Origin of the sequence: Mediterraneibacter sp., from assembly GCF_030825015.1 — a bacterium.
Taxonomy (GTDB): Bacteria; Bacillota; Clostridia; order Lachnospirales; family Lachnospiraceae; genus Mediterraneibacter.
This window is the reverse complement of sequence record NZ_JAPJQP010000008.1, coordinates 1-57,671: the sequence shown is the minus strand read 5'-3', so window position 1 is coordinate 57,671 and position 57,671 is coordinate 1. Positions and strand designations below refer to the sequence as shown.

The window sequence follows — 57,671 nt, the reverse complement described above, 5'->3', positions numbered from 1 at the left end:
ATAATTGCTCAAAAGGCATCTTCCCGAATAAGAGATACACATTGCTCCGTGGATAAATGTCTCGATTTCCAAATCCGCCGGAATATTTGCGCGAAGTTCTTTCAGCTCTTCCATCGACAGTTCCCTGGCAGATACAACACGGCTCGCTCCCTGTTTATACCAAAAATTATATGTCGCATAATTCGTATTATTTGCCTGTGTGCTTATATGCCTTTCAATCTCAGGGCAGATCTCTTTAGCGATCTCAAACACCCCCGGATCTGCAATGATCAGCGCATCCGGTTTAATTTCTTTTAATTCTTTAAAATATTCCCTGACACCGTCAAGATCATCATTATGTGCCAAAATATTTGCAGTCACATAGACCTTCACATTATGCTCATGGGCAAATTGAATGCCCTCGCTCATCTCTTCCATCGAAAAATTCTTCGCTTTTGCCCGCAGTCCGAATGCTTCGCCTCCAATATAGACAGCATCTGCTCCGAAAATAACTGCAGTTTTCAACACTTCCAGACTGCTTGCCGGAATCAATAATTCAGGATGTCTGCTCATATTATCCTCTTTCTCCTACCTCTTTTTTCACACTCAGCGCCACACCGTCTCCCAAAGGAACGATCGATGTCACAAGTTCATCGTTATGTTTTAATTCATACAAATATTCCCTCATTCGCGCATGGATCGTCCGATCTCTCCGTTCTACCGCAAAGCGCGACTCGATCACATCTCCGTCCTGCATCACATTATCTGATACAAGAAGACCGCCGTCGGACAGCAGCCGCATCACTTCAGGAAAATAATGAATGTACTGCCCTTTCGCCGCATCCATAAAGATAAAATCATAAGATTCTTTCAACGTTCCAAGCACTTCCATTGCATCGCCTTCTATCAGTGTGATCCTGTTTTCTTTCCCTGCCCGAACAAAATTTTGTCTCGCAATCGGGATTCTTTTTTCATAGTTTTCGATCGTCGTGATCGTACATTCTTCCGGTGTATATTCACTCATCAATAACGCAGAGAAACCTACGGCAGTTCCCACTTCCAGAATGCGCATAGGTTTTTTCACCAGGAGAAGCACCTTGAGGAAGCTCTGCATCTCGCGCCGTATGATCGGCACATTGTCATCCAGAGCTTCTCTCTCAATAACTTCTAATATTTCACTGTTTTTCGTATCAAGCGAATTGATGAATGTAACAATACGTTCATCTACTATCATAATCTACACATCCACATCCATGATGATCGGAATCACCATCGGTTTCCTCTTTGTCTTTTTCCATATATAGTCATTCATGGAGTCACGGATCACAAGTTTAATCTTATTCCAATCCGTATGGCGTCCGGTAAGACATTTGTCCAAAGCATCAGACACCGCTTTTCTCGCATCGTCCATCAGTTCTTCCGATTCTCTCACATAAACAAAACCGCGGGATACAATATCCGGACCTGCAAGCAGACGGTTCGTTCTTCTCTCAAGAGTAAGCACAACAATGATGATTCCATCTTCCGCCAGATGCTGTCTGTCCCGAAGCACAATATTTCCTACGTCACCGACTCCGAGTCCGTCTACGAGAATTGCGCCTGTATGGACTTTATCTACCACTTTTGCACTGTCATCACATAATTCAAGCACATCGCCGGACTGGATGATAAATACGTTTTCTTTCGGAATACCGAGTGATTTTGCCACTTCTGCATTCGCTTTCAAATGCCTGTACTCTCCATGAACCGGAATCGCATATTTCGGCTTTACAAGGGAATAGATCAGCTTCAATTCTTCCTGACAGGCATGTCCCGACACATGAGCATCCTGAAAAATAACTTCTGCTCCCTTCGAAGAAAGTTCATTGATCACACGGGAAACAGACTTCTCATTTCCGGGGATCGGATTCGAACTGAAGATAATCGTGTCGTTCGGCTGGATCGTCACTTTTCTGTGCACATCCGCTGCCATTCTGGACAGAGCTGCCATCGACTCTCCCTGACTTCCTGTTGTAATAAGCACCATTTTTTCCGGCGGATAATTCTTCATCTGATCAATCTCGATCAATGTGTTTTCCGGCACATTCAAATATCCAAGTTCCGACGCAGTCGCAATGATATTCACCATACTGCGCCCTTCCACAACAACTTTTCGTCCGTACTTGTACGCCGAGTTGATGATCTGCTGCACACGATCTACATTCGATGCAAACGTAGCGATAATCAGTCTTGTATTCTGATGCTCTGCAAAAATATGGTCAAACGTAATGCCTACCGTCTTTTCCGACTGGGTAAATCCGCGCCGCTCCGCATTCGTACTATCTGACATCAATGCAAGTACGCCCTTCTTGCCGATCTCTGCAAACCGCTGCAGATCGATCGCATCTCCGAACACCGGCGTATAATCTACTTTAAAGTCTCCGGTATGGATCACAACTCCGGCAGGTGAATAGATCGCAAGAGCGGATGCATCCTGAATACTGTGATTCGTTTTAATAAATTCAATCCGAAACTTTCCAAGATTGATCGACTGCCCGTGACGGACAACTTTCCGTTTCGTCGTCCGAAGAAGATTATGTTCCTTTAGTTTATTCTCAATAATACCCATCGTAAGCTTCGTCGTGTAGATCGGAAGATTGATCTCTTTGAGCACATACGGAAGCGCTCCAATATGATCCTCATGACCATGCGTGATAACAAAACCTTTCACTTTCGACGCATTATCCTTCAAATATGTCACATCCGGAATCACAAGATCGATTCCAAGCATATCGTCCTCCGGGAACGCAAGACCGCAGTCCACGACAACGATACTGTCTTCATATTCAAAGGCAGTAATATTCATACCAATCTGCTCTAAGCCTCCAAGCGGTATGATACGCAGTTTTCCATTATTCTGTTTTTTCAAAAAACAAACACCTCCTCTATTTTCCTTTTTTCATGCATTCTTTGCATATTCCGTAAAACTTTACCTCGTGGTCGAGAACATGAAATCCTGTCGTGCGTTCGATGTGACGTTCTGCTTCTTCAAGAAGATCCTCATCGAAAGGGATGACTTTATTACATGTTCTGCATATAAGATGGTGATGGTTATGTCTTTCTTCCCCGTCCAGCAGGTGTCCGATCTCATAACGCACACACCCCTCATCCAAATTAATCTTGTCTATGAGCTGCATATCCCATAAAAGTTGGATCGTGCGGTAGACAGTCGCCAATCCGATCTCAGGGTGATCCTGTGTCACGAGCTCATAAATATCCTCTGCAGTCAAATGCCTGCCTTTATTCTGCTCCAGCGCTGAGAGGATCAGAATTCTCTGATTCGTAACTTTCAGCCCTTTTTCTCTCAGCTTTTCCTTGAGCAGTTCCTCTGTCCTGTTTTTTTTCATTCTATCCTCACCAAAAACATCCGACGGACACCTTCCCGATTGCTTGCCCTTGTTCTGGCGTCAAACAGTTCAATATATCCATCGGAATCTCTCGGAAATTTTCATTGCATACAATATAATATTCTTCTACAGCTCAATACTTACATCTTCAAGTAGTTCCTCAAAAACTTTGGAAACTGCCTGCAATTCCCTGTCGTCCTCAACAATCTCATAGACGCTCTCTCCGGTCGCTTCATCCTGCACATCTTTCAGGATCAGACACTCCGCGTCATCGTCCTCTGATTCCGTAACAAGGATATATGCACTTCCGTTGATCTTTGTTTCTTCAAGCACAAAAAATTCATCTTCACCATTTCCGTCTGCAAATGCAAATCTAACTTTTTCCATATCCGAATCCCTTACGTCCTTTTCTTTTTCAATCTCGGTATTGTGCACGAATCACCGGAATTGCCAAAAGGCAAATTCCGGGATTGTTAGCGGTCGCCATTGCAAAAACCGACAGATTCACCTATTCTGCCTGTTTTTTCATATGCATCAAATCCAGATATCCCTGCAGGATAAACACTGCGGCGATCTGGTCTATATGTTTTTTCCGATTCTCACGGCGCACCTTGCTCTCGATCAATGTCCGTTCTGCCTCTACTGTTGTAAGTCTCTCGTCCCACATGATCACTTCTAATCCTGTCCGCCGCTTTAACATCTCGCCAAATTCAATCGACTTGTTTGCCCGCTCCCCGATATCGTTATTCATATGTTTCGGAAGACCGAGAACGATCTTTTCCACATCATATTCTTTGATCAGTTCCTCGATCCGCGCACAAGTACGCCGAAGCTTATTTTCTTCTTTTCTCCCGATCGTTTCCACTGCCTGAGCCGTAAGACAAAGAGCATCGCTGATCGCAACGCCTACCGTCTTCGCCCCATAATCAAGTCCCATAATTCTCATATCTGATTATTCCCACGAATGATGTTCGATATACGCTTTTAACAGCTCCTCGACCAACTCGTCCCTCTCTACTTTCATGATCAGACTTCTCGCTCCGTTGAAGCTTGTAACATACGTCGGATCTCCCGACATAATATATCCTACGATCTGGTTTACCGGATTATATCCTTTTTCTTTCAGCGCCTTGAACACAATCTCCAAAATGTCTCCGGCTGAAATCTGCGGTCCCGGTTCTACCTGAAAGAATTGTGTATTGCTGAGATCACTCATCCTGCTGTTCCTCCTTACTCTCTGTCTTTTTGTATCAACATTCTATTACTCATTTTTCTTTTCGGAAACTCCGAAATCACTACCTACAATTTTAATATACTCCTATTCAAAATTCAACGTATAATTTGTGAATGATTTTCAATTTTCACTTTTACGATACAATTAGAAATATTTTTTTCGGTTTCTAGTGCAATTTTCATATACTCTTTCGTGTGCCCTGTCATTACCGTTTTTCCATCAATCTGCGCGCGTTCTTCAAAGAGCACTTCCACTTCTTTTCCAAGAAAGCTTTCCTCATACGCTTTCCGTTTTTTCTCACCAAGAGCGATCATACGGGCGCTTCTTTCGCCTTTGATTTTCTCGTCGATCTGACCGTCCATCACCGCCGCTTTTGTTCCTTCTCTCTTTGAGTATTTAAAAATATGTGTCTCATAGAAATCAACCCCGTCTACAAACGCATAGGATGCCTCAAATTCTTCCTCTGTCTCGCCCGGAAATCCGACGATCACATCCGTTGTGAGAGCCGGTTGATCAAAATATTTCCGAAGGATCTGACATCTGTCGTAATATTCTCCGCTCGTATACTTCCTGTTCATCCGCTTCAATGTCGCGTCGCATCCACTTTGAAGGGAAAGGTGAAAATGCGGGCACACTTTCGGCATCTGTGAAAGTTCTTTTGCAAATTCTTCCGTAATAATGCCAGGTTCAAGAGAACCAAGACGGATTCGTTCGATCCCTTCAACTGCATGTACCTCTTTTATAAGATCAAGCAGATGCCTCTGCCCATCAAAGTCAATTCCGTAAGAACTCAGATGGATTCCCGTAAGAACAACCTCCTTATATCCGTTTCCGGCAAGATCACGCACTTCTTCCAGTACGTCTTCCATCTGTCTGCTCCTCACCCGCCCCCTCGCATAGGGGATAATACAATAAGTACAGAATTGATTGCAGCCGTCCTGCACTTTAATATATGCCCTCGTATGATCTCCGGGTTTCGTCAAATGCAGTTCTTCGTACTCTTTTGTACGGTTAATATCTTCCAACGCATATTCGGTATGGATGTTCTTCTGCATTTCATACTGCCGCAATAATTCCGGCAGATCTTTTTTATGATTATTTCCAATCACAATATCAATGCACGGATCGATTTCTTTTCCTTCCTGTGCCTGCACATAACATCCTGCCGCCACAACAACCGCATCAGGATTCAGTTTTCTTGCACGGTGAAGCATCTGTCTTGACTTTCGATCCGCAATATTCGTAACTGTACATGTATTGATAATATAAACGTCCGCTCCTTCTTTAAAAGGAACGATCTCATATCCTGCCTGTTCAAGCATTTCCTGCATTGCTTCTGTCTCATACGCATTTACTTTACATCCAAGATTATGAAGTGCTGCTTTTTTCATAAGTTTCCCTCTTTTTACCATTCTTTCTGTTATTGTTTCTTGACTTTTAGTTTCCTATCCCGTAGAATATTTATAGGGTTTTGCCCCTATTTTATCACATATTTCAAGGAGGTAGCAAAATGAAAACTGTACAGATTTCATTAAATTCAATCGACAAAGTAAAATCTTTCGTAAACGAGATCACAAAATACGACAACGACTTCGATTTAGTATCTGGAAGATACGTTATAGATGCCAAATCCATCATGGGAATTTTCAGTCTTGATCTCTCCAAACCGATTGATCTGAACATTCACGCAGACGGCGATATTGATGCAATCCTCGCTGCTCTCGACCCGTATATTATCAAATAATAACAGGAAAATATATTCATGCGTAAATGCAAAAAGCTGCCTCTTCCGAGACAGCTTTTTTTCTATGCCCCTACCGTGATCACTTCTGCAGTTTCAAGCGCTGTCTTCATCAGATCATCGATACAGTCTGTCAGATTGATTTCTGACTTTTCGATTCGTTCTACATTTGGTTTCGTCACCGGATGCTTTGCCACAAAGATCGTACAGCAGTCTTCAAAAGGCTGAATTGAAACTTCGTATGTGTCGATCTTTTCAGAGATTTCTACAATCTCTTTCTTATCAAATCCAATAAGAGGACGATATACCGGCAGTGTGCAGACCGCATTTGTCGCCGCAAGACTCTGCATCGTCTGACTCGCCACCTGACCGATGCTCTCTCCTGTGATCAGACCAAGACATCCGTCTTTCTTCGCGAAATGTTCCGCGATCCGCATCATATAGCGGCGCATAATGATCGTCAGCTCATCGTGCGGACATTTTTCATAAATCGCAAGCTGAATATCGGTAAAATTAACGATATGAAGCTTGATCGGACCTGAATAAGCAGATACGAGTCTGGCAAGATCGATCACTTTCTCTTTCGCTCTCTCGCTTGTGTACGGCGGCGCGTGAAAATAAACCGCCTCCAGTTCAACGCCTCGTTTTGCAACCATATATCCGGCTACCGGACTGTCGATTCCGCCTGATAACAGAAGCATCGCGCTGCCGTTTGTTCCGACAGGCATTCCTCCCGGTCCCGGAATGATTTCAGAATAAATATAAACCTCTTCTCTGATCTCTACGTTCAGACGCACTTCCGGATTGTGCACATCAACTTTCATCCCCGGATACGCATCAAGAACAGCCTCTCCAAGCGCGCAGTTTAACTCCATCGAATTCATCGGATACCGTTTATTGGCGCGGCGCGCTTCTACTTTGAACGTCTTATCTGCCTGAGGATACATCTCTCCTACATAGGCAGCCACATCTTTTTTCAGTTCTTCCGGTTCTTTCACTTCCTTGCGGACAACCGGACAGATCCCTACGATACCAAATACTTTCTTAAGACTTTCAACTGTCTCTTCATAATCATATTCGCCCTCGCAGTCCACGTAAACTCTGCCGTGACATTTATGAACAAGGAATTCTCCGTCTACATTCCGAAGTGCATATCTGATCTGCCGCACAAGTGCGTCTTCAAATACATAACGGTTCTTTCCTTTGATTCCTATTTCTCCGTATTTAATCAAAAACGAATGAAATTCCATCTTTTTTTCTCCTTCTTTACGCTGTATTCTTTCGTGTTATCTTCCGAAATCAGCGCCGTGTATATTTCCGAAGCATCGGAATACAATTATATAGTGTTTCCAGTGTATAGTCAATTTCTTCTTTCGTTGTAAACTCCGATAAACTGAACCGAAGTGTTGACTCAAGATATTCTCTTGGCGTTCCCGTCGCCTGTAGTACGCCGCTGACTGCCGGATGATTGGATGCGCACGCCGAACCTGCCGACACACAGATTCCGCGATCTTCCAGCGTATGGAGCAAAACTTCGCTTCTTACCCCTGCAAATCCCGCGCTGATAATATGCGGCGCGCTTCCTTCATCTGTAAGTCCATGCACTTTCACATTGCCGATCTCTGAAATACGGTCTATAAAATACGTTTTCAATTCTCGCATGTGCGCTGTTTTTAATTCAAGATCCTGATAAATCATCTTTGAGGCAAGCGCCAGTCCTGCGATCCCAGGTACATTTTCTGTGCCCGAGCGCATATCTTTCTGCTGTCCTCCGCCGAAAATGATCGGTCTGATCTTCACATGACTGTCCACATAGAGAAACCCTGCCCCTTTCGGTCCGTGAATCTTATGCCCGCTGGCAGATAGCAGATCCACCCCAAGCCTTTTCGGATAAATCTTATATTTTCCGAATCCCTGTACGGCATCTGTATGAAACAGGATCGACTGCTTATACCGCTTCACGATCTGTGCTGCTTCCGCGATCGGCTGAACAGTTCCGATCTCGTTATTTACATACATGATCGACACAAGGATCGTTTCCGGACAAAGCGCCTCTTTCAATGCATCCAGCCGGATTCTTCCGCACTCATCAACCGGAAGATAAGTGACACGAAATCCTTCTTCCTCCTCCAGATAACGCATCGTATTGAGAATGGCAGGGTGCTCCACGCAGGAAGTGATCAGATGATTTCCGTTTCTTTTATTTGCCCTCGCACACCCGATCAGCGCCTGATTATCACTCTCCGTACCTCCGGATGTAAAAATAATTTCTTTTGCATTCACTTTCAAAAGCTTTGAAATCGTTTCTTTTGCTTCTTTTATATATCTCTCAGCCTCCACTCCTTTCCGGTACATTGCCGATGGATTTCCATAATCCCGACACATAATATGATACACAAGTTCTCCCACTTCCGGGTAACACATCGTTGTAGCTGAATTGTCAAGATAAACTTCCATAATTCCTTTCCTTTACTGATTTCTTGCTATAATATTGGGAACAGCAGATGTCTGACATCTTACTATTAAACTATGAATCTTTCCTCTGTGATGATACAGCGCAGCTTTCAATATGATACATCAAAATTGAAAGCGTCGTAAGCCCTGCCGTCTCTGTTCTTAAGATCCGTTTTCCAAGTGTGATCGGACAGGCTCCCGCTTCTTTCGCGAGCAGCACTTCTTCCTCTTCAAAACCGCCCTCCGGTCCGATAAAGATTCCGATCGACTGTCCCGCCCGGATCTGTTCAATGACTCTTACTGTCTCTGCCATTCCTTCTTCCAGCTCATACGGAATGAGGACAACATCAAGTTTTCCTGCCTGTTTCAGCGCCTCCGAAAAAGAACTGACTAAACCAACTTCAGGAATCACCCCTCGCCCCGACTGTTCAGCCGCGCTTTTGGCAATCATCTGCCAGCGTTCCTGCTTTTTTGCCGCTTTCTTCTCATCAAGCTTCACTACCGAACGCTTTGCTGAAAATGGTACGATCCTATGTACGCCGAGCTCTACTGCCTTTTGTACGATCCATTCCATCTTATCGCCTTTCGGAAGTCCTTGAAACAAAATGATTTCAGACGGAAGTTCCGTATCGGTATCCAGTTTTCGAAACACATCAAGCACCGCCTGATCCTTCTCATACCGGTTCAGACAACAAAGATAGGTCGTTCCCTGTCCGTCATTGATCCGCACATCCTCTCCCGGTTTCATGCGAAGTACATTTTTCATATGATTCAGATCCCCACCTCTGATCAGGATCTCATTTTCCGTAATCCATTCCGGTTGTGCAAAGAACTGCTGCATCCCTCTTCTCCTTATAATTTAATTTTTACGCGCTGTCACGCAGACCCACTCGCCTTGATATGTAACATCAAGCACCTCCAGTCCTGCTTTTTTCACAGCTTCCACTACGGTACTCTCTTTATCATCAATAATTCCGCTCGTAATATAAATTCCGCCTTTTTTCAGCTGATTCACAATCACCGGAGTCAGCTCCACAAGTACATCTGCTAAAATATTTGCCGCAACAATATCATAACACTCGTATCCTGCTTTATCCTGCACTTCTTTGTCGTCGATAATATTTCCGATCATCACTTCATAACGGTCCTTTGCAATGCCGTTCACTTCCATATTTTCATGAGTCGCATCAATAGCGCAAGGATCTAAGTCTGTTCCGACCGAATGTTCTGCCCCGAATTTCAAAGCGAGCATTCCAAGAATACCGCTTCCGCATCCCACATCGAGGATCTTCGTATTTTCCGACACATATTTGCGGATCTGACGGATGCAAAGTTGTGTTGTCTCATGCATTCCCGTTCCAAACGCCGTACCCGGATCAATGTGAATGATCATTTTATCCTCATCTTCAGGTTTGACATCTTCCCAAGACGGAATGATCAAAACATCATCTACATAAAATTGATGGAAATACTGCTTCCAGTTGTTCACCCAATCTACATCTTCCGTTTCTGACTCTTCGATCAGACACTCTCCGACATCGACATACGCTGACATGTCCTGCAATTCTTTTCTTACTTCTGACAAGATCTGTTCTTTGTCATCTTCCGGTTCTAAATAGAAACTCAGATACGCCACGCCGTCATCCGCTTCGGTCTGCGGCAGAATGTCTACGAACATCTGCTCCTTATCTGACTGACTGAGAGGAATTTTATCCTCAATCTCCACTCCCTGAATACCGAGATCCATCAGCATACTGCTTACAATATCCTCTGCTTCCGTTGTCGTCTTCAACCGAAATTTATTCCATTTCATATTCTTAATCCTCCTGAAACCATAAATTCAAATCTACATTTCCGGCAATACCTGGCACTGCCCCTGTTTCACTATACTGCCATATTTTATAATGATACGGACACTGAGGTATTTCATGATAATCCGCATACCAAAAATCATACTCCCCAAGCTGCTCCATATCAAGCATAAATGTCATCCATTTCATATTGGCATAGATCATCGGATCATATCCGGCATGTTTGATCGTATCACAGAACACTTTACAATAATTTGTAAAATCCTGCCGCGTATTATCATCCGTTCTCGCTGTATCCCATTTGATCTCCTCCGTATCAAAAACAACCGGACCTGTGATCTCATAATGTTTCAAATGCTCGAGCACAAATTCTGCTTCTTCCACTGCCTCAACCGGAGAAACCGCCTGTGAGAAAAAATACACCCCGACCTGTAGTCCTGCCTCCAACGCTCCCTTCACGTTTTGATCGTACATCGCATCTAAAACAAGAGATCCGCTCTCACCGTAAGCACGATACCCAAGACGGATCATAACAAATTCAATGCCGGATTCTTTCACCTGTTTCCAATCGATCTCTTCGCCTTGAAATTCAGATACGTCAATCCCGAATCTTGCCGTCACATTCCCCTTTGGATCTTCATATCTTTTGTACCCTGTTTTCTCATCATTTTTTAAATAAGAAAAATCATACGAGCATTTCGGTACAGTCTCAAGCAGAGAAGCTTCGTAACTGTTGCCCTCTACATCCTGAAAACAATATAGTTTCTCTTCACTGTTTCCGTCTGCATTTTTAAGAAAAGAACCATTCGACTGAGCAATCCAATCTTTTACCGTCTCCTCTTTCGGCTCTTCTGTCACATTTGGGGAAAACGTCTCTTTTTTCGAAGAACATGCCGTAAGAAGCAGTAAACAACCGATAAGAAGCAGACATTTTCCCACGCTTCCTTTAAAATGTTTCTTCCTACGATCATTTGCGTTCTCTTTTCCATTCACTTTGTTTCCGCCTCTGCCCATAGATCTTCCTCTTCCACTTTTTTGACAAACATCCTGTTTCCCGTCTGAATCTCCCCGCCATGGATTACTTTTGCAAAAACGCCTTCTCTAGGCATAATGCATTCTCCCATCTTCTGAAAAATACGACAACCGTGATGACATTCTTTGCCGATCTGCGTGATCTCCAAAATTACATCCCCGCACAAAAGTCGCGTTCCGACAGGAAGCAGACGAAAATCGATCCCCTCCACTACGAGATTCTCTCCAAAAGCGCCGTCCGCCACTTCTGCCCCTTTCTTACGAAACTCTTCAATCTTCTCATGTGAAAGAAGACTCACCTGCCGATGCCACTTGCCGGCATGAGCGTCACCTTCTATCCCAAAATCTTCTATAAAATGTGCCCGGCCTGCATTGTGTTTCTCTGTTCCCTTTTCTCTGCTTACGCAGACCGCTTTCACGATTCCAATTCCTGTCATTTCCGCCATTTCTTCTATCATCTCCCCTGCCTTTTTCCGTCTGATCTGTCTGATCCGTTCCTCGCCTTCTTCTCCGGCTTTTTCCTCTCTGTCTTATCTTTCCACCGTCTTTACTTTTTGCCTGTACGCTTAATCATTCGATTGGCAGCACTTTTATCCGCCGATTCTGGACATCTCCTTTGTTTCAATCTCCCCTTCTTTTTCGGACCGCTCAAACTCATGACCGACAGGTTTTAAAAATACCGCCTCCCGCATCTTTTCCTCAATCCGTCCGTCATCCGCCCCGCTTCTCAACATTCCCCGAAGGTCCGTGCCGCTTCCGTATTGCAGACAAGGCTTTAGAAACCCCTCTGAAGTAAGTCTGATCCGATTACATTTATAACAAAATTTGTGTGAAAGGGCGCTGATAAATCCGATCCTTCCCTCGAATTTCTGAAAACAGATGTATTCTGCCGGTCCGTTTCCCAATCTTTTTTTATATATTTCACATTCACCAAATTCATCACAAAGCAATTTATATATTTCTTCAGATGTTTTTCCGTTAAAATTCTTTCCCATTCCAATAGGCATCATCTCAATAAACCTGACATCTATGTCCCTCTCCTTTGCCAAAAACGCAAGCGGAACGCAATCTTCTTCATAAAGAGGCACACAGTTTACTTTCACCTTTAGTCCCGGATATTTTAATGCAGCTTCCATACCTTCCAATGCCTTTTTCACATCTCCGCCCCGGGTAAGCTGAAAATAGCGTTGTTCATCAAGTGTATCAATACTGATATTCACCGAATCAAGCCCTTTAGAAACGAAATCCTTCACCTGCTCCTTTAACAAAATTCCGTTTGTTGTCAAAGTTACCTCTTCGATTCCCGAAAGATTCTTTAATCTTCCGACAAGCTCCGGCAGATTCTGACGCACAAGAGGTTCTCCCCCTGTCAGTTTGATTTTTGTGATGCCAAGCCTGACTCCGATCTTGCAGATTCTTTCCACTTCGTCGAATGAAAGAATCTGTTCCTGAGGAAGAAAAGGAACGCCTTCCTTCGGCATGCAGTAAACACATCGCAAGTTACAACGGTCTGTTACAGACACTCTCATATAATCAATCTGTCTGCCGTACTGATCTTTCATCGTCCGCACTCCCCCGCCTGATCGGTCAGTATGTCAAGTCCATGTTCTAATACCGGAAGTACTGCCTCCAAATTCTCCTTCACAGCTTTCGGACTTCCCGGAAGGTTCACGATCAAAGTCTTCTTTCGGATCACGCAAACTGCCCTGCTTAACATCGCCCTTGGCGTCACTTTAGCCGAAGCCGCTCTCATCGCCTCTGCGATCCCCGGAACATTTCGATGCGCAACCGCCATTGCAGCCTCCGGAGTACAATCACGCGGAGAGAATCCCGTTCCCCCTGTTGTAAATATAATATCAACTTTCTCTTCATCACAAAGTGTACATAGACACTTTTCAATTTCTTTTTGTTCATCTGGAAGAAGTTCTGTCCGCACAACATCGTACCCCTGATCCGCAATCATATCACAGATCAAAGGACCGCTTTTATCTTCCCGTTCTCCTGAAAATCCTTTATCGCTCATCGTAACAACCGCCGCTTTCCACCTGCACGCCCGTTTCTCTTTTTCACGACATACCTTCTTCGCGTCTTCTGCTTTGGCTTTTCCCGCAGATCCATTTTCCGCCGACAGCTCTTTACCAATGAGTTTGGCATATTGACCAAAATCATTCCATATGTCTCCGCTTTTGCCTCCGGTCTTTTTCAAAAGGCTGATTCCGCTAATCTCCATCTTCTTATCCAATGCTTTACACATATCATAAATTGTAAGAAGCGCGACACTTACTCCTGTCAGCGCCTCCATCTCAACCCCTGTCTTCCCCGTCACTTTCACAGTGCAGATACAATAGATGGCACATTCTTCTTCATCCATATGAAAATTCACTTTACAATTCGTGATCGGCAGTATGTGGCACATCGGAATCAGATCTGACGTACGCTTCGCCCCGGCGATTCCCGCCGTCGCCGCCACAGCCAGAACATCCCCTTTTCCGACTGTCCCGGCACTGACCGCCCGAAAAACTTCCCGATTCACAATAATCTTTCCCGCCGCCGTCGCCTCACGTACAGTTTCTTCTTTTCCGGTCACATCGACCATGACCGCTTTCCCGTTCTCGTCAAAATGTGTTAATCCCATATAGAGTCCTTTCCGTTCTCTTACATTTTTCCAAATCATTTCTATTTTACCACAGTTTCATAATTTTTTCGATGAGAAGATTCTAAAAAAGGAATGTCTCGTACCGCCCTATGCTAAAAAAAGAGGACTCCGCACCTTGTAAGCAAGCTTACGCTGCGGAGCCCTCCTTTTTATGCGCAGGTCTGATCTGTTGATTCAAACTGTGAATTGTATAGTTCGGCGTAGAAGCCGTTTTGGGCAAGGAGTTGTGTGTGTGTTCCTTGTTCGATGATGTCGCCGTCTTTCATGACGAGAATAAGATCTGCGTCCCGGATTGTTGATAATCTGTGAGCGATAACGAAGCTTGTTCTGCCCTTCATAAGATTATCCATCGCTTTTTGGATTCTTACTTCGGTTCTTGTATCGACCGAACTTGTGGCTTCATCAAGAATAAGGATCTTTGGATCTGCAAGTATTGCTCTTGCAATCGTAAGAAGCTGTTTTTGTCCTTGTGAAATATTCGTTGCTTCTTCGTTGATTTCCATTTGATAGCCGCCCGGAAGTGTTTGAACGAAGCGATGAACATGCGCCGCTTTTGCCGCCTGTATCACTTCTTCCTCTGTTGCGTCAAGTTTTCCGTAACGGATGTTATCCATGATCGTTCCGTGGAAAAGCCATGTATCCTGGAGCACCATTCCGAACATTTCTCTCAGTTCACTTCTGTTGAAATCTCTTACATCGTGACCGTCAATCTTGATCGATCCGCTGTTTACATCATAAAAGCGCATGAGCAGTTTGATCATCGTTGTCTTTCCCGCTCCTGTCGGACCGACGATGGCGATTTTCTGACCTTCTTTTACGTTTGCAGAAAAATCATTAATGATAATCTTTTCCGGATTATATCCAAAATGAACGTTTTCAAACTGAACGTTTCCACAAAGACCTTCCACCGAAACCGGATGTTCAACAGTCTGATCCTCTTCTTTTTCTTCAAGAAATTCAAACACCCTCTCCGATGATGCCGCGGCAAGCTGAAGCATATTTGTCACCTGTGCAACTTGCTGGATCGGCTGTGTAAAGTTTCTTACATACTGGATAAATGACTGGATATCTCCGACTTCGATCGTATTTTTGATTGCCAGAAATCCTCCGAGGATGGCAACTCCTACATAACCTAAATTGCCTACGAACTGCATAACCGGCATCATCATGCCTGAGAAGAACTGGGACTTCCATGCAGAATCATACAATTTATCATTTGTCCGGTCAAATTCCCGGATTACATCTTCTTCTTTATTAAATGCTTTGATAACATTATGTCCGCTGTACACTTCCTCAACCTGACCGTTTACATTTCCGAGATATTCCTGCTGTCCGCTGAAATATTTCTGCGAATGCTTCATAACAAATGAGATCAAACCAATAGAAATCGGAAGGATCAAAAGCGCCACAACTGTCATAAGCGAACTGATGGAAAGCATCATGACGAGAACCCCGATCAGTGTTGTCACAGAAGTGATGAGCTGTGTCGCACTCTGATTTAAACTTTGACCGAGAGTATCAACATCATTGGTCACACGAGAGAGCACCTCGCCGACAGGTTTCGTATCAAAATAATTCATCGGCATCCGATTTACTTTTTCAGTAATATCTTTTCTCAAACGATACGTCGTTTTCTGTGAGATTCCCGTCATGATCATTCCCTGAATAAACGAGCAAAGCGCGCTGACTACATATAAACCGAGGGTGATCAGAAGGATCTGTCCGATCTTTCCAAAATCCATTCCTAACCCGCCTGACACCTTACTGACAAGTCCGTTAAAAATTTCCGTTGTTGCCTTACCTAATATTTTCGGACCGACAATGTTGAATACCGTTCCGCACACTGCAAAAATAAAGACAAAAAACATCTGCACTTTGTAGATACTCATATATTGAATAAGTTTCTTGATCGCGCCTTTAAAATTCTTCGCTTTCTCGCCGCCTCGCATTCCACCGTGAGGTCCTTTCATTCCATGTCTAGACATCGCTTCTCACCTCCTGTTCCGCAGTTTCTGCCGTCTGTGCTTCTTCTCTTTCTTCCATTTCTACAGCTTCACTTTGCATCCCATCTCGAAGTTCTTTCTCAGACAACTGGGATGCCGCAATCTGTTTGTAAACTTCGCAGTTTCTAAGAAGCTCTTTATGTGTACCCATTCCTGCAATCTTTCCATCATCAAGAACAATGATCTGTTCTGCATTCAAGATTGTACTGATTCTCTGCGCCACGATCAACACCGTGCTCTCCTTCGTCTGCTGTTTCAGCGCCCTGCGCAGAGCCGCATCTGTTTTGAAATCCAAAGCGGAAAAACTATCGTCAAAGATGAATACTTCCGGATGTCTCGCAATCGCTCTGGCAATAGAAAGTCTTTGTTTCTGACCTCCTGACACATTCGAACCACCCTGTGAAATAGGACTTTCGTATTTGTGCGGCTTTGCTTCGATAAATTCTGTTGCCTGGGCGATCTGCGCCGCTTCTTTCATCTCCTGTTCACTGCCTTCAGAATTTCCGAACATAATATTCGATGCGATATCACCTGAGAACAGCAAACCTTTCTGCGGGACATATCCCAGTTTTTCTCTCAGATCATGCTGCGTTACCTCACGAATATCTACTCCATCCAAACGGATACTGCCTTCTGTCACATCATAAAAACGCGGAATCAGATTAACAAGAGTCGATTTTCCACTTCCCGTACTTCCGATGATTGCCGTTGTTTCCCCTGGTTTCGCCGTAAATGTGATCTCTTCAAGAACATTTTCATCCGCTCCCGGATATTTGAAAGATACATGATCAAATGTCAGCACACCTTTTTCATTTTCCTCAAAAGACTGCGGCTGCTTCGGATCATGGATCATTGTCTCACTGGACAAAACTTCTTCCACACGATCTGCTGCAACAGCGGCTCTTGGCAGCATAACTGACAACATACAGATCATAAGGAATCCCATAATAATCTGCATTGTATACTGGATAAACGCCATCATATCTCCGACCTGCATCTGCCCGTCATTAATCCCATGGGCGCCGGACCATATAATCAAGACAGAAATTCCGTTCATAATAAGCATCATGATCGGCATCATAAATGTCATTGCACGGTTTACGAACAGATTCGTTTTCATCAGATTCATATTCGCCTTATCAAACCGCTCTTCCTCATGTTTCTCTGTGCTGAACGCCCGGATAACCGGAAGCCCGGTCAGAATCTCTCTCATCACGAGGTTTACTCTGTCAACCAACTTCTGCAAACTCTTGAACTTCGGCATTGCCACTGCAAACAGAAGCAAAACAACAAGCGCAATCAAAACAACTGCAAGACCGATGATCCATGACATCGAAACGTTTGTCTGAAATACCTGCACAACGCCGCCAATCGCAAGAATAGGCGCATAAAGAACAATCCTAAGCAGCATCACAATAATAAACTGTACCTGCTGGATATCGTTTGTACTTCTCGTAATCAAAGACGCTGTAGAGAAATGATCGAACTCATTACTGGAATATCCCACAACCTTCTTAAATACTCTTCCGCGCAGATCGCGTCCTGCCGCCGCTCCCACACGAGATGCAAGGAATCCTACAAGAACGCTCGCCGCCATTCCGAGGAACGCAAGACCGATCATTTTCGCCCCTGTTGCAAACAAATATCGAAACTGCAGTCCATCCATATCGATTCCCAGATCTGTGTAAGCGCCTTTCACATAACTTACGGCAGCCTGTTCTATAATCGTATCCGGAAGCTCTTCTGTCTGCTTTTCCATCTCTGATACGAGCATCTCTCTTTGCTCCTGCGGCATCATTTTCATAATTTCAAGAACTGTCATATCTTCCGATGCCATTTCCGGCGGAAGCTGTGCCTTCAACTGTTCCTCGATCTCCGCGGTCATCTCACTGCCCGAATCCAATCCCGCCGCCATCATCATAGGTCCTGACAGTATACTGCTTAATTCTGTCCTTTTGTCCCCATCTTCCTTCACGGCATCTTTTAAAACATAGGCATTCTCTTCATATGTTTTGTCGTCTTTTTCATACTCAGACAAAACGGTTGCCCCATCTTTTTCCGAAGTAAAGAGCAAAAGCGTTTCCATGTCTTCTTCAGAAATCGCATCCGGTATCTGGTCTTCCACTCCGCCCTGCTGGATTCCCACATTGACGATATCAGACGTATATGCAGGCAGAGACAGATCACAATATGCCTGCACGATCAAAATCGCCACGATCGCAAGAAGCGCTTTCCAGTGCTCGGACGCATACTTAAATAAGTTTTTCATACCTTTTCTTTCCTTTCATATTGATCAAGATTATTGTCCACATGCATCAGCAGTCTCCGAAACAAAATCTTCTCTTCCACGCTCATTCCTCCGAGCAGGATATCTTCCATTTTATCCGTCACATCTTTGATGGATTGAATGCATGAACAGCCTTTCTTAGTAAGCATCAGCCGCATGACTCTTTGATCCTCAGGATCTGTCTCTCTGACGATATATCCCGCCTGTTCCATTTTCCGTATAGATGATGTAATCGACGGAGCGGTAATATTCAACTGTTCTGCCAGCTCTTTTTGCGACATCGACTTGCAATGATGAAGTGTAAGCAAAATACTTGCCTGACTTCTGTTTAAATCAAATACACTGTACAGATCTTTTGCCGCAATCATTGCCCGATGAGATACGATTCCCAATATTCCGATTGTCGGTGCATCATTCATATTACACTGAAACATGTTATGCCTCCCTCTTCCATTTTATCTATTAGTTAGATAACTAAACAATATATTAGTAATATAATACAAAAAAGTCAACATATACATGTTGACTTCACATTTTTTTCATACTTTTTCACTAATTTTATTTAGCAGACTAACTATATATCTCCTGATCCGTTTCCCGTTCTTTCTCCTGATCTTTGCTTTTGATCGTCTGTACATCGATGCCATTCACTTCAATATGATCATCCACCGGAATGACAAGACACCGGCGTCCGTCGATGATCCTTGTCTCAACGAGATCTGCTCTCTCTGGATTCACCTTAATAATAATATCCGGCGTTTCGATCTGAAACTTTCTCGTTTCCGCAATATTCGTTGCCAAAAGAGATGCTTTTTCTCCTGCGTTTTCCACAAAGTTGCGGTCAAAGCTTTCCATTTTTTCCGCCTCCACACCGCTTTTCTCAAACACTTTTTTCATATCTGTCAGATCAAGCGCCAGCGGTTCCGGCTCTTCTTTATGTTCCTCAATCAGTTGATTCAGCGTTTCATGAATATTTCTGACCGTCTCGTAATCGCCGTCCTCTCCCAGCGTATCTTCGATAAGCATTTTAAACGACTCTTTCTGCGTATCAGCAGACATCGGCATCTTTGTTCCGAGAAGCTGATCGATCATTTCCGGCTGCAGATCTTCCGACTTCTTCGTATAATATAGTACGCTATGTAAATCTGTACTACGGTCATTAAAAGCCGGAAACAAAAACCCTTTATCAGGCATATCCACGATCCAGTCTCTGATGCGATCCTGGATACAGTTGCTCTCCGCATTATAACTCAATCCCGCTTTCGACAAAGAGACCGGACAGATACTCATAAGCAGATACTCGTATACTTCGTCGGATGCGTCGAACATCTCCATACCATCCGTAGATTTCCCCGGAATGTCATACATTGCATGGATAAGTATAATGTAATAATTTTCCCCATAATCATATGCCGAGATCACTTTATCATAGAATTCTTCCAAAAGCATATCATCCTGAAGTTTGCTGTTCCGCAATTTCAAAAGAAATTCCTGCGTTCCTCCCGGCATCTCCGCATCAATCGGAAATTCCATATTCAGCATATTTTTTCCAACCGTACCCGAAAGCGTCTTTTTGAAAATATCAAAATATTTAAACGCCTCCTCTTCCGGCAATGACAAGAACGCTTCTTTTGACTCCATCTTTTTTTCTTTTTCATGATCTACATAGCATCCGCATATGCGCGTGATCGCACAATTTGCCGGAGTAAACTGCTTCCTTATCTCCAGTATTTCCTTCTTATTCATATAGAAACCCCTTTCCGTTATTTCTGTAGTTCTGTTATTCTCCTTCTTTCTGTTTTCCGGCGCCGGTTTCATTTGCGCCGATCTCTTATATCATACACCTGATCAGGAAATTAAAAAAGATTTGATTTTCCATCTGTTCTATGTTACGATAGCGTCGCGAACGATCAGATTTGTTTGACAAATGATCGATCCGGCTATCAATGCATTTGGCTTTGCACCCTTTCTTTCAGATTCAGAAAGATGCAGCGGTCAGATGCCTTTTTTACGAAAGGAATTTTTATGATTGATACAGTACAAACTCAAAAGTCTATTTTCCCGACATTTTTAAAATATGTATCTGCAAATGTTCTCGGCATGATCGGATTTTCCTGCTATATTTTAGCAGACACTTTTTTCATCGCCCGCGGAATCGGTTCTGACGCGCTTGCAGCGCTCAACCTGACGCTTCCGGCATACAGTCTGATGAACGGAACCGGACTGATGATCGGCATGGGCGGAGCCGCCCGATACTCTCTCTCCTTTACACATCCTGACAGCAGGACGCACCGCACAGTGTTTACACACGCACTGCTTTTGGCAGGAATTGCCGCTCTTTTCTTCTCTTTATCAGGAGCATTCGGAGCAGAAATGATCTCCTCCGCTTTAGGTGCAGACTCTGAAACGATCGGCTATGCCTCGGATTATATCCGCATCCTGCTTCTTTTCGCCCCGCTGTTTCTCGGAAACAATCTGCTCCTTTGTTTCGTAAGAAACGATGGAGCTCCCCGTATTTCCATGACCGGAATGCTTGTCGGAAGCCTTGCAAATATCGTCCTCGACTATATTTTCATCTATCCGCTTGACATGGGAATGGCAGGGGCAGCCATTGCGACAGCAACTGCTCCGGTCATCAGTATGCTTATTATGTCCACCCATTTTATAAAGAAAAACAACCAGTTCCACCTCACAAAGATCAGGCTCTCCTTCAAACAGGCTGCAGACATCTGCTCTCTCGGAGTGTCTTCCCTTGTACTGGAACTTTCCTCTGGTATTGTTATCATCGTATTTAATTATCTGATCCTGAAATTAAACGGAAACACCGGAATCGCAGCTTATGGGATTCTTGCGAATATTGCCCTTGTACTGACTTCTGTCTTCACAGGAATCGCACAGGGAATTCAGCCTATTGTCAGCCGTAACTCCGGTACAGACGGGAAAAAGAACCGAAACAGTGTACGGAAATATGCTCTGATCACAAGCCTTTTGCTTGCCTTGATCTCCTATCTGACGATCAGCTTTTTTTCCGTACCGATCGCAGATGCATTTAACAAAGACCACGATCCTGTATTGACGGCGATTGCTTCCACCGGGATGAGAATCTACTTTATCAGCCTTTTCTTCTCAGGGATCAACATTATTTCATCCGCTTTTTTAAGTTCCTGCGACAAACCAAAAGAAGCTTTCCTTATTTCTGTTTTAAGAGGTTTTGCACTGATTATCCCAGCCGCATGGATCTTATCCGCCCTCTTAGGATTGACAGGAATCTGGCTTTGTCTGCCTGTAACCGAAGCAGTCGTATGTCTTTTATCCCTTCCGTTTCTGTTTCGGAAAACGTCTGACAGACGATGACATAAAAAGTGAAAAAGCATCGAAACAGAAGGATTTCTCCTTATATTTCGATGCTTTTCTCTCTTTTCGCTTCTCTTTACGGCACACAATCATAAGAGAGTATTTTCACAAGTTTACAAGTTCTGCATACATCTAACTGTTACTAATACTCTTCTGTATGCAGTATTTTATTTGCATTCGCAATCCGCTCTTTCGCAGGCGGGTCAATTCCTTCCAATGGATAGTCATATCCGAGTTCTTTCCATTTATATGCTCCGAGCGTATGATACGGGAGAACTTCTACCTTCTCCACATTTCCAAGACTTTCGATAAATTCATGAAGCTTTTCAAGAGATTCATCTTCGTCGCTTCGCTCCGGAACAAGGACATGACGAATCCAGACAGGTTTCTTGATCTCATCTAAATATTTTGCAAAATCAAGAATATTTTCATTCGTACATCCTGTCAATATCTTGTGCTTCTCATCATCAATCTGTTTAATATCAAGCATTACGAGATCAGTATATTTCATCAGTTCCTGAATTTTTCCGAAAAACGGTTCTTCTCTTGTAAACGGATTTCCGCTTGTGTCAAGTGTTGTATGAACTCCGGCTTCTTTTGCTTTGCGGAACAACTCTGTCAGAAAATCAATCTGAAGGAGAGGCTCTCCTCCGCTCACTGTAATTCCACCCTTATCACCCCAGTAAGTGCGGTAACGCAAGGCAGTTTTCAGAAGCTCGTCCGCCGTATACAACGTTCCTGCCTTAAGATTCCATGTATCCGGGTTGTGACAGAACTGACAGCGCATAGCACACCCTGTCAGGAAGATAACATAACGCACTCCCGGTCCGTCTACGGATCCAAAACTCTCAAGTGAATGAACATATCCTTTTAATTCATTTGTCTGTTCCATTCCGGCGTCTCCTTTTCATTTTTATAAAGATTTATAAAGAAACCGGTTCTTCTGCCAAAGATGATATCTCAAGCAAAAGAACCGGACTTTTCTCATCTCATAGTCACATTTTTCTTTCGAAAGAAATCTGCGGACTACTATTTATTACATAGACTCGTGGCAAGTTCTTGCGATTACGTCTAACTGCTGCTCTCTTGTCAGGTCGATGAACTTAACAGCATATCCTGATACACGGATTGTAAAGTTTGCATATTCCGGTTTCTCCGGGTGCTCCATAGCGTCGATCAGTTTATCTGTACCGAACACGTTTACGTTCAGGTGGTGTGCTCCCTGGTGGAAGTATCCGTCCATTACGCGGGCAAGGTTTACTTTACGCTCGTCATCATCATGTCCGAGTGCGCTCGGGCTGATCGTCTGTGTATTGGAGATTCCGTCAAGAGCCAGCTCGTACGGAAGTTTTGCTACAGAGTTCAGGGAAGCAAGAAGACCGTTCTTCTCTGCGCCGTAAGACGGGTTTGCTCCCGGTGACAGCGGCTCTCCTGCTTTTCTTCCATCCGGAAGAGTTCCTGTTGCTTTTCCGTAAACTACGTTTGATGTAATTGTCAGGATAGATGTTGTCGGCTCAGAATCTCTGTATGTATGGCATTTGCTCAGTTTGTGCATAAATGTCTTGAGCAGCCAGATTGCGATCTCGTCTGCACGGTCATCATCGTTACCGTATCTCGGGAAGTCTCCCTCGATCTCAAAGTCTGTTGCAAGTCCGTCTTCGTCACGGATTACTTTAACTTTTGCGTATTTGATCGCACTCAAAGAGTCTACTACATGTGAGAATCCCGCGATACCTGTTGCGAATGTACGTCTTACATCTGTATCGATCAGAGCCATCTCTGCTGCTTCATAGTAATATTTATCATGCATGTAGTGGATCATGTTCAATGTATCAACATACAGTTTGGACAGCCACTCCATCATCTCGTCATATTTCTCCATTACTTCATCGTAATCAAGATACTCAGCTGTGATCGGTCTGTAAGCCGGAGCTACCTGTACTTTTGTCTTCTCATCAACACCGCCGTTGATTGCGTAAAGGAGACATTTTGCAAGGTTTGCTCTAGCTCCGAAGAACTGAATCTCTTTTCCTGTCTGTGTTGCAGATACACAGCAGCAGATGCTGTAATCATCGCCCCATACCGGACGCATAACATCATCGTTCTCATACTGTACAGAACTTGTCTTTACAGAGATCAAAGATGTATATTTCTTGAAGTTTTCCGGAAGTCTTTCTGAGTAAAGAACTGTCAGGTTCGGTTCCGGAGACGGTCCCATGTTCTCAAGTGTATGAAGGAAACGGAAGTCGTTCTTCGTTACCATAGAACGTCCGTCCTGTCCAAGTCCGCCCATCTCAAGTGTTGCCCATACCGGGTCTCCTGAGAACAGCTCGTTGTATGACGGAATTCTCGCGAATTTAACCATACGGAATTTCATAACCATGTGGTCGATCAATTCCTGTGCTTCGCTCTCTGTCAGAACGCCGTTCTTCATATCTCTTTCAATATAAATATCAAGGAATGTAGAGATACGTCCAACACTCATTGCAGCTCCGTTCTGTGTCTTGATCGCTGCAAGGTATCCGAAGTATAACCACTGTACAGCTTCTCTTGCGTCTTTCGCCGGTTTAGAAATGTCGTATCCGTATACAGCAGCCATCTCTTTCATCTCGTTAAGCGCACGAATCTGCTCTGCGATCTCTTCACGAAGACGGAAGTCTGTTCCTTTCATGCCGTGTCTTGCATAACGCTCGAAATCGTACTGTTTTTTCTCGATGAGGAAATCAATACCGTACAGAGCAACACGACGGTAGTCACCTACGATACGTCCGCGTCCGTATGTATCCGGAAGTCCTGTGATGATCTTGTTGTGACGGGCTTTCTTCATCTCCGGTGTGTAGATGTCGAATACTCCCTGGTTATGTGTTTTATGATATTTCGTAAAGATCTCTTTCAATCTTTCATTCGGCTCATAACCATAAGTTGTACAAGCCTTTACTGCCATGTTGATACCACCGTAAGGCATGAATGCTCTCTTAAGCGGTTTGTCTGTCTGAAGTCCGACAACTTTCTCCAGATCTTTCATGCTCTCGTCAATATATCCCGGGCCATATGCTGTAAGTCCTGAAACAACCTCTGTCTCCATATCAAGAACGCCGCCTTTTGCACGTTCCTCTTTCTGAAGCTCCTGAAGTCTTCCCCACAGTTTATCTGTTGCCTCTGTAGGTCCTTCCAGGAAAGATTCGTCTCCGTCGTACGGTGTGTAGTTTTCCTGAATGAAATCACGTACATCTACAGAATTTTTCCAGTTTCTTCCGGCAAATCCTGCCCACTGATCAAATTGTGCCATAATTTGAAAGCCTCCTCTGAAATCTTATAATTATACTTGTCACGCCGGAGTACAGCCACTGTACTCTCGGATTATGCAATGAGCGATAACTCATCAAAATTGTGTCGTACTTTGTACCTCATTGCCACATGCGCTAGTATACCATCACCTGCCGGAAAAAACAACCTCTATAACGATAATCCTTCTCAAAAACGCCTTTGTTCTTGATTTAGTACAATCTTACCCATATGTACCGATATATTTACTATATATTGTGTTTGTTAAATCATTGTCATACTTTCAGTAGCGGTACTTTTTCTTCTCTTTTATCAAAAATGCCGCCGTCACCGCCAAAGCCATCACTTCCGCAGACAAAACAGATGTCCACACCCCGTCGATACCGATCAAAAGAGGAAGAATACATACCGCCGCAACCTGAAACAAAAACGTCCGCAAAAAAGAAATGACCGCCGACACAAATCCGTTATTCAATGCCGTAAAAAAGGAAGATCCCCATATATTTATCCCCATAATCAGAAACGAAAGAGAGAACAGACAGAAGCCGCGAACCGTCATTGAAAGCAGCTCTTCATCGTAACTTACGAATATTTTGACAAGCGGCACAGCCAACGCTTCCGCTGCCAATGTCAGTACAATTCCTGCCACAATCAAGATATTTCTGCTTTTCTTATACAGATTATGAAGTTCCCCTTCATTGCCCGCCCCGTAATGATAACTTACAATCGGAGCGCTTCCGACCGAATATCCCATAAAAACCGCAACAAAAATAAAATTTACATACATAATGACTCCAAACGCAGCAACGCCGTCCGCCCCTGCAAGTTTCATCAGCTGAAAATTGTAAAGGATATTTACAACAGACATCGACAGATTTGTCACCATCTCAGACGAACCGTTCACACAAGTCTTCAAAAGAACCCCTTTATATCGTTTCAGCCGCAACGTAAACTTCAATCCGTTCTGACTTCCTTTTACGAAAAAGAAAAACGGTGCAATCCCTCCTACGATCTGCCCCAGTCCGGTAGCAAGCGCAGCTCCTGCCACACCCCACTCAAATACCACGATAAACAGATAGTCAAATACAATGTTCGTCAATCCGGCGGCAACATTGATCTTCAAACTCAAAACAGGCTCCTCCGCCGCGACAAGAAAGCTTTGGAACATATTCTGTAAAATGAACGCCGTCTGCGTCGCAAAAAGAATTCTTCCATATACGATGCAAGGTTCTCTAAGTTCTCCCTCCGCCTTAAGAAGATGCGCAATTTGCGGCGTAAAAATAAAAAATACGACCGAGAAAATAATACTTAAAACAAGACCAAAGACAAGAATCATGGAAAAATATTGATTCGCCTGCTCCTTTTTTCCTTCCCCCAGTGTTTTTGCCACGACAGCGCTCCCGCCTGTGCCAAGCATAAATCCGATAGCCGCGATCCCCATCGACACCGGCCAAATCAGATTTGCCGCAGCAAACGGCGTTTTCCCGACAAAATTCGAAATAAAAAGTCCGTCTACAATACTGTACATCGACGTACAGATAAGCATAAGGATCGTTGACATTGTAAAACGGATCAATCTGCGGTATGTAAAATGATCCGAAAGCTGTATTTTCATATTCTTAATTCTCCTGTTTTCCCTCTGAAAATTTCCATATATTTCGCATTTAAGCGCAAAAGTTCTTTCCGTTCAGCTTCTGTCATATTAATCCGATATCGGATTATAGTCAACCTCTACTTTCTTCTCTCCTGCCTGCCGCTTTCTTTTCTTCATAGAAATAACTTCTGATCTCTGCTATAATACAAAACAGATATCAAAGATGTGGAAGAAAGGATTTTTATTATGAACATCCGAAAAGCAAACTTAGAAGAGCTCAAAACGATCATGAACTTATACGAAAATGCCCGCATATTCATGCGCGAACATGGCAATCCCGACCAGTGGGGCACATCTTATCCGCCCCAGGATATGATTGAAGACGATATCCGCCTTGGGAATCTATACGTCTGTACGGAAGAAGATACGATCGAAGCCGTTTTCTTCTATAAAGAAGGAATTGATCCGACCTATCTGAAAATTCAGGACGGACAATGGCTAAATGATAATCCCTACGGCGTCGTTCATCGGATCACTTCATCCGGAAAAGTAAAAGGCGCCGCCTCTTTCTGTCTTGACTGGGCATTTTCACAATGCGGAAACTTAAAGATAGACACACATGAAAACAATATTGTCATGCAGAATATGCTGAAGAAAAACGGATTTACTTACTGTGGCCGCATCTATGTGGAGGACGGCGGTGAACGGCTTGCCTTTCAGAAACTATAAAGAGATAAAAGCGTGTTTTTCACATCCCCAAAAGGACTTTCTCTCATAGGAACGAAGTTTTTATGGAATCAAAAAAACGCTGCAAAAGATTCAATCCGGTTACGGATCTGTCTTTTGCAGCGTTTTTATTCATCAAACACCTATGCTTCGTCAAAACGCACTTTCATATATGCTTTGATCTCTTCCACGCATTTCTCGAACCCAAGCTTTCCGCTGTTCAAACAGAGATCATAATTTCTCGCATCAACCCACTCATGACCTGTGTGATATCTGTAAAAATCACCTCTGTACTGATCTGTTTTCTCGATATATTTCTGCATCTCTTTTTCTGTCATGCTGTGTCGTTCCATCGAACGCTCCAGACAGAATTTTCTGTCTGCATGTACGAATACACTGACTACATTCGGATAATCTTTCAAGACATAATCGGCACATCTTCCGATAATGACGCAAGACTCTTTCGCCGCCAGTTCTTTAATGATCTTCGCCTGATAGTTAAACAGATTGTCATCCGATGTAAATTCTCTGTCTTCCGGAGGGAGCAGCCCTCCTTCATAAGGACGGCTCAACAGCTTAAACCATCCTGCCTTGCGGACTTTCTCATCCGACATCCCGAATAATTTTTCATTGATCCCGCTGTCCTCCGAAGCCATTCGGAGAATTTCTCTGCTGTAACAATTAATGCCAAGCTCTTTTGCCAGCATAGCCCCAATCGTTTTTCCGCCGCTTCCGTACTGCCTTGAAATTGTGATGACGATATTTTTCATTAAAATGCGCCTCCTTTACTCTCCAAGATAAGCTTTCTTGATCGAATCATCTTCCAAAAGATCTTTCGCATCTCCTGAAAGAACGATCTTTCCTGTCTCCAGCACATACGCTCTGTCTGCGATCGAAAGTGCTTTCTTCGCATTCTGCTCTACAAGAAGAACGGTAGTTCCGCTTTCACTCACCGCACGGATAATATCGAAGATCTCATTGACCATGATCGGAGAAAGTCCCATCGACGGCTCATCCATCAAAATAATCCGCGGTTTCGACATGAGTGCACGACCCATCGCAAGCATCTGCTGTTCTCCGCCGCTTAGTGTTCCTGCCATCTGATTTTTACGCTCTTTCAAACGCGGGAAACGCTTATAAACACTCTGCAGCGTCTCCTCGATCTCAGCCTTATCTTTTCGCGTATAAGCGCCCATTTTCAGATTTTCATAAACGCTTAACTCCGCGAATACCCTTCTGCCTTCCGGCACATGAGCCATTCCCATTGAAACGATCTTATGAGCCGGGGTCTTCGTAATATCTTTTCCTTCAAACAGAACCTGTCCGCTTTTCGGGGAAAGCAATCCGGTAATCGTATGCAGGGTTGTTGTCTTTCCCGCGCCGTTTGCGCCGATCAAAGCAATGACCTCTCCTTGATTTACTTCAAAAGAGATCCCCTTGATCGCCTGTATCACTCCATAATACACTTGTAAATCTTTTACTTCAAGCATTGCCATAACGATCCCTCCTATTCTCCAAGATATGCGGTAATAACCTGCGGATCGTTCAATACATCCGAAGTTTTTCCTTCACTGAGCACTTCTCCGAAATTGAGCACCGTCAGTTTCTCACAAATACCGCTTACCAGTTTCATATCATGTTCAATCAAAAGGATCGTCATATGAAAGTTTTCTCTCACAAAACGGATCATATCCATCAGCTCCCCTGTCTCGTTCGGGTTCATTCCCGCCGCAGGCTCATCGAGAAGAAGCAGCTTCGGCTCCGTTGCCAGCGCCCTTGCAATTTCAAGTCTTCTCTGCTGTCCATACGGAAGATTCGAAGCGTCCACATGTGCCACATCTTCCAGATTGAACACTTTCAGCAGTTCCATCGCCTGCTCATCCATCTCCTTTTCCACTCTGCGGTAGCTGGGAAGTCTTAAGATCCCTGAAAGAGCAGAATACTGATGTTTATTATGAAGTCCTACTTTCACGTTATCAAGAACACTTAACTGTTTGAAAAGTCGAATATTCTGAAATGTACGAGCAATTCCTGCCTTATTGATCTCAATCGTACTCTTTCCTGTAATATCCTCTCCGTCCAGCAACACTTTTCCGCTGTCCGGTTTATACACTCCGGTAAGAAGGTTGAACACCGTCGTCTTTCCGGCGCCGTTCGGACCGATCAGTCCGTACAGCGCTTCCTTTTCAATCGAAATATCAAATCCATTTACTGCACGAAGACCGCCAAATGAAATTCCGAGATTTTTTACTTCCAGTAATGCCATTATTTTACAGCCTCCTTTTTCTTCTTCCCAAAGGAAAGATATTTTTCTCTCCACTCGATCGCTTTCGGCGCCCAGTTAAAGAGCATCATAACAATAAGGACGATGGCGTAGATCAGCATACGGTAATCCGACAGTCCACGGAGCATCTCCGGAAGAAGTGTCAGGATCACAGCCGCAATGATCGAACCACGGATATTTCCGATACCTCCTAATACGACAAATACGAGGATCATGATCGACATGTTGTAACCGAAGTTGTTCGTGTTCGCTGTCAATGTAGACAGATTATGGGCATAAAGCACACCTGCCGCTCCTGCCATTGCCGCCGATATCGTAAATGCCATCAGTTTATATTTTGTAATGTTAATTCCTACGGATTCTGCCGCGATACGGTTGTCGCGAATCGCCATGATCGCGCGTCCGTCTCTGGAATGGATCAGGTTAATCACGATGAACAACGTCAGAAGGATCAGCAGAAATCCGATAAAAAACGTCGCGTCTTTCGGCGTTCCTGTAATTCCCTGAGGTCCGTTGATAATCACTTTTCCGTCCGGCTCCATATTCAGCGCCATCACATCTTTCGTAGAAAAATGAAACCCTTTCGAATCTTTTCCTATATACAGCACGTTCACGAGATTTTTAATGATCTCGCCAAACGCCAAAGTCACGATCGCCAAATAGTCCCCTTTCAGACGAAGTACCGGAATTCCGATCAAAATACCAAAAATGGCAGCAACCGCAATACCGATCAGAAGCGCTATGAAAAAGCGGAGAGATGCGGATTCGATCACATCTCTTGTACATTTTGAAAAGAATGCACTTGCAAACGCACCGACACACATAAATCCCGCATGTCCGAGACTCAATTCTCCAAGCACACCAACTACAAGGTTCAACGAAACAGCCATAATAATATAGATGCAAAGCGGAACCATCAAGCCTTCCAAAAGACTTGAAATACTTCCTGCGTTGATCAATGTCTGCATCACTACAAACGCTCCGATAACAAGTGCGTATGTGATCACATTACTTTTTGTTGTTTTCTTCATATTTTTTAACTTATCCATCACGCCATCACCTACACTTTCTCCTGAATCTTCTTACCTAACAGACCTGTAGGTTTCACAAGAAGCACAACGATCAATACTGCAAATACGATCGCATCTGCCATCTGTGATGAAATATAAGCTTTTCCGAAAATCTCAATCACACCAAGCAGGATTCCTCCGATAAACGCTCCCGGAATCGAACCGATTCCTCCGAATACCGCAGCAACAAACGCTTTGATACCCGGCATTGCTCCGGTATAAGGCGTCAGGCTTGGATATGCAGAACAAAGAAGCACACCTGCAACCGCTGCCAGCGCAGAACCGATCGCAAATGTAAGTGCAATCGTTCCGTTTACATTAATTCCCATAAGCTGAGCCGCGCCTTTATCTTCTGATACAGCGCGCATTGCCTGACCGGGTTTTGTCTTCTGTACAAAAAGCATGAGAACAGTCATGATAACTACACATGCCGCGATCGTCACGATCGTCTCCCCTGAAATATTCAATCTGCCGTCTGCCAAAGACAGCCCTTTCCATTTAATGACTGACGGAAACGTCTGCGCGTTCGCTCCAAATACAAGAAGAGCCGTATTCTGAAGCAGGTAACTCACACCGATCGCCGTGATCAATACGGCAAGTGAAGAAGATGCGTTACGCAGCGGCTTGTACGCGATACGTTCAATCAAAATTCCGAGCACTGTACACACGATCACTGCTGCAACGATCGCAAGCAGAGGTGACATTCCGGCCTTCATCATCGTGATCAGCGCCATATACGCACCGATCATAATAACATCGCCGTGTGCAAAATTCAGCATCTTCGCGATTCCATAAACCATCGTATACCCGAGCGCTATGATCGCATAAACGCTTCCAAGACTGATTCCATTAATCAAATACGATATAAAACTCATGTCTCATTCCCTTTCATTTTCTCTTATTGTTCCGATAAACACTGACAGTCTGTTTATCATGATTACTAAGAATTATACCACAGGCAATACCGTATTATCAACAGGAAAAAACGAGTACGCTCTGTTTTTTCTCCTAAAGCTTTTTTCACGCCTTACTAAAACCGAAAACAAAGCGTCTCCTTAAAAAGCGGCAAATCACCAGAAGTGCCAAAAGACATATTCCGGGATGATAAGCAGGCGCCAAGGTCTCGGGCAAGCCCGGACTTAGACTTGTCAACATTGCAAATAAAAACGGGCGGAAAATTCCACCCGTTTTTTTCCGGCTCTTTGCTGCTCCTGACAAACGCCCACACGTATTTTCGCTTCTAGCGCTCATCCCACTTCCGATAAATTGCCTCCAGTGCGTCCACTGCCCCGTCAATTCCGAGAAGGCTTGTATTGAACATCATACTGTTGGAATCGATTCCGCCCCACTCGCGTCCGGTCCGTGCTTCATAGTAGAGCTTCCTTTCCCGATCTGTCTTTTTCACTTTATCCGCCGCCTGCTTTTCATCCAGCTTGTAAAGCTTCATTATCCTGCGGATACGGTCATCCTTATAGGCATAAATAAATGTATTGATACAGTTCGAATAATCTCCGAGTATATAGTCTGCACATCTTCCGACAAAAATTCCCGGACCTTTCTCCGCCAGTTTTCTGATGATTGCCGACTGCCGTTCAAAAACCCGATCACTCAAAGGTTCTCCTGACGCTTCTCCACTCATAAATGCGGTATAACTTCCCGTGCTGACCATATAAGCCGAAAGAAATCTTCCGAGGATCGTCTCATCTACCTGCGTCGCATCTTCGCTGCTGATTCGAAGTTCCTGCGCCGCCATGCGGATCAGATTATGATCATAGAGCGGAATATCAAGCCGTTCTGCCAACTGGTTTCCCACTTCATGTCCGCCGCTTCCGAATTGTCTTCCGATCGTGATAATCGTATGTTTCATCATATGTGCCACTCCTCTCTGCGGATCGCTGTATTTATATACACAAGTATAACATTGTTTCCGGGATACGGATAGAAATTTATTGTTTTTTTAACTATTTTTTCTGTATTTTCTATCTTTTTGACTTTATCTTTTTATTTTTTATCATTATTTTTCTTTTCCGCTTATAATCGTATAATAACTTTTTGACGTCACCATGTAGACAACTACATAAAACAGAGCGAACACAAGATAGCAGCCGATGGTCACGATCACAAACACTTTCGCCTCTACGCCTGACATAAGCATCAATATTTTCTGGATCATCGGAAATGCAAAAGCAAGGTGAATTCCCGCCATGATCAGCGGCATGAAAAATACAGTAAGCACCTGCGAGTTGATTGTCTGCTTCACTTCTTTTTTTGTCATTCCCACCTTCATAAGAATATCAAACCGATCCTGATCTTCATATCCTTCGGAAATCTGCTTATAGTACATAATCAACACCGTACCAAACAAAAATACTGCTCCGAGAAGCACTCCGAGGAAAAACAGTCCGCCGTTAAGGGCAATAAACTCCCCTTTTCCCGATGCTTTACAATCCGCGTAATAATTTGCCAGCGAATCTCCTGCCCGTTGCCCCTGCTCATCCGTCACATTGGAGAGCTGACCAAAGGATTCCAGGATTTCTTCATAAATCTCTATCTGTTCTTCCTGATCACATTCCAGATCAAAATCATAACATTCTTTTAAAGTAAGCAGATATAATGTTCCGTCCTGCAAAGGTTTTGCATTGATTGTTTCGTACGCCGTCGCTATTTTTTCAATCACGGACAGATCTTTCACAACAATCTGATACGTTCCCTGCATATTCGCCATAGCAGTTCCGACTTTTATCGGAGGCTCTTCAAGCGTTTTTACTTCCCATGTTCCGACACCATTGATTGTGAAAGACTCATACTCATAATCCGTTTTATATGCATAGAGCAGCATTTCATCTTCCGCCAAAGTCTCATCTGTCCCGTGCAGTCTGTTGTAGTCGTCCATTGTCGTAAAATACATCGTCTTCACAGAAGCCGACAACCCCGAATTTATAGAGGCAAGTTCGCCTCTCATCTTTTCAAAATCAATAGTCAAAACATCGTCTGACTGTACTCCGGACAAAGAATATAGATTATAATTCTGAAGATTCTTTTCCTTTACTCCGTGGGATTCAAGCACCTCTCTTACAGCCGCCTTATACGGTGCGGTCATCTCAGGAGTCATACGCTGTACTACGCTGTCTTTTTGCTCTGCTTCTGATCCGTCCACATTTTGCGGAAGCGATGTTTTGCCACTCCACTCAATCGAAATATCATTCGGATATCGATTTTGGATTGCCGACTCCGTATCCGCAAAAATACACATTGTAGAAGAGATCGTCACAAGCACCATCGTAGATAAGATACAGATCGATGCCAGACCCGCACCGTTTCTCTTCATTCGGTAAACCATCTGAGACAAAGATACAAAATGTCTCGTCTTATAATAATATTTTCTGCTCTTCTGAAGCAGTTTGCAAAGAGCCACCGATCCTGCAATAAACAGAAGATATGTCGCAATAATTACCATTACGACTGCGAGAAAGAATACAAGCATTGCCGTTGTCGGATCAATAATTTTTACAGCCAGATAATATGCTCCGCCAAGGATCACCGCTCCCGCAAGCGCGAAAATCCAGTTTGCTTTCGGCGGTTTCTCACCGACATTTTCACTTCTGAGCATCTCGATGGGGCGAAGTTTATATACTGACACAAGCATACGCGCCATGATAAGCAGGAAGATAACAAGAAACAGACCGACCGTCATAAGGATCGGCTTCCCTTCTATACTGATCCCGAATCCGGTCGCGCCATCGAGAAGTTTAACCGCCAAAAGTTCCGCAAGCTTCGAAAACAAAATTCCAAATACGATTCCTATAATCAGAGAAACTGCTGCCGTCAGTATATTTTCCCACAAAAGAATCCTTACAAGATTGCGTTTTCCCATTCCGAGGATATTATACAATCCCAGCTCTTTCTTCCTTCTCCTTATAAGAAATGAGTTTGTATAATACAGAAAGATCAATGCAAACACCGCAACGACAAACACGCCCATAGACAACAGTCCCTGCAGCATTTCCCCGCCTCGGATGGACGCAATTTCCTCACTCACCGACAGGAAAGAGACGATGTAATACATCATAATCATACAGATACATGTCAAAATATACGGGAAATACAGTTTTCTGTTTTTTGAGATTCCTTCTCCCGCCAATCTGATATAAAACCCTTTTTTCATCGTCTGTCACCGCCTGTCGCAAGCATCGTCAGTGTGTCTGAGATTTTCTGATAAAGCTGTTCGTCCGTCATCTGTCCTCTGTATACTTGATGAAATACTTCCCCGTCACGAATAAACAAAACGCGCCCTGCCTTGCTTGCCGCTTTGACCGAATGCGTTACCATAAGGATTGTCTGACCGCCTGCGTTGATCCGGGCAAACAGACCGAGCAGTTCATCTGTCGATCGAGAATCAAGCGCCCCGGTCGGTTCGTCGGCCAAAATCAATCTCGGATCTGTAATCAGCGCCCTGGCGACAGCCGCTCTTTGCTTCTGACCGCCCGAAATTTCATACGGATATTTTTCAAGAAGCGTCGAAATCCCAAGTTCTTTTGCAATCGGCTGCAGCTTCGCATCCATATGCTTATAAGTCTCTCCCTTTAACACAAGCGGGAGCAATATATTGTCCTTTACGTTAAATGTATCGAGCAAATTAAATTCCTGAAAGACAAACCCAAGATTATCACGACGGAACTGAGCAATATCCTTATCTTTTATAGAAGATAAAGGTTTTCCATCAAGAAGGACTGTTCCTTCCGTCGGTTTATCAAGAGCCGCCATAATATTAAGAAGCGTCGTCTTTCCCGAACCGCTCTCTCCCATGATCGCCACATATTCTCCTTCTTCCACCGAGAAGTTTACGCAGGATAACGCCTGCACCTGATTACCGCCAAAACGCGGTCTGTATATTTTCTTTAAATTCTTGACATCTAAAACTGCCATTTCATACATCCTCCTCTTTTTTACTTGATAGTGAAAGTATAGCAAAAGAGCCGGAATGCCAACATCGAATTTTGTGACATTCCGACCCGCCTATGTGACAAATTTGTAAGACCGCTTTTACTCAACTTCCAAAGGGTAAGATGACAGATCGATCGTAAACGTACTGCCTTCCCCGACTTTTGACTTCGCCGTCAGCTTATGCCCGAGTTTATCCGCAGCCGTCCTGCACAGATAGAGTCCGATTCCCGTCGATTTCTTATCCAGCCTTCCATTATAGCCGGTATACCCTTTTTCAAAGATACGCGGAAGATCTTCCTGAGAAATACCGATTCCGGTGTCCTGAATACTTACCAGTTTATTCTCTCCATCCACAACAATCGTCACGTTTCCTCCCGCTGTATACTTCACGGCGTTTGACAAAAGCTGTTCTATAATAAATACAAGCCACTTTTCATCGGTAAGAACCCGGATATCTGTTCCTTCATAAACAAGTCTGAGCTTCCGTCTGATCATCTGCCCCGCATACTTTCGGATTGCTTTGCGAATGATATCGTCCAAAGGATATTCCTGGATCACAAGATCCGAAGCGTCCTGTCCAAGTCTCACATAGCAAAGCGCCATTTCCACATACTGTTCCACCCGGAATAACTCTCCGCTGATCTCTCTGTTGAGCGGAGTATCTTCCTGCTGAAGAAGCACACGCATTACCGCGATCGGAGCTTTAATCTGATGCACCCATGTAGCGTAATAGTCGTTCATATCTTTTCTGGCAGCCTGCCATTCTTCCCTTTGTTTTCTGTATTCGCCCTCTGCCTGAAGTAAGATTGCCTGATATTCCCGCTCCGTCATACACTCCGGTTTCGGCAGGATTTCTGATACGATCCCGCCCATTTCACAAATCTGACGAAGCTCATTATATCGTTTCTCCCTCTTTATATATCCTAAAACAAGAAAAAGAGCTCCAAACACAACCGTCACAAGGAACGGATATGCAGCCGCTTTCACGTCGACTCCGTACAAGATAAAACATACTGTAAAAATCCCGCCGCTTAACAGCAGCCAGATCCACACATAACGGCAGTCATACAAATATCCAACAAATCGTTTCATCCGCTCACCCGCCGTTTCGTTCCTGCCGGATAATATACCCTTCTCCGACTTTTGTAGAAATAAAATCCGTAAGCCCTGCTTTATCCAGTTTTCTTCGAAGCCGGGCAATATTTACCGTCAGTGTATTTTCTTCTATATAATTATCAGTTTCCCACAAACGCGTCATCAGCGTGTCCCGACTTACAAGACGCCCTTTGTTCTCCATTAATGTCTGAAGGATTCGAAATTCATTTTTTGTCAGATCGATTTTCTCTCCGTTATAAGTAAGAGAAGCGTCATTCAAATTCAGAATCGCGCCCTGATGTTCAAGGACCGGTATCTTTCCCGACAGATCGTACGTTCTTCGCAAAACCGCCTGCACTTTCGCCGTCAACACACTCAGGTCAAAAGGCTTCGGAACGAAATCATCTCCTCCCATATTCACAGCCATGATAATATTCATATTATCAGCAGCCGAAGAAATAAAAATCACCGGCACATTCGACACTTTCCGAATCTCGCTGCACCAGTGGTATCCATTATAAAATGGCAGAGTAATGTCCATAAGAACAAGATGTGGGTCATATTCCGCAAAAATTCCAAGTACGTTTTCAAAATCCTGAACGTACTGTGCGTCATTTCCCCACATCTTCATTTCTTTTTGAATTGCCTGCGCCATTGTTAAATCGTCTTCAATAATCAGTATCTTATACATGCCGCCCGCTCCCTTTGCGTTCCTTTTGATCAGTCAAGGATCTTCATCATAAGATCGCCGTCTCCGCTTGTCGTAAATCCCGTCTTCTCATAGAACCCTTTCATCAGCTCCATATACTGCACCGGACCTGTATATCCAAGCGGCGCAAGTTCATAACCGACCGGGGAATAGATCAACGTGATCCCTTTCTTTCCGAGTTCGGTCACGATCTCATTCATACACGCCGTTCCGTAACCTTTCCCCCGCAGTCCGAAATCGGTCAGATAAAACTCGAGGATCCTGACTTTCGTCCGGTTTTCCATCTCATATTCCATGTGAAAGACAGAAAGACCTTTTTCGTATACATCAACCGTCTTAGGCATATACTTAAATTCCAGGATATGCCCGCTCTTATCCGTAAGATCAACTGCCCTGAAATATTCTTTTCTCAAATACACTACTAATTCTTCCATCTACTCTCTCTTTCCCTGCGCCACCTGAAGCTGCACGTTTACTCCGAGCGGATTCAGCACAACGCCTTTTACATCTTCTAACAGCAATTCCGCGATCTTCGTTCCCGGAACAACTGCAGATCTGACAGGTCTTCCCTTTGTAAACTTTTGAAATTCCAGCATATCAGTAAAAACCGGCTGGTACAGCGTACCGTCTTTCTGTTTCAAAATCGGGATCTGACCGTTCTCCTCAACCGGGATCAAAAATGTTCCCTTCCCGTAATGAGCAAGAAGCTCTTCCTGTAATTCTTTTAACTCTTCTGTCATCTGCGGCTCGGCCTGTTTTCTCATCTCCTGCATAAAATAAGCCGCCGTCAGATGAAGCGCCGGATTTTCAACGATCTGTTTCCCTTCGGGAAGATCTTTCGGTATATTTCTTGTCACCAGATCAGAAAGCTGAACTTTAATCTCCATATCTGTTCCGCTGTTGACGTTCAGCGCGTTCACTCCCATTGTATACAAACTCGTGTAAAATGCAAGCAGCTGCTGCTGTGCAAGTTTCGCCACCGCGCTCACATATTTTTCTTCAAGAAGTTTCCTTGCTTTGTCCTTTGCGTCATCCATCTGATAATAAAGAAAGATCTCATCATCAAACGTCTCGTCATCACATTTTACGAACGGCAATTTTGTCGCCGCCGACATAATAACATATAATTCTCCCGGATTACGCAGAGCCGCCAACGTCTCCTGTTTTGTCACTTTTGTTTCTTTCTCGCTCATTTTCAGCTTTTCCTTTCCTGTCTTCTCTCCTTTAGTCTGATCCGATACATCCCGTATCTGTTCACGCCAATGCTCGATCCCATTTATTTTACCACATGTCCGGTCACAACTCCATCAATTCCAGCAAATATGGTATAAAAATAATACAGCCGATAATCGCGGCTGCAATCGCCGACACAAGCACCGCCCCTGCCGCTGTATCTTTTGCGATCTTTGCCAATGGCTTCTTTTCCTCCGTCACAAGATCCACAACCGCTTCGACCGCCGTATTCACAAGTTCCAGCGACAGGATCAATCCAAACAGCAACAGACAGATACACCACTCGACCGGTTTTATATGAAGGAACGTCCCGGCCGCAGTCACCGCAATGACTGCAAGACAATGAATCTTCATATTCCGCTCTTTTCGGATACCTGTCCAAATTCCCTCAAAAGCATATCCGAAACTTTCATGCAGCGGATTTTTCCTTCCGTTTCTATCTTTTTCTTTTTCCATTGATCTGCACCTGATTCTATTTTTTCGAAAGAATGTGTTTGATAAATACATACAGTACGATCAGAAATGCAAGAATATATCCGAATGCTCCGATTGCCGGAATGCCGAGTATCTTCGGACTCATATCTGTCGTACAGATAATACTGGAACTGATCAGAAGCGCCATGACCCACAGTCCCATAACAATATTTCTCACGAGACGCCTCAGCAATACTGCAAGATCATCTGACGCCCGCAGGTCAAGATTAATCTTCGCCTGTCCTTTCAGATATCCCGCCATCATATCCGACACCATTGACGGAATGTCCAACGCCTTCCGCATCGACTTCACCGCACTTTTCCCGCTGCTTTTCAGTTCCTTCTTCCAGTCAAAATTCCTGAAAAACTCTCCCGAAATACGTGCCGCCGCAATCTCTGTCATATTAATCTCAGGCGCGATCGCCGCCAAAACCCCTTCCATATGCGTCAGACCTCTCGCCAAAAGTGTCAGTCCGTGAGGCATTCTGATCTTATTGATCTTCATTACATCCATCAGATCCATCGTAACTTCGCCGACATTGATCTTGCCCATATCTTCATGACTGTACTTCAGCATCAACCCTTCGATTCCCTCATAAAGCGCTCTTTGATCCGGGCGTTCTTTAAACTCTCCAAGACCGAGTACCGCCTGCTGAATCAGTCCGATATCGTTCAAAGCAATTCCTTCGATCGCTTTTCCAAGCATCTCCCTGTCATGCTCCGTAAGACGCCCCATCATTCCCATGTCGATCCATATGATCTTGCCGTCCCGTATCTTTACATTGCCGGAATGGGGATCAGCATGGAAAAAACCGTCGTCCATAACCTGCTTAATATAATTATCAACAAGCTTGCTTCCGATCTCCTTCAGATCATATCCTTCTTCCTTCAGCCGCTCTTTATCATCAATGTCACAGCCGTCGATGTACTCCATAACAAGCACATGAACTGTTGTAAACTGTTGATATAGTTTCGGAGTTCCGACAAAATGAACCTCCCGGTTCCTTCTGGCAAACTCCTCCATGTTAGATGCCTCTGTAAGAAAGTTCATCTCATCTCTCGTCACCGACCAAAGCTCATCCAAAACAAGATCAAAATCCGCCATATTCTTCAGGCTGACCGGAGGCATCAATTTCACTGCCTTTCGAAGAAGTTCGATATCCCGCGCCATCTTTTCGTAGATTCCTCTGCGCTGGACTTTTACAACAACTTCTTCTCCGCTCTTCAACACTGCCCGGTGCACCTGCGCGATCGATGCCGAACCTTGCGGAGTCTCATTTATATAAGAAAAAACTCTTCTCCACGACCGTCCATAAGATTCTTCTATAACCGACAGCACTTCCTCGAACGCCATAGGCTTTACATCTGAACAAAGCTGCATCAGTTCATCACAGTACCGTTTCGGCAGGATATCCGAATGCATCGCCATGATCTGTCCGAGTTTGATAAACGTCGGCCCCAGATCTTCCAGTATTTCCCGAAGTTTTACAGGCGTTACGCCTTTTGTAATATTATGTTTGCGGAGCACCGCCATAATTTCCTTCAGTCTGGAATTATATTCCATCGGTTCTATGCTACTCATAATTACGCTTCATCTTCCGCAGTTTCCGCAGCCTCTTCTTTTTTTTGGATCTGTTCTTTCAGCGCTGCGATCTGCTCCGGCGTCATCTTATCGAGAAGATCTGACAGTTCTTCCGCCGTTGCCGGTTTCAATGCGTTCACTTTCTCCTTCACCGTCGTTTTCACGTTGTGCTTCAGCTCTTCGTTCAGAACTTTCCCCTGCTCTACTGTCAGTTCTCCCTTTTCTACCATCTCTTCCAGAAGATCCTTCGACTTTTCGGCTGTAACCGCAACCGCTCCGATGCCTGCCAAAAAGATCTTTTTCAAATTATCGCTCAATTTATCCATACCAATGATTCAACTCCTTTCATCTGCCTGTTCACCTGCTGTTTTGTTTCTATAACTTCTTCCAAATCCGTCTTCTAAGATTCTTTCTCATTCGATTCCTGTGAACCATATTTTTCCTTATATCGTTCGATCGACTCCTCGATAATCTTCACCGCGCCAAGCGCGCCTTCAAACTCGTCCACTGCCGTCTTCTTTCCTTCCAGATCTTTATATACGGTAAAGAAGTGTTTGATCTCTTCAAAAATATGTTTCGGAAGTTCTGAAATATCCGTATACGCTTCATATGTCGGATCCGCCCACGGGATGGCTATGATCTTCTCATCGCCTGCTCCTCCGTCTGTCATCTTCATAACCCCGATCGGATAGCATCTTACAAGAGTCAGCGGCTCAAGCGGCTCTGAACACATTACAAGTACGTCAAGCGGATCGCCGTCATCACCGAGGGTTCTCGGGATAAAACCATAATTCATCGGATAATGCGTCGATGTATACAAAATACGATCAAGGATAATATATCCGGTTTCCTTATCCAGCTCATATTTTTTCTTGCTTCCTTTCGAAATCTCGATCACAGAGATAAAATCTGTCGGAAAAATCCTCTCTTCACTAATGTCATGCCATATGCTTCCCATAATAACCTCCTCACTATCTCCGCATATCAGATACGGTCTGCCATCGCAGAACACATCCGAACCATTTCTCTTTTCCGCGGAAATATCCTGTTTAAATTCATACTATGATTTTACCTCTTTCCGTCGATTCCGTCCAGTATTATATCGCCGTCACGATAACGAATCTGAAACAATTCCTCTTTTTTCCCGATCTCTTCCCGTTTTAAATACACATGAAAACAGACTTCCTCCGCCTTCCCGCCGAAATCCATTGAAAGCCTTGTCGTATAAAATGAATTTTCTTCGTATTTTTGTATTACCTCTTCTGCAAAAGCTTCATAATCTTCAATTCCACTGCAATTTGCAACGACTGTCAGATCATAAGTATGATTTTCGCGCCGGCTTGCCACAACATCAGGAACATTATATCCCCCGCTTCTTTGCGTGTTCTCATCCCTCTCCTGCACACATCGCCGCATTTGTATTATAATACACAAAACCGCGGCTGCACAAAGAAGTCCTCTCCACAAATATGCTCCGTAACCTTTCGTTTTTTTCTCCTCGCTCTTCTGCTTCATTTCGCATCACCTGTCTTTTTTGTCGTTTTTTGTCTCACTTTTACAACCGATTATATCGTCTGGCAACCTCGAAATCAAGAAGATCGGTTGAAAAAACGAGACAGCTCCCGGCATTTACAACAGACCAAAGTCTGACTGCGAAGCAAAGAATCCGCTCATGTAAGTATGCATCCTCAAAAGGATTTTCATTACACAAAAAATGAAATCACAAAAATTACAGCCAGGCTTTCGAAAAGTCTGGCTGTTTATTATTCTTTCTCGCAAATAAATCCTTGTCACTATACATTTTTGTATAGTCGTTATGGTTCTATCTGGTTATATATGTGTTCCACTGTCCTATGTCCATAGGCTCTGATCCCATTCCCGGAAACATCTGAAGATTCTCAAATTTACCACAAATTTCCTTCATGGTTTTTGCCGCATATTTCTCGTTATCTTCAGCAATATAATCCCGGATAAGCTTCTTTTCCGCACGATCACGCTCATAGTCTTCAAAATCCATAACCACAAAACGTCCTCTTCCATTCTTGATAAGATATACAGGTTCGCCTTTGCGGCACTTAATTCGTTACCCTGCAAAAAGAAATCTTCTTCAACAGTCATAGTTTTTCCGGTGTAGGATCTCGCTATATCCATTTCTTATTGCGATACAAGATACTCCACGCTATACTGAGCGAGTATAACTAATCGCGAAAGAGAAGCGGATGCAATTTCGACCAGCCCTCTAGTTTTTAAAGGAGGGTGATGCCCATGAGCACAACGGAAGTACTTACATTGCTTTTAGTAGTTTTTGCGGCTCTGACTTACATAGATAATCGACATAATAAGAAATATATACACTGGGAGACATGAGAAATCAAGTCCCCCATTTTTTTACAGAAAAAGTAACTTTCCAATTAAAAATCTTAAATATGGTTATCAAAAAAGCAAAAAGGAAGCTGCTGCTTCACGATTTTTCAATCGTTAAAGCGACAGCCCCTTTATTATTCTTTCTCTATTGCTGTTTTTCAGCCTGTCTTTATTCCATTCCTCTATACAGTTGTGCGATGTTCAGAGCATGATCACCCATTCTTTCAAAATCTGTCAAAATCTCTGAAAATACAATTCCGCTCTGCGGTTTACATTTTCCTTTTTTCAAACGCTGCATCTGTTTCTTAAAGTATTTATCCCGCATATCATCTGTCTTCTGTTCGATCATAACAGCCTGACTCAAAATCCGTTCTACATTCTCGGAAGAAACGTCTTTCAGATTATCCAAAGCCGCGAGACACTGCTGCTTCATCTCGCTTAGCTCTTCTTTCACCGTATCGGAAAATTCAATCTCCCACTTTTTCATGTCATCTCCGTACTCTGCAAGGTTGATGGCATGATCCCCGATCCGTTCCATATTGCTGATGATCGCATAATAACCGTTGATCTTCCTTGAATCCGACATATTCATCTCACTTGCCATAAGAGAAACAATGTACTCTGAGATTCCTTTATTCAAAAAGTCGATATACTCTTCTCGCTCCGCCACTTTCTTGCGAAGTTTTTCATCGTAATTGATGAGGTAATCAAATGCATCGTTTATATTTTTTCCAACCATATCCCGCATTCTGTTCACTTCATCACGAACCTGTGAAACTGCCACCGCGCTGTGACCGATCGCATAGGAAGATTCAAACGGACGGATATATTTTAACCGAAGGTCTTCATCCTCTGCTTTCTTACTGTCCGGAAGAATGCGAACTGCAAGATCTGCCATGTAAGTACCAAACGGAAGAAGCAAGATCGTCGTCACAATATTAAACACTGTATGCGCATTCGCGATCTGCGCCACTGCATCTCCCGGTGTCAGCGCCTCAATCCACTGTACATACGGCGTCACAAGACAGATTACCGTAAACAATACTGTACCGATAATGTTGAACAGCAGATGGATAACTGTTGTTCTCTTTGCATTTACTTTCATCCCGATCGATGCCAAAACCGCCGTGATACAAGTTCCGATGTTCTGTCCAAACAAAACAAATACCGCACTTGACAGCGGGATCATTCCTGTAGACGCAAGCGCCTGCAAGATACCGACCGACGCCGATGACGACTGGATCACTGCTGTAAACAACGCACCTACCAAAATACCAATAAGCGGATTGTCAAACTTCGTCATCAGACTAATAAACGCTTCCGAATCCTTCAGCGGCGACATTGCAGCTCCCATCATATCCATTCCCATAAAAAGAATACCGAGTCCTGCGAAAATACTGCTGATATGGTGAACCTTTTCATTCTTCACAAACATGATCGCTGCCACACCTGCAATCGCAAAGAGCGGCGCAATCGCTCCGATATCAAGCGCGATCAACTGTCCTGTGATCGTCGTTCCGATATTCGCTCCCATAATCACCCAAACAGCCTGTTTCAGTGTCATCAATCCTGAATTTACAAAGCCCACTACCATGACCGTTGTCGCAGAAGATGACTGGATCACCGCTGTGATGGCAGCGCCTACAAGTACACCTTTTATACGATTCGAAGTCAGTTTTTCAAGAATTGATTTCATCCGGTTTCCGGCGGCTGCTTCCAGTCCGGTGCTCATCATCTGCATTCCGTACAAGAACAGCGCAAGACCGCCGAACAGCGAGAGTACATCTGTTATTCCCATTCCTTTTTCTCCTTTTGTAAATCATCTAAATTTCTATATTCTGTTTTCTTTTATATGGCGCATCTTTCCTTGACGCGCTGTTCTTAAATTAACATTCGTCAACCGGTCTGTCAATTCTATTTTACTGTTTACTTACATTTTCTTAACGCTTTCTTAACGCCCGTTTTTTAACAGTAAGCGGTCGTCAGCAAAAAAATACCGCCGGCATCTCGCCGGCGATATTTTCCGTAGTTCTCTATTCCACACTTTTCAGTGATTCAACCATATCGATCTTTTTCAATTTAAAATACATCGCTCCGTTTACGATCATGGAAAATACAATCGTAAGAAGGAAGCTGTACACAAAACTGCTGACATCAATATTCCTTCCGAACATAACCGTGTCGATCTCAACGGTAACAATGATAAAACGATGCAGGATCGTTCCCAGTATAATGCCAAAAAGCGCGCCCAAAACAGTAAGCACAATATTCTCTCTGTACACATACGCCGACACTTCATTCGGATAAAATCCCAGTACCTTAAGCGTTGCCAGTTCCCGCTTTCTCTCGGTAATATTAATATTATTTAAGTTATATAAGACAACAAACGCCAACATTCCGGCCGATATCGTCAAAACAACAATTACAATATCCAACGCTCCGAGCATATCATCAACCTGCTGCTTTAGGTCTGTCGTATAACTGACGCTCAACGCCCCCGGAAGTCTCAAAACATCTTCCCCGACGCTTTGCGCCTCCTTCGTCGTCCTTGAAACCGTCTTGTAGAAGACCGCATTATAATCCGGCTCTTCTCCGTAAACAGACTCATATACATCCGCCGTCATATACAGATAATGCCCCATGTAATTTTCACATACCGCGCCGACCTTCACTTCCATATTTCCTTTTTCTTCATCGCGGATCGTGATCATATCTCCCGGCTGCACCTCCAGTTCTTTCGCAGCTTTCTCTGTCAAAACAACTTCATCCTTTTTAAGAGAATACTTCTCGTCCGTTTTCCGATCTTTCAGCGTCACAAACTTCTCAAACTGCTTTTCATCTCTTGGCACATCCAAATAGACCTCATGCCATTCACTTCCGTTTCCAATCGTGATCTGAGTGAGAACTCCTTCCAACGATCCGTCCACTTCCCGCTCGCTTTCGAGTTTCTGCACCACTTCCTCTTTCTCCTCTTCGGATGCACCTTCCGCCATGATCACCGTTCCGTCATAGAGCTGGAGCTCTCCGTATTGAATATCCACAATGGCAAAAATCGAATCTTTCAGTCCGAAACCGACGATCATCAATCCCATACATCCTCCGATGCCGAAGATTGTCATGAAAAAGCGTTTCTTATATCTCACAAGATTTCTCACGCTCGCCTTCCATGAGAAATTCAGACGTTTCCACAAAAAGGCAACACGTTCAAGAAGTACCCTTTGCCCCTGTTTCGGCGTAGGAGGACGCATCAACTGCGCCGCCTGTTCCCGCAGTTCTTTATAACACGCCATTATAGTTGCCGCCAGCGTACAAAGCAGCGCCGTTCCCGCAGCGCCGATTCCGTAACGCAGATTGTACGGAATCGCCAATTCATTCATGTGCTTATACATGATCTTATACGCATTAATGATAATATATGGGAAGATCTTCTCTCCGACTAAAATTCCGATAACACTTCCAAAAAGCGTTGCCAAAAATGCATATCCCAAATATTTTCCCGCAATCGAACGTCTTGCATAACCAAGCGCTTTCAGCGTACCGATCTGCGTCCTCTGTTCCTCCACCATACGGGTCATCGTTGTAAGACTGATCAAAGCCGCCACAAGGAAAAAGATTACCGGAAAGACTTCTCCGATCGCTCTCATCCGGTCCGCATTATCGCCATAACCGGGATAATCAGGAAGGTCATTTCGATCATAAACATACCATTTCGGTTTTTCTATTTCCGCAACTTCCGCCTTCGCGTCTTCCAGCTCTGCCTTTGCATCCGCGATCTTCTGTTCTCCTTCGGCGATCTCTGCGTTTGCCTCTGCCTCGCCTGCATAATATTCTTCCCAGCCTGAAGCAATTTCCTGCTCCCCGGCAGCAATCTTTGCTTCCCCGTCTGCAATCTGCTGTTTCGCCGCCGAAAGCTGCGCATAACCGCTGTTAATCTGCTCCTGTCCATACTGAAGCTGCGCCCTTGTCTGCTCGATCTGTGCCTGCGCCTGTGCAACTGCCGCATCTCCGCTTTGGATCTGCGCATTTAACTGCTCCAATATCGCAAGTGTCTGTTCGTCTGTCATTCCGCTTTCTTTCAAAGCCTGATACTGCGCTTTCACCGCATTTAATTGTTCGATCTGCTGATTCAACTGCACAGTTCCCTGCTCAAGCGCCGCCGTCCCATTCTGAACTTCCGTCTGCTTCTGCGCCAGCATCTGCTCTGTTGAGGCTGCATAGGATCTCGAATCTGCCAACTGTGCTTTTCCGCTGTCGATCTGCGCCTGCGCATTCTCCAGCTTCTGCCTCGCATCCGCAAGTTCTGCCTGCGCTTCCGCTTTTCCGCTGTCCAGCTTTGCCTGTGCATCCGCAACTTCCGCCTCTGCTTCCCCGATCTTCTCATTGGCTTCATTCACAATTTCCGTGTACCGCGCTTCCTGTCTTTGCGACTTGATCTTCTCAACACTCTTTTTTGCTTCCGCAGCCACAGCTTCATATTCAGAAGTAAACGCAGTCAGTTCCTTCGCACCCTTTGCCTGTACACAAAGCTCTGTATACACATCCATGGAAAAGCTTTCCTTCGGAACATACACAAACGCTCTCACACTTCCGTTTCCGATAGTTGTACTCCCCCTCTGAAACGAGATGTATTCCGGGCTGCTTACCGTACCTGTAATTTTGAAAGTATCCGTGATCAAAGACTCTGTGATCAACGCGTCCGCACCACCGGAAAAAGTGATCGTATCTCCCACTTTAAGCCCGCTTTTCGCTATGTAATCCGCATCAAGGGCGCATTCATTTTCTTTCTCCGGCATCCGCCCTTCTTCAAGCTGCACTGCATTCATTGTCGGAAGAAAAGACATGACATGGACAACGACCTGATTATCCCCGTCTGCACAAAGCGCATCCACAGAATATCTGCCTTCTGCATGTTCGATCCCTTCTATTTGCTCAACCGCCTTTTTGTCCTCCTCCGTCAGTCCCATCGTACTGATGATCCGAAGATCCATCATATTCTTATGATCGAAATACGCATCTCCCGAATAACGCATATCCGGCTCAGAAGCGCGGATTCCCGAGAAGAACGAACACCCGATCGCCACGATGAAAAAGATCGAAAGAAATCGTCCGAGGCTGCGTCTGATCTCCATATAAAAATCTTTCCACAGCGCACGTTTCTTCATTCACATCGCCTGCCATTCTATTTCTTATTTTTTCTGCCTGTTTATTCTACAAAACTACCATTCAATCTCATCGATCGACTTCGGATTCTCATTGACTTCCATCCGTGAAACCTGTCCGTTTTTAATATGGATCAATCTGTCTGCCATCGGAGCCAACGCCTGATTATGAGTGATAACAATAACCGTCATTCCACGTTCCCGGCACATATTCTGCAACAATTTCAAAATTGCCTTTCCCGTATTATAGTCAAGCGCTCCCGTCGGCTCGTCGCAGAGAAGCAATTTCGGATTCTTCGCAAGCGCCCGGGCAATAGAAACACGCTGCTGCTCACCGCCGGACAACTGCGCCGGGAAATTATCCAGTCTGTCTCCAAGTCCCACATCTTCCAGCACCTTTTTTGCATCAAGTGGATCTTTACAGATCTGAAGAGCAAGTTCCACGTTCTCAAGCGCCGTCAGATTCGGAATCAGATTATAAAATTGAAACACAAACCCAATATCATCTCGGCGATACCCGGTCAGACGGCGGGAATCATATGCGGTAATCTCCTCTCCGTCAACGAGCAGCGTTCCGCTCGTTGCAGTATCCATTCCTCCAAGAATATTGAGTACCGTCGTTTTTCCCGCGCCGCTTGGACCTACGATAACGACAAACTCACCTTTTTTGATAGAGAAACTAATGTTGTCTGCCGCTCGGATCTCCACTTCTCCCATATGATAGATCTTTGTGACATCTTTTAATTTGACAAACTCCTCCATCCTATCACCTCTTTCATTGCATGCAATTTAATTTTGCTGAATATCGGAACAATATAAGCCCGATCAAAAACATCACAGAAAGAGCGCTGACCGCGATATTAATGCTTCCTGTCATCTGACTGATGAAAGACACAAGCGCGGTTCCGATAACGGATGCTCCTTTCCCGCAAATGTCATAAATACCGAAATACTCTCCCGACTTCTCTGCCGGTATGATCTTCGCAAAATAAGATCTCGAAAGCGCCTGTATCGTTCCCTGAAACATGCCTACCAAAACTGCAAGAATCCAAAAATCAAGCTGCGTATCAAGCCAATACGCATAAACCGCGATTCCAAAATACGCCATGATGCAGACCGTAATAATCTTCTCAGGCGAAACTTTCTTCACGATCCTTCCGAAAATAAGTACGGACGGAAATGCAACGATCTGTGTCACAAGAAGGGCAAGCAAAAGTCCCGTACTGTCAAGTCCCAGCGCCTGTCCATATGCAGTCGCCATATCAATTACCGTATATACCCCGTCTATATAGAAGAAAAACGCGAGCAGAAATACAAAAACATGCTTTTCCTTTGCCAGCTCCGCAAACGTTTTCCCAAGACGCTTAAAACTGTCTTTTACAACATGCCCCTTTCCTTCGGCAAAATATTTCTGTCTGTATGAGCGCAGAAGCGGCACAGACGATAACAGCCACCAAAGCGCCGTGATCAGAAACGCAAGGATCATAGCTGTCTGCATTCCGATCCCCAGCGGCTCTGCACCAAGTACAACGCCCAGACATGCCACAAACGGAATACAGCTTCCGATATATCCCCATGCATATCCATGAGACGAAACTGCGTCCATCCGATCCGGCTCAGTCACATCGGTAAGCATTGCATCATAGAAAATCAGGCTTGCCGAATATCCGGTTTTCGCTAATACAAAAACTCCTAAGAACCAAATCCACGAAGATAAAAATCCCAGCAGGATACATCCCAAAACACCTACTCCCATCGCTACAGAAAATACCGTTTTCTTGAAATTTTTCGTATCCGCAACCGCTCCGAGAGTCGGTCCTAAAAGCGCCACAAGCAGCGTACATACAGAAGTCGCGTAACCCCAGTACGCCAAATAGTCCACATCCGATATTCCCGCATTTCCCGCAAGATAATTAAAATAAATCGGAAATATAGTTGATACCATCATCGTAAATGCTGAATTTCCCACATCATAGAGAACCCACTTTTTTTCCAACGAAGTCAATTTAAATTTCATTACCCTATCTCTCTTTCCCTCATGCTGTCATTACCGGACTTAAAACCACATCGCGGCTGCACCGCGCCTTTTGAACTTTCCACCCGGTCTTTGATTTCTTTTCTCTCTTATAAAGGCAGATCTTTCCAGTTCTCGCCTGCGCCAAACGTCCGTTGAAATCTCTCCGGCAGTTCGTCTCCTTCAAACAACACTTTCTGATATCGAATGATCAATCCCGCAGCTAACGGCACTGCCCCGGCAAACAATCGCTTCAACAGGCGGCAGTACTCTTTGCATGCCGGATTCGGCTCAAGACTCATCACCATGCCGTGAAGGGAGTCATACTGCCCCGATACCTTCATTCCCGCGAAGAGAATCTTTCTCTTCACTGTTCCCGGAGCAAGCAAAAGCTTATGATAGGAGATCATCCCTTTCAGCGCCTTCTGCACTGTATCTGCCGTCAGATCTTCAAAAAACGGCGCAATAACCGCTCCATTCTCCTTCGTCGGATGGATATGCTTCACGGCAAGATAACGAACCGGATTCATATAATCTTCCTTCAGTAAAAGGCGGTCAAACTCCATCTCGATCTCCGAATGGCTGATCCCGCTTTCATAAATCATCTTCTCAACATACGGATGACATTCACTGTCCAACGCAAAATGGCAGATCACGCCGTAAAGATATGCTCTTGCCGCCGCAGAATCTTCCGCAGCTTTCGCAATCTCAGCTCCATGGCGGAAAAACACATCCGCCGGTTTGTCATGCAGGGCATATCCCTGACCGTTCACCGCATTGCGTTTCATCGGATAGTAATAGAACAAAATATCCGGACCGTGAAGTCCAATGTCGAATAATTCTCTGTGATTCTCAACAGTGCTTCGCAGCGGACGCGGAAGCGCGCTGATCACTTCTTTTCCAAACTTATAATGCGCATATGTCGTAGGCATAAATTTTCCTCTTTTCTCGTACTTTTTCTTATAATTTTATTATCACATATTCAACAAGAAAAATCTAGGATTACCCCTCGTTTGATATGTTAAATTTTTGCAAAGTCTTTTGTCTCATTTTTACAACCGCATAGAAAGAATTTCCCTTGTAAAATCAATAAAAAAGTGCAAAAAGTGAGACATCTTTCATCTCACCATTTGCAGAAGGGATTATAATTATGCCAAAACCGAAAACATCTACAGGAGAAAAAAATCTGATCAGCAAAAGGCTGATCCACCTTCGTCAGCAGCATCATATGTCGCAGCGGCTCTTAGCTTATCAGCTTCAACTAAACGGCTACGATATGGACAAAAATGTCATCACAAGAATTGAGACAAACAAACGCTATGTCACCGATGTAGAACTAAAAGCTTTCGCTGAAATTTTTCAAGTTTCTTATGATTATCTCATCGACGGAAAAGAAGACGAGATATAATATCCGATGCTTCCAAGCAGCGCCCCGGCAGTATTGCAGATCAGGTCATCTGCTTCGGTAACCCCGATCGCAAACACATACTGCAGCACTTCTGCCAGAAACGAAATGCCGAGCGCTGCTGCCGCCGTTTTAAACGCCCGGTTTTTTCCCCGCAGCAGATACGGAAAAGAAATCCCAAACGGAAGGAACAACAGCACATTCATCAGCAAGGTTCTCGGATACTCTGAATTCGGCGCATAACTTCCCCTAAACGGGAAAAAACGCACTTCTCTTCCGCCTGATTCCCGAAACAATGTCAACTTTGCAATAATAAAACATGCGGCAATCAGCATGATCCCGCATATAATCCCGGCTTTTTTCTCTCCGATCTTCCCCATCGCGATTCCCCATATAAAAACAGCGATAACAGAAATCACAACTGCATATTTCAGATCCAGTGCATAGATTCTGTTCCATATCATGTCTAACATCTCCTTTGACGCTCTTAACCGTTATCAGCCCCAGACTTCTGCGTCCATTTTCTTATCTTTCGCACTACTCTCATCCCCATCACGACACATCTTCTCGGAAACAGCGGACTGCACCATCGTTTTACATACCGTTTATATTTGTCATTCGTTTCACACTCTATAAACGTTTCCCCTCTGTAAAATCCGGTCAGAACGCCTAAAATCTGATCTTCCCGCACTCCATATTCTTTCTGCCACTGATTATCCCCGCAAAGGACATAGCTGCTGTCATCTGAAACTTCCATAACTCTGTGCAATACATAAGCGCCGTTTCTTCTCCGAATTCACGGTTTTTCACTTTTCTAACAGGCTTATTGTATTCATTCATGTTCTTCTAATATTCCCGCATTTCTCAACTGATCCAGAAAATGCAAAGATCACATTGCCCGGCTTTTCAACATCATCCGCCTCACTCTTCCTTTTTTCCATGTCATTTCGGATCACCCTGATCTTCTTATCATACTCATTATATATTTTCTGCAATCCATCTAAACTTTCCGCCTCTTTCCGATTCTCCTGTCTCCAATAAAACAACAGGCCGAAAAATCCGATTGCAAGAGCAAATATAATTAAAACCTGTATCTTCTTCATAATTTTCCTTGTAAGCCTCTGCTCTTTCCCCACTCTGCTCACCTGCCAAAACACCTGTGATTTTACAACTTACCTTTATAGACGCTTTTAACGCTTACACTGTTCCGCCACACACGTTTACTGTTCGTCTTTATATACATCTGAAATATTATCTAAAATATTTATCGACTAAATCATCTTTTTCAATTTCATATTTTCCCTTTTGTCCAATACATTCAAGCTTAGATTTTTCAACGGACTGTACAAAATCAGCAAAATCATCCTGCAGCTTTTTTTCCGGAACAGGTACTATGATTTTCTTCATGGCGTCATTCATCAGCTTATTATTTCCCACATGACTTACAAACTTATAAGCGATCAGATTTAACAGATACGCCAGATACCTCATATTTACCTTGTCGTTCTTCGCTTTCAATATTCCACATACATTTGTGCAGTTGAATTTTCCGTTTCTATAAAAAACAGTGCCTGCTTTCGCTCCGTCAGTCGTCCATGTAATATACTCCCCATCAAAATCAAACGTATCGATATATCCGAAAATACCCTCGTTTGTTGTCTGAGAAGAATACACCGGATATGAACCTTTATGACTTGCCAGATACTGCTGATTGATCACTCTGCCTCTTCCGTCAATACACAGATCCTCTACAGAGTATCCTTCATATTTTGAAAATATTCCGTCAGAAATAAACTCTTCCAAATGAAACATTTCATCAAATTTTAATCGAATACTGTCATCATATTTTTCAATTTCAGCGCTTTGTTCGTCTATCTTATCGTCCAGCGCTTTGATCTCGTTTACTATTTTCGTCTGAACCTTTGTTTCAGGAGCCTGAATGACCAAAGACCTGATTCTCTGTATCGAAGCTCTGTTGTTTCTGGAAAATCTTTCATATTCCCCTTCAACCTGAAGCGCATACATCATATACTGCGGAAGGATCTTGTCGGTTTTGATTCTTAACACACCGCAATGGTCTGTAGGATAAAACGGCGTATCAGCCGGAATGATATTCACCATCCAGTCACCGTCAATCCCCCATATAACCGAAGGACAGTTGTAGTCTTTCAATTTCTCTTGGTCGATTCTGCCAAACTCCTCATAAACGTTTGCACTGTAAACAGGCACTCTTCCTTCGGAAACGATCTCTTCCGACAAAACTCTGTCTCCGATCGTTATATCAAACATTTTTTCATCAGAAAGAGCATATGCCGTCAAGTTCGGATCATCTTTCAATAACCTTGTCTTCGTCGTTTTTATCGCTTTGTTAAAAGAAACGTCACTAAAACTTATCATATCTTTCGTGTGAAGATAATAATAATACTCTTCCAGATCATCTGAGGAAACTTCTTCACCGATAAACATTTTTCGGATCAGACTTGAGATCGTATTGTCAGACAGTCTGTTTTCTGCATCGTATAACATTCCGCCTTCATCTATGATCTGTATTCCTTCCTGCCCCTTTCGATTGCTCCACTTGTAACCTAAAAACTTCTCCTGACCTTTATTATCATCCGGAGCAGCCACGATCAATGTCCTTTGATCATAAATAAAAGAAAAATATTTCATTTTTTCCCGTTCTATCTTTTTTGCATATTGATAATACTGCTCTGTCAGCAGCTTATTTTTCTCTTCCTCTGACAATTTATCAAACGTCTTTTGTCTCTGCTTTTCTTTTGTTTTTGAAGATGCCAAAAAAGCCTCTTTATATTTTAAGAAATATTTATCTTCGATATCGCCGATATCAACCGATTCCTCCAGAAAACGATCATAAACCTCAAAACTTACATTAATCTTTTTCAGATATTGTTTTAATATTTTTTTATCTTCCCATCCGTCCAAATTACATCTGTTAAAAACAGCGTCAATACTGTCTTCGATCAAATCTGCTTTTTTCGGCGGTTCCTTATATTTTTCTAAAAATAATACAACCGTATTCGTTCCTGTCGCGCCAAACGTTTTACTTCCCAAAAGAACGATCGCTCTTATCTTGAAATTCTCCAATATACATTCTCTTGCGCCGATGAAACTTTCATTTTCCTTATTCAATACACTGCTCGGCAAAATAACCGCAGCCACTCCTTTCGGTTTCAAAAGCTGCGAAATCCTCTCAATAAATAATGTTTCTATTTCAGATCCGTTATTTGAAATAGTATCTAATATAGAAAACGAATTATTTTTCAGCTTTAAATGTGGTTTAAACGCAGACACCGAATACGGCGGGTTCGCCACCAAAATATCAAATGTATTCGGTTTTATATTTTTCTCAGGATAATTCTCCAAACCATCTCCGAATATGATATTTCCTCCGCCCGCGCCGTGCATAAATAATGAAATTTTAGACACACGGGCTAACCTGTAGTCTTTCTCAACACCGAAAAGATTTTTCTCGGCAAAAGACGGATCAATCTCGCCCGAATTATGATTCGCCTTAACACAGGCCGAAACAGCTTCAAACCCTTCCGTCAAAAAATGCCCTGCGCCGCAGGCATAATCAATGATCTTGGGCAGGATCATACCCCTTTCGGTTTTCAGTATTTTCTCAACAGGCAGACTGTTCCATATAAATCTTGTGATCGGAACAGGCGTAAAAAACTGACCTTCATTCTGCTTGAATCCTTTACTAAGCAGCTGTTCAAACAAGTCTCCCAACATCTGTAGATTTTCAGAGCCTATTATTCTGAAATTTTCAAACAACTGAACAACTTCTACTAATATTTTACCGTTTTGTAAAAATAATTCTTCATTATGAACGTCTTTAAACGCAAAATCATTATTCGTGTAAAATTTCAATATACGCAAAGTATGCTTAAGATGAGAAATCATGTTTGTTCTCTCTTGTCCGGTATATTGCCGAACTAAATTTTCAGCATAATCATCAGGCACATAAAAAATTTCTTCTTTCATAAATTTTTCCATGCCTTCTTTATGCAGTCTCTGAAGCCTGTCCTGTAAACTTTCATAAGTATCCGTGCCGACTTTGTACTGAAAATCTACGATCTCATTCATATCTTTTTGAATCTCATCGACTAATTTACAAATAAACAGAGCCACTAAACGATTAAATGCATTTTCCTTATCCGAAACATTATTATGACGTAAAATCTCTTCAAACTTATTTACGATCTTATTATTGTCTGTAAAATCTTTCAGATCCGCTTTTCTAAGAGGTTTTACCCCAATTTGATATGCACTTGAATCATCTCTGAAAATTACGTCTCCCGAAAATCGCTTTTCATACGTTTCATCCCACACCGAATATAATTCCGAAACTGTGTGTGCATTTTTAAATAATTTAATAGAATCATCTTTTTGGGATAAAGCAACTATATTCGCATCGTCAGAACAATCAATGCTTTCCGTATCCCGTTTTATCTGCCCGTCTTCATATTTCGACGCATAAAGAACAAGAAACTTACAGCTTCTTTCCTGCTGCCAATATGAAAATAACTGACCGCCGTCATTTACTATATTTTTATATTCCTTTTCATATTCTCTGCCGTAAGTTTTACACTCAACAATAAACAGCGTGTTTCCTTCCTGATCAGATACACAAATGTCAGCTCGTCCGCCTTTCGCCTCATGACCTAACGTCCACTCTTTTTCTAAAGTCAAATGCTCGGGACGATAACCCTTGTCAAGCAGCTTTGTAACACATTCCAATACGACAAAATTTTCAGGAGCAGAAAAATTGCATGTCGTCCTCTTAGAAACAGTCATCCCCCGATCTTCCGGATAAATTATTATTTTATTTTTCAGATCTACTTTAATATAACAATCAACAAACGGAAAAAATTTTTCGTAAATATGATTCTTCTTTATATAACCCATTGATAAGAGAAGGTTTTTAATATAACTTTCTGATATCATTTTCGTTTCTCCTCCGGTATAATATTCCGATTTATTATTTTCTTCATCGACAATTATATCACGGATAAATAATACAGTCATGTATTTTCTAAGATAGCGAAAAACGGCTAATCTATATCATAAAATCGCTCGATTTTATTGATAGAATCGTGCGATTTGTATATGATATAATTGAAACAAAGAATTGCATGTTTCAAATGATGATTGTATATATTTCAAGGGAAAGGGGATGACGATATGTCAATTACTGCAACTGAATTGAAAGTTAATCTTGGCAAATATCTGTCACTTGCAGAAACAGAAGATATTTATATAACCCGTAACGGAAAAGTCGTAGCAAAACTGTCTAATCCTTATCAGGATAGAGTGGATGTTGCTAAGTCGCTGTTCGGAATTCTTCCGGCGGATATGACTTTAGAGAAAGCACGAGAAGAAAGGTTGAATACAATATGAGAGTCTTAGTTGATACCTGTGTTATCATTGATGCCTTACAGTCTCGTGTTCCGTTTTCAGAAGCTGCACAAAAGATTTTTATACATTCTGCAAATAAGCATTTTGAAGGATATATCACAGCAAAGTCAGTTACAGATATATACTATCTGACACATCAGTTAACTCATAGCGATGCGGAAACACGCAAAATTTTGAGCAAACTTTTTACATTGTTTCATTTGTTGGATACTACTTCTTTGGACTGTCGAAAAGCAATATCTTCTGAAATAAGCGATTATGAGGATGCTATTATGGTGGAAACCGCTATTCGTTCAGAGAGAGACTATGAAGAAAAGTCTGTAAATAAGATCTTCTATGATAAGAATGGGCGAG

General features: G+C 43.5%; 55 protein-coding genes and 2 pseudogenes (1 of these 57 running past the window's edge). 6 read left to right on the top strand and 51 right to left on the bottom strand.

Features of this window, described 5'->3' with window-relative positions; all coding sequences use genetic code 11:
* From RCH61_RS05700 to mtaB, 8 genes are all read right to left on the bottom strand, one after another.
* Positions 1-552, bottom strand: the 5' end (the start) of a protein-coding gene (locus tag RCH61_RS05700) for a peptidase U32 family protein (RefSeq protein ID WP_178007906.1). 690 nt of this gene lie to the left of the window's left edge; the window shows 552 of its 1,242 coding nt (coding positions 1-552); the start codon lies at positions 550-552; the stop codon falls past the left edge of the window.
* 1 nt (position 553) lies between these two features.
* A complete protein-coding gene (locus tag RCH61_RS05695) occupies positions 554-1,213 on the bottom strand; it encodes an O-methyltransferase (RefSeq protein ID WP_178007904.1) in 660 nt (219 codons plus the stop codon).
* A 3-nt stretch (positions 1,214-1,216) separates the two neighbouring features.
* Positions 1,217-2,887, bottom strand: coding sequence for a ribonuclease J (locus RCH61_RS05690; RefSeq protein WP_178007902.1), 1,671 nt, complete (start codon positions 2,885-2,887; stop codon positions 1,217-1,219).
* 16 nt (positions 2,888-2,903) lie between these two features.
* Complete coding sequence (locus tag RCH61_RS05685) at positions 2,904-3,365, bottom strand: Fur family transcriptional regulator (RefSeq protein WP_178007900.1); 462 nt, start codon at positions 3,363-3,365, stop codon at positions 2,904-2,906.
* Positions 3,366-3,491: 126 nt separating this feature from the next.
* Entirely contained in the window at positions 3,492-3,752 is a 261-nt protein-coding gene (locus RCH61_RS05680; RefSeq protein WP_178007898.1) for a DUF1292 domain-containing protein, read from the bottom strand.
* A gap of 121 nt (positions 3,753-3,873) precedes the next feature.
* The gene (ruvX, locus tag RCH61_RS05675; protein ID WP_178007896.1) at positions 3,874-4,311 is read right to left on the bottom strand and encodes a Holliday junction resolvase RuvX; all 438 of its coding nucleotides are present in this window, start codon (positions 4,309-4,311) and stop codon (positions 3,874-3,876) included.
* A 6-nt stretch (positions 4,312-4,317) separates the two neighbouring features.
* The gene (locus tag RCH61_RS05670) at positions 4,318-4,581 is read right to left on the bottom strand and encodes an IreB family regulatory phosphoprotein (RefSeq protein ID WP_004848083.1); all 264 of its coding nucleotides are present in this window, start codon (positions 4,579-4,581) and stop codon (positions 4,318-4,320) included.
* A gap of 113 nt (positions 4,582-4,694) precedes the next feature.
* The gene (mtaB, locus tag RCH61_RS05665) at positions 4,695-5,990 is read right to left on the bottom strand and encodes a tRNA (N(6)-L-threonylcarbamoyladenosine(37)-C(2))-methylthiotransferase MtaB (RefSeq protein ID WP_178007894.1); all 1,296 of its coding nucleotides are present in this window, start codon (positions 5,988-5,990) and stop codon (positions 4,695-4,697) included.
* 119 nt (positions 5,991-6,109) lie between these two features.
* Here mtaB and RCH61_RS05660 point away from each other — a divergent pair, with 119 nt between their 5' ends.
* A complete protein-coding gene (locus RCH61_RS05660) occupies positions 6,110-6,343 on the top strand; it encodes an HPr family phosphocarrier protein (RefSeq protein WP_178007892.1) in 234 nt (77 codons plus the stop codon).
* Positions 6,344-6,405: 62 nt separating this feature from the next.
* On the opposite strand, the gene thiI is transcribed toward RCH61_RS05660, so the two are convergent.
* From thiI to RCH61_RS05600, 12 genes are all read right to left on the bottom strand, one after another.
* Positions 6,406-7,590 carry a tRNA uracil 4-sulfurtransferase ThiI gene (thiI, locus tag RCH61_RS05655; RefSeq protein WP_178007890.1) on the bottom strand — a complete coding sequence of 395 codons (1,185 nt, stop codon included), beginning with the start codon at positions 7,588-7,590 and terminating at the stop codon, positions 6,406-6,408.
* Between the two features lie 49 nt (positions 7,591-7,639).
* The gene (locus RCH61_RS05650) at positions 7,640-8,797 is read right to left on the bottom strand and encodes a cysteine desulfurase family protein (RefSeq protein ID WP_178007888.1); all 1,158 of its coding nucleotides are present in this window, start codon (positions 8,795-8,797) and stop codon (positions 7,640-7,642) included.
* A gap of 70 nt (positions 8,798-8,867) precedes the next feature.
* Positions 8,868-9,635 (bottom strand): 16S rRNA (uracil(1498)-N(3))-methyltransferase, encoded by a 768-nt coding sequence (locus RCH61_RS05645; RefSeq protein ID WP_178007886.1) that lies wholly within the window; start codon positions 9,633-9,635, stop codon positions 8,868-8,870.
* An 18-nt stretch (positions 9,636-9,653) separates the two neighbouring features.
* A complete protein-coding gene (gene prmA, locus RCH61_RS05640) occupies positions 9,654-10,607 on the bottom strand; it encodes a 50S ribosomal protein L11 methyltransferase (protein ID WP_178007883.1) in 954 nt (317 codons plus the stop codon).
* 4 nt (positions 10,608-10,611) lie between these two features.
* Positions 10,612-11,619, bottom strand: a complete 1,008-nt coding sequence (locus tag RCH61_RS05635) for a glycoside hydrolase family 25 protein (protein WP_306480100.1) — start codon at positions 11,617-11,619, stop codon at positions 10,612-10,614.
* On the bottom strand, positions 11,595-12,095 hold the full coding sequence (locus RCH61_RS05630) for an MOSC domain-containing protein (protein WP_306480099.1): 501 nt from the start codon (positions 12,093-12,095) through the stop codon (positions 11,595-11,597). Before RCH61_RS05630 ends, RCH61_RS05635 begins: the two co-directional genes overlap by 25 nt.
* A gap of 132 nt (positions 12,096-12,227) precedes the next feature.
* Positions 12,228-13,199 (bottom strand): GTP 3',8-cyclase MoaA, encoded by a 972-nt coding sequence (moaA, locus tag RCH61_RS05625; RefSeq protein WP_306480098.1) that lies wholly within the window; start codon positions 13,197-13,199, stop codon positions 12,228-12,230.
* Positions 13,196-14,272 (bottom strand): bifunctional molybdenum cofactor biosynthesis protein MoaC/MoaB, encoded by a 1,077-nt coding sequence (gene moaCB, locus RCH61_RS05620; RefSeq protein WP_306480097.1) that lies wholly within the window; start codon positions 14,270-14,272, stop codon positions 13,196-13,198. Before moaCB ends, moaA begins: the two co-directional genes overlap by 4 nt.
* Before the next feature lie 170 nt (positions 14,273-14,442).
* A complete protein-coding gene (locus tag RCH61_RS05615; protein ID WP_306480096.1) occupies positions 14,443-16,278 on the bottom strand; it encodes an ABC transporter ATP-binding protein in 1,836 nt (611 codons plus the stop codon).
* Complete coding sequence (locus tag RCH61_RS05610; protein WP_306480095.1) at positions 16,271-18,565, bottom strand: ABC transporter ATP-binding protein; 2,295 nt, start codon at positions 18,563-18,565, stop codon at positions 16,271-16,273. Before RCH61_RS05610 ends, RCH61_RS05615 begins: the two co-directional genes overlap by 8 nt.
* Positions 18,562-19,017 carry a MarR family winged helix-turn-helix transcriptional regulator gene (locus RCH61_RS05605; protein WP_306480094.1) on the bottom strand — a complete coding sequence of 152 codons (456 nt, stop codon included), beginning with the start codon at positions 19,015-19,017 and terminating at the stop codon, positions 18,562-18,564. Before RCH61_RS05605 ends, RCH61_RS05610 begins: the two co-directional genes overlap by 4 nt.
* Positions 19,018-19,153: 136 nt before the next feature.
* On the bottom strand, positions 19,154-20,329 hold the full coding sequence (locus tag RCH61_RS05600; protein ID WP_306480093.1) for a DUF4317 domain-containing protein: 1,176 nt from the start codon (positions 20,327-20,329) through the stop codon (positions 19,154-19,156).
* A 279-nt stretch (positions 20,330-20,608) separates the two neighbouring features.
* On the opposite strand from RCH61_RS05600, the gene RCH61_RS05595 reads away from it, so the two are divergent.
* Positions 20,609-21,937, top strand: coding sequence for an MATE family efflux transporter (locus RCH61_RS05595; protein ID WP_306480092.1), 1,329 nt, complete (start codon positions 20,609-20,611; stop codon positions 21,935-21,937).
* A 142-nt stretch (positions 21,938-22,079) separates the two neighbouring features.
* Here the strand turns inward: RCH61_RS05595 and pflA are convergent, their stop codons facing one another.
* The 3 genes from pflA to RCH61_RS05580 form a co-directional block, all read right to left on the bottom strand.
* Positions 22,080-22,829: a pyruvate formate-lyase-activating protein gene (gene pflA, locus RCH61_RS05590; protein WP_306480091.1), complete on the bottom strand. Its 750-nt coding sequence runs from the start codon at positions 22,827-22,829 to the stop codon at positions 22,080-22,082.
* Positions 22,830-22,973: 144 nt separating this feature from the next.
* Entirely contained in the window at positions 22,974-25,226 is a 2,253-nt protein-coding gene (gene pflB, locus RCH61_RS05585) for a formate C-acetyltransferase (protein WP_178007862.1), read from the bottom strand.
* A 279-nt stretch (positions 25,227-25,505) separates the two neighbouring features.
* Positions 25,506-26,837: an MATE family efflux transporter gene (locus tag RCH61_RS05580; protein WP_306480090.1), complete on the bottom strand. Its 1,332-nt coding sequence runs from the start codon at positions 26,835-26,837 to the stop codon at positions 25,506-25,508.
* Positions 26,838-27,062: 225 nt separating this feature from the next.
* Here RCH61_RS05580 and RCH61_RS05575 point away from each other — a divergent pair, with 225 nt between their 5' ends.
* A complete protein-coding gene (locus RCH61_RS05575; protein WP_306480089.1) occupies positions 27,063-27,545 on the top strand; it encodes a GNAT family N-acetyltransferase in 483 nt (160 codons plus the stop codon).
* A 140-nt stretch (positions 27,546-27,685) separates the two neighbouring features.
* On the opposite strand, the gene RCH61_RS05570 is transcribed toward RCH61_RS05575, so the two are convergent.
* The 24 genes and pseudogenes from RCH61_RS05570 to RCH61_RS05455 all read right to left on the bottom strand — a co-directional run bounded on the left by RCH61_RS05570 (position 27,686) and on the right by RCH61_RS05455 (position 51,402).
* A complete protein-coding gene (locus RCH61_RS05570) occupies positions 27,686-28,312 on the bottom strand; it encodes a cytidylate kinase-like family protein (protein WP_306480088.1) in 627 nt (208 codons plus the stop codon).
* 15 nt (positions 28,313-28,327) lie between these two features.
* A complete protein-coding gene (locus RCH61_RS05565; protein ID WP_178007077.1) occupies positions 28,328-29,038 on the bottom strand; it encodes an ABC transporter ATP-binding protein in 711 nt (236 codons plus the stop codon).
* 11 nt (positions 29,039-29,049) lie between these two features.
* Positions 29,050-29,808: an ABC transporter ATP-binding protein gene (locus tag RCH61_RS05560; protein ID WP_178007079.1), complete on the bottom strand. Its 759-nt coding sequence runs from the start codon at positions 29,806-29,808 to the stop codon at positions 29,050-29,052.
* Positions 29,808-30,875 (bottom strand): branched-chain amino acid ABC transporter permease, encoded by a 1,068-nt coding sequence (locus tag RCH61_RS05555; RefSeq protein ID WP_178007081.1) that lies wholly within the window; start codon positions 30,873-30,875, stop codon positions 29,808-29,810. The genes RCH61_RS05560 and RCH61_RS05555 overlap by 1 nt, the downstream gene beginning before the upstream one ends.
* Positions 30,876-30,886: 11 nt before the next feature.
* Positions 30,887-31,771 (bottom strand): branched-chain amino acid ABC transporter permease, encoded by an 885-nt coding sequence (locus tag RCH61_RS05550; RefSeq protein WP_306480087.1) that lies wholly within the window; start codon positions 31,769-31,771, stop codon positions 30,887-30,889.
* A gap of 365 nt (positions 31,772-32,136) precedes the next feature.
* Positions 32,137-32,766: a cytidylate kinase-like family protein gene (locus RCH61_RS05545; protein ID WP_306480086.1), complete on the bottom strand. Its 630-nt coding sequence runs from the start codon at positions 32,764-32,766 to the stop codon at positions 32,137-32,139.
* Positions 32,767-32,910: 144 nt separating this feature from the next.
* A complete protein-coding gene (locus RCH61_RS05540) occupies positions 32,911-35,061 on the bottom strand; it encodes an ABC transporter permease (RefSeq protein ID WP_178007730.1) in 2,151 nt (716 codons plus the stop codon).
* Positions 35,058-35,822, bottom strand: a complete 765-nt coding sequence (locus RCH61_RS05535; RefSeq protein WP_306480085.1) for an ABC transporter ATP-binding protein — start codon at positions 35,820-35,822, stop codon at positions 35,058-35,060. The genes RCH61_RS05540 and RCH61_RS05535 overlap by 4 nt, the downstream gene beginning before the upstream one ends.
* Positions 35,823-35,939: 117 nt before the next feature.
* Entirely contained in the window at positions 35,940-36,932 is a 993-nt protein-coding gene (locus RCH61_RS05530) for a sensor histidine kinase (protein ID WP_306480084.1), read from the bottom strand.
* Between the two features lie 4 nt (positions 36,933-36,936).
* A complete protein-coding gene (locus RCH61_RS05525) occupies positions 36,937-37,626 on the bottom strand; it encodes a response regulator transcription factor (protein ID WP_178007219.1) in 690 nt (229 codons plus the stop codon).
* Between the two features lie 29 nt (positions 37,627-37,655).
* On the bottom strand, positions 37,656-38,078 hold the full coding sequence (locus tag RCH61_RS05520; protein ID WP_306480083.1) for a GNAT family N-acetyltransferase: 423 nt from the start codon (positions 38,076-38,078) through the stop codon (positions 37,656-37,658).
* Positions 38,079-38,837, bottom strand: coding sequence for an SseB family protein (locus RCH61_RS05515; protein ID WP_178007223.1), 759 nt, complete (start codon positions 38,835-38,837; stop codon positions 38,079-38,081).
* A 103-nt stretch (positions 38,838-38,940) separates the two neighbouring features.
* On the bottom strand, positions 38,941-39,333 hold the full coding sequence (locus tag RCH61_RS05510; RefSeq protein ID WP_306480082.1) for a diacylglycerol kinase family protein: 393 nt from the start codon (positions 39,331-39,333) through the stop codon (positions 38,941-38,943).
* A gap of 16 nt (positions 39,334-39,349) precedes the next feature.
* Entirely contained in the window at positions 39,350-40,933 is a 1,584-nt protein-coding gene (locus RCH61_RS05505; protein WP_178007227.1) for an ABC1 kinase family protein, read from the bottom strand.
* A gap of 2 nt (positions 40,934-40,935) precedes the next feature.
* The gene (locus RCH61_RS05500) at positions 40,936-41,259 is read right to left on the bottom strand and encodes a phasin family protein (RefSeq protein ID WP_306480081.1); all 324 of its coding nucleotides are present in this window, start codon (positions 41,257-41,259) and stop codon (positions 40,936-40,938) included.
* Between the two features lie 74 nt (positions 41,260-41,333).
* On the bottom strand, positions 41,334-41,891 hold the full coding sequence (locus tag RCH61_RS05495; RefSeq protein WP_306480080.1) for an inorganic diphosphatase: 558 nt from the start codon (positions 41,889-41,891) through the stop codon (positions 41,334-41,336).
* 110 nt (positions 41,892-42,001) lie between these two features.
* Positions 42,002-42,448 carry a hypothetical protein gene (locus RCH61_RS05490; protein ID WP_306480079.1) on the bottom strand — a complete coding sequence of 149 codons (447 nt, stop codon included), beginning with the start codon at positions 42,446-42,448 and terminating at the stop codon, positions 42,002-42,004.
* Positions 42,449-42,797: 349 nt separating this feature from the next.
* Positions 42,798-42,893 (bottom strand): annotated as a pseudogene (locus RCH61_RS09870) (type II toxin-antitoxin system RelE/ParE family toxin); the annotation flags it as partial.
* A 9-nt stretch (positions 42,894-42,902) separates the two neighbouring features.
* A pseudogene (locus RCH61_RS09865) lies at positions 42,903-43,013 on the bottom strand (type II toxin-antitoxin system prevent-host-death family antitoxin); the annotation flags it as partial.
* Positions 43,014-43,466: 453 nt separating this feature from the next.
* Positions 43,467-45,095: a Na/Pi cotransporter family protein gene (locus tag RCH61_RS05475; protein ID WP_178007235.1), complete on the bottom strand. Its 1,629-nt coding sequence runs from the start codon at positions 45,093-45,095 to the stop codon at positions 43,467-43,469.
* Positions 45,096-45,330: 235 nt separating this feature from the next.
* The gene (locus RCH61_RS05470) at positions 45,331-48,459 is read right to left on the bottom strand and encodes an FtsX-like permease family protein (protein WP_306480078.1); all 3,129 of its coding nucleotides are present in this window, start codon (positions 48,457-48,459) and stop codon (positions 45,331-45,333) included.
* Between the two features lie 54 nt (positions 48,460-48,513).
* The gene (locus RCH61_RS05465) at positions 48,514-49,218 is read right to left on the bottom strand and encodes an ABC transporter ATP-binding protein (RefSeq protein WP_306480077.1); all 705 of its coding nucleotides are present in this window, start codon (positions 49,216-49,218) and stop codon (positions 48,514-48,516) included.
* A gap of 13 nt (positions 49,219-49,231) precedes the next feature.
* Positions 49,232-50,473, bottom strand: a complete 1,242-nt coding sequence (locus tag RCH61_RS05460) for an MFS transporter (protein ID WP_306480076.1) — start codon at positions 50,471-50,473, stop codon at positions 49,232-49,234.
* A gap of 107 nt (positions 50,474-50,580) precedes the next feature.
* A complete protein-coding gene (locus RCH61_RS05455; RefSeq protein WP_306480075.1) occupies positions 50,581-51,402 on the bottom strand; it encodes a zinc dependent phospholipase C family protein in 822 nt (273 codons plus the stop codon).
* A 218-nt stretch (positions 51,403-51,620) separates the two neighbouring features.
* Between RCH61_RS05455 and RCH61_RS05450 the strand changes: the two genes are divergently transcribed.
* A complete protein-coding gene (locus tag RCH61_RS05450; protein ID WP_306480074.1) occupies positions 51,621-51,878 on the top strand; it encodes a helix-turn-helix domain-containing protein in 258 nt (85 codons plus the stop codon).
* Here the strand turns inward: RCH61_RS05450 and RCH61_RS05445 are convergent.
* The 4 genes from RCH61_RS05445 to RCH61_RS05430 all read right to left on the bottom strand — a co-directional run bounded on the left by RCH61_RS05445 (position 51,845) and on the right by RCH61_RS05430 (position 56,846).
* The gene (locus tag RCH61_RS05445) at positions 51,845-52,339 is read right to left on the bottom strand and encodes a VanZ family protein (RefSeq protein WP_306480073.1); all 495 of its coding nucleotides are present in this window, start codon (positions 52,337-52,339) and stop codon (positions 51,845-51,847) included. The two genes, RCH61_RS05450 and RCH61_RS05445, sit on opposite strands and share 34 nt — an antisense overlap.
* Before the next feature lie 23 nt (positions 52,340-52,362).
* On the bottom strand, positions 52,363-52,632 hold the full coding sequence (locus RCH61_RS05440; RefSeq protein ID WP_306480072.1) for a hypothetical protein: 270 nt from the start codon (positions 52,630-52,632) through the stop codon (positions 52,363-52,365).
* A gap of 79 nt (positions 52,633-52,711) precedes the next feature.
* Positions 52,712-52,978 (bottom strand): hypothetical protein, encoded by a 267-nt coding sequence (locus RCH61_RS05435; protein ID WP_306480071.1) that lies wholly within the window; start codon positions 52,976-52,978, stop codon positions 52,712-52,714.
* A 148-nt stretch (positions 52,979-53,126) separates the two neighbouring features.
* Entirely contained in the window at positions 53,127-56,846 is a 3,720-nt protein-coding gene (locus RCH61_RS05430; protein WP_306480070.1) for an N-6 DNA methylase, read from the bottom strand.
* Positions 56,847-57,083: 237 nt separating this feature from the next.
* On the opposite strand from RCH61_RS05430, the gene RCH61_RS05425 reads away from it, so the two are divergent.
* Entirely contained in the window at positions 57,084-57,299 is a 216-nt protein-coding gene (locus RCH61_RS05425; RefSeq protein WP_306480069.1) for a type II toxin-antitoxin system Phd/YefM family antitoxin, read from the top strand.
* Positions 57,296-57,671 (top strand): PIN domain-containing protein (locus tag RCH61_RS05420; protein ID WP_306480068.1); only part of this gene is annotated, 376 nt, incomplete at its 3' end. The genes RCH61_RS05425 and RCH61_RS05420, both read left to right, overlap by 4 nt.

Coding starts and splice junctions, on each gene's coding strand:
- RCH61_RS05695 (WP_178007904.1), bottom strand. CDS start 1,213: ATGATAGTAGATGAACGTATTGTTACATTCATCAATTCGCTTGATACG.
- RCH61_RS05685 (WP_178007900.1), bottom strand. CDS start 3,365: ATGAAAAAAAACAGGACAGAGGAACTGCTCAAGGAAAAGCTGAGAGAA.
- RCH61_RS05680 (WP_178007898.1), bottom strand. CDS start 3,752: ATGGAAAAAGTTAGATTTGCATTTGCAGACGGAAATGGTGAAGATGAA.
- ruvX (WP_178007896.1), bottom strand. CDS start 4,311: ATGAGAATTATGGGACTTGATTATGGGGCGAAGACGGTAGGCGTTGCG.
- RCH61_RS05670 (WP_004848083.1), bottom strand. CDS start 4,581: ATGAGTGATCTCAGCAATACACAATTCTTTCAGGTAGAACCGGGACCG.
- mtaB (WP_178007894.1), bottom strand. CDS start 5,990: ATGAAAAAAGCAGCACTTCATAATCTTGGATGTAAAGTAAATGCGTAT.
- RCH61_RS05660 (WP_178007892.1), top strand. CDS start 6,110: ATGAAAACTGTACAGATTTCATTAAATTCAATCGACAAAGTAAAATCT.
- thiI (WP_178007890.1), bottom strand. CDS start 7,590: ATGGAATTTCATTCGTTTTTGATTAAATACGGAGAAATAGGAATCAAA.
- RCH61_RS05650 (WP_178007888.1), bottom strand. CDS start 8,797: ATGGAAGTTTATCTTGACAATTCAGCTACAACGATGTGTTACCCGGAA.
- RCH61_RS05645 (WP_178007886.1), bottom strand. CDS start 9,635: ATGCAGCAGTTCTTTGCACAACCGGAATGGATTACGGAAAATGAGATC.
- prmA (WP_178007883.1), bottom strand. CDS start 10,607: ATGAAATGGAATAAATTTCGGTTGAAGACGACAACGGAAGCAGAGGAT.
- RCH61_RS05635 (WP_306480100.1), bottom strand. CDS start 11,619: ATGGGCAGAGGCGGAAACAAAGTGAATGGAAAAGAGAACGCAAATGAT.
- RCH61_RS05630 (WP_306480099.1), bottom strand. CDS start 12,095: ATGATAGAAGAAATGGCGGAAATGACAGGAATTGGAATCGTGAAAGCG.
- moaA (WP_306480098.1), bottom strand. CDS start 13,199: ATGAAAGATCAGTACGGCAGACAGATTGATTATATGAGAGTGTCTGTA.
- moaCB (WP_306480097.1), bottom strand. CDS start 14,272: ATGGGATTAACACATTTTGACGAGAACGGGAAAGCGGTCATGGTCGAT.
- RCH61_RS05615 (WP_306480096.1), bottom strand. CDS start 16,278: ATGTCTAGACATGGAATGAAAGGACCTCACGGTGGAATGCGAGGCGGC.
- RCH61_RS05610 (WP_306480095.1), bottom strand. CDS start 18,565: ATGAAAAACTTATTTAAGTATGCGTCCGAGCACTGGAAAGCGCTTCTT.
- RCH61_RS05605 (WP_306480094.1), bottom strand. CDS start 19,017: ATGTTTCAGTGTAATATGAATGATGCACCGACAATCGGAATATTGGGA.
- RCH61_RS05600 (WP_306480093.1), bottom strand. CDS start 20,329: ATGAATAAGAAGGAAATACTGGAGATAAGGAAGCAGTTTACTCCGGCA.
- RCH61_RS05595 (WP_306480092.1), top strand. CDS start 20,609: ATGATTGATACAGTACAAACTCAAAAGTCTATTTTCCCGACATTTTTA.
- pflA (WP_306480091.1), bottom strand. CDS start 22,829: ATGGAACAGACAAATGAATTAAAAGGATATGTTCATTCACTTGAGAGT.
- pflB (WP_178007862.1), bottom strand. CDS start 25,226: ATGGCACAATTTGATCAGTGGGCAGGATTTGCCGGAAGAAACTGGAAA.
- RCH61_RS05580 (WP_306480090.1), bottom strand. CDS start 26,837: ATGAAAATACAGCTTTCGGATCATTTTACATACCGCAGATTGATCCGT.
- RCH61_RS05575 (WP_306480089.1), top strand. CDS start 27,063: ATGAACATCCGAAAAGCAAACTTAGAAGAGCTCAAAACGATCATGAAC.
- RCH61_RS05570 (WP_306480088.1), bottom strand. CDS start 28,312: ATGAAAAATATCGTCATCACAATTTCAAGGCAGTACGGAAGCGGCGGA.
- RCH61_RS05565 (WP_178007077.1), bottom strand. CDS start 29,038: ATGGCAATGCTTGAAGTAAAAGATTTACAAGTGTATTATGGAGTGATA.
- RCH61_RS05560 (WP_178007079.1), bottom strand. CDS start 29,808: ATGGCATTACTGGAAGTAAAAAATCTCGGAATTTCATTTGGCGGTCTT.
- RCH61_RS05555 (WP_178007081.1), bottom strand. CDS start 30,875: ATGGATAAGTTAAAAAATATGAAGAAAACAACAAAAAGTAATGTGATC.
- RCH61_RS05550 (WP_306480087.1), bottom strand. CDS start 31,771: ATGAGTTTTATATCGTATTTGATTAATGGAATCAGTCTTGGAAGCGTT.
- RCH61_RS05545 (WP_306480086.1), bottom strand. CDS start 32,766: ATGATGAAACATACGATTATCACGATCGGAAGACAATTCGGAAGCGGC.
- RCH61_RS05540 (WP_178007730.1), bottom strand. CDS start 35,061: ATGAAAAAAGGGTTTTATATCAGATTGGCGGGAGAAGGAATCTCAAAA.
- RCH61_RS05535 (WP_306480085.1), bottom strand. CDS start 35,822: ATGGCAGTTTTAGATGTCAAGAATTTAAAGAAAATATACAGACCGCGT.
- RCH61_RS05530 (WP_306480084.1), bottom strand. CDS start 36,932: ATGAAACGATTTGTTGGATATTTGTATGACTGCCGTTATGTGTGGATC.
- RCH61_RS05525 (WP_178007219.1), bottom strand. CDS start 37,626: ATGTATAAGATACTGATTATTGAAGACGATTTAACAATGGCGCAGGCA.
- RCH61_RS05520 (WP_306480083.1), bottom strand. CDS start 38,078: ATGGAAGAATTAGTAGTGTATTTGAGAAAAGAATATTTCAGGGCAGTT.
- RCH61_RS05515 (WP_178007223.1), bottom strand. CDS start 38,837: ATGAGCGAGAAAGAAACAAAAGTGACAAAACAGGAGACGTTGGCGGCT.
- RCH61_RS05510 (WP_306480082.1), bottom strand. CDS start 39,333: ATGGAAAAAGAAAAAGATAGAAACGGAAGGAAAAATCCGCTGCATGAA.
- RCH61_RS05505 (WP_178007227.1), bottom strand. CDS start 40,933: ATGAGTAGCATAGAACCGATGGAATATAATTCCAGACTGAAGGAAATT.
- RCH61_RS05500 (WP_306480081.1), bottom strand. CDS start 41,259: ATGGATAAATTGAGCGATAATTTGAAAAAGATCTTTTTGGCAGGCATC.
- RCH61_RS05495 (WP_306480080.1), bottom strand. CDS start 41,891: ATGGGAAGCATATGGCATGACATTAGTGAAGAGAGGATTTTTCCGACA.
- RCH61_RS05490 (WP_306480079.1), bottom strand. CDS start 42,448: ATGAAGCAGAAGAGCGAGGAGAAAAAAACGAAAGGTTACGGAGCATAT.
- RCH61_RS05475 (WP_178007235.1), bottom strand. CDS start 45,095: ATGGGAATAACAGATGTACTCTCGCTGTTCGGCGGTCTTGCGCTGTTC.
- RCH61_RS05470 (WP_306480078.1), bottom strand. CDS start 48,459: ATGAAGAAACGTGCGCTGTGGAAAGATTTTTATATGGAGATCAGACGC.
- RCH61_RS05465 (WP_306480077.1), bottom strand. CDS start 49,218: ATGGAGGAGTTTGTCAAATTAAAAGATGTCACAAAGATCTATCATATG.
- RCH61_RS05460 (WP_306480076.1), bottom strand. CDS start 50,473: ATGAAATTTAAATTGACTTCGTTGGAAAAAAAGTGGGTTCTCTATGAT.
- RCH61_RS05455 (WP_306480075.1), bottom strand. CDS start 51,402: ATGCCTACGACATATGCGCATTATAAGTTTGGAAAAGAAGTGATCAGC.
- RCH61_RS05450 (WP_306480074.1), top strand. CDS start 51,621: ATGCCAAAACCGAAAACATCTACAGGAGAAAAAAATCTGATCAGCAAA.
- RCH61_RS05445 (WP_306480073.1), bottom strand. CDS start 52,339: ATGATATGGAACAGAATCTATGCACTGGATCTGAAATATGCAGTTGTG.
- RCH61_RS05440 (WP_306480072.1), bottom strand. CDS start 52,632: ATGGAAGTTTCAGATGACAGCAGCTATGTCCTTTGCGGGGATAATCAG.
- RCH61_RS05435 (WP_306480071.1), bottom strand. CDS start 52,978: ATGAAGAAGATACAGGTTTTAATTATATTTGCTCTTGCAATCGGATTT.
- RCH61_RS05430 (WP_306480070.1), bottom strand. CDS start 56,846: ATGATATCAGAAAGTTATATTAAAAACCTTCTCTTATCAATGGGTTAT.
- RCH61_RS05425 (WP_306480069.1), top strand. CDS start 57,084: ATGTCAATTACTGCAACTGAATTGAAAGTTAATCTTGGCAAATATCTG.